This is a genomic window from Sulfurovum sp. (genome assembly GCA_026990595.1).
In the GTDB taxonomy this organism is placed as follows: Bacteria; Campylobacterota; Campylobacteria; order Campylobacterales; family Sulfurovaceae; genus Sulfurovum.
Genome location: JALXCZ010000013.1, coordinates 1 through 57,671 on the forward strand (window position 1 = coordinate 1; position 57,671 = coordinate 57,671).

At 39.2% G+C, this 57,671-nt stretch carries 53 protein-coding genes, 5 tRNA genes and 1 pseudogene (1 of these 59 running past the window's edge); 27 read left to right on the forward strand and 32 right to left on the reverse strand.

Annotated features, from left to right (window positions below; all coding sequences use genetic code 11):
* Positions 1-209: pseudogene (locus MVE01_RS04130) on the reverse strand (YifB family Mg chelatase-like AAA ATPase); the annotation flags it as partial.
* A 119-nt stretch (positions 210-328) separates the two neighbouring features.
* Here MVE01_RS04130 and gdhA point away from each other — a divergent pair.
* The gene (gdhA, locus tag MVE01_RS04135) at positions 329-1,681 is read left to right on the forward strand and encodes an NADP-specific glutamate dehydrogenase (RefSeq protein ID WP_472560906.1); all 1,353 of its coding nucleotides are present in this window, start codon (positions 329-331) and stop codon (positions 1,679-1,681) included.
* Here the strand turns inward: gdhA and def are convergent.
* The 3 genes from def to tig all read right to left on the reverse strand — a co-directional run bounded on the left by def (position 1,678) and on the right by tig (position 4,253).
* Entirely contained in the window at positions 1,678-2,208 is a 531-nt protein-coding gene (gene def, locus MVE01_RS04140) for a peptide deformylase (protein WP_472560907.1), read from the reverse strand. The genes gdhA and def overlap by 4 nt on opposite strands.
* A 15-nt stretch (positions 2,209-2,223) precedes the next feature.
* Positions 2,224-2,811: an ATP-dependent Clp endopeptidase proteolytic subunit ClpP gene (clpP, locus tag MVE01_RS04145; RefSeq protein WP_472560908.1), complete on the reverse strand. Its 588-nt coding sequence runs from the start codon at positions 2,809-2,811 to the stop codon at positions 2,224-2,226.
* A gap of 152 nt (positions 2,812-2,963) precedes the next feature.
* Positions 2,964-4,253 carry a trigger factor gene (tig, locus tag MVE01_RS04150; RefSeq protein WP_472560909.1) on the reverse strand — a complete coding sequence of 430 codons (1,290 nt, stop codon included), beginning with the start codon at positions 4,251-4,253 and terminating at the stop codon, positions 2,964-2,966.
* A 90-nt stretch (positions 4,254-4,343) separates the two neighbouring features.
* On the opposite strand from tig, the gene MVE01_RS04155 reads away from it, so the two are divergent.
* On the forward strand, positions 4,344-5,297 hold the full coding sequence (locus tag MVE01_RS04155; RefSeq protein WP_472560910.1) for an A/G-specific adenine glycosylase: 954 nt from the start codon (positions 4,344-4,346) through the stop codon (positions 5,295-5,297).
* A gap of 14 nt (positions 5,298-5,311) precedes the next feature.
* Positions 5,312-5,890 (forward strand): GTP cyclohydrolase I FolE, encoded by a 579-nt coding sequence (gene folE / locus MVE01_RS04160; RefSeq protein ID WP_472560911.1) that lies wholly within the window; start codon positions 5,312-5,314, stop codon positions 5,888-5,890.
* 1 nt (position 5,891) lies between these two features.
* On the opposite strand, the gene MVE01_RS04165 is transcribed toward folE, so the two are convergent.
* On the reverse strand, positions 5,892-6,281 hold the full coding sequence (locus tag MVE01_RS04165) for a SpoIIAA family protein (protein ID WP_472560912.1): 390 nt from the start codon (positions 6,279-6,281) through the stop codon (positions 5,892-5,894).
* Positions 6,282-6,495: 214 nt separating this feature from the next.
* Here MVE01_RS04165 and MVE01_RS04170 point away from each other — a divergent pair, with 214 nt between their 5' ends.
* The 3 genes from MVE01_RS04170 to MVE01_RS04180 all read left to right on the forward strand — a co-directional run bounded on the left by MVE01_RS04170 (position 6,496) and on the right by MVE01_RS04180 (position 9,895).
* A complete protein-coding gene (locus MVE01_RS04170) occupies positions 6,496-7,698 on the forward strand; it encodes a NifS family cysteine desulfurase (protein WP_472560913.1) in 1,203 nt (400 codons plus the stop codon).
* A gap of 53 nt (positions 7,699-7,751) precedes the next feature.
* The gene (locus tag MVE01_RS04175) at positions 7,752-8,723 is read left to right on the forward strand and encodes an iron-sulfur cluster assembly scaffold protein (RefSeq protein WP_472560914.1); all 972 of its coding nucleotides are present in this window, start codon (positions 7,752-7,754) and stop codon (positions 8,721-8,723) included.
* Between the two features lie 86 nt (positions 8,724-8,809).
* Positions 8,810-9,895, forward strand: a complete 1,086-nt coding sequence (locus MVE01_RS04180; protein WP_472560915.1) for an Mrp/NBP35 family ATP-binding protein — start codon at positions 8,810-8,812, stop codon at positions 9,893-9,895.
* A gap of 18 nt (positions 9,896-9,913) precedes the next feature.
* On the opposite strand, the gene MVE01_RS04185 is transcribed toward MVE01_RS04180, so the two are convergent.
* The 9 genes from MVE01_RS04185 to dnaA form a co-directional block, all read right to left on the reverse strand.
* Positions 9,914-10,480, reverse strand: coding sequence for a 4Fe-4S dicluster domain-containing protein (locus tag MVE01_RS04185; protein WP_472560916.1), 567 nt, complete (start codon positions 10,478-10,480; stop codon positions 9,914-9,916).
* Positions 10,480-12,786 carry a molybdopterin-dependent oxidoreductase gene (locus MVE01_RS04190; RefSeq protein ID WP_472560917.1) on the reverse strand — a complete coding sequence of 769 codons (2,307 nt, stop codon included), beginning with the start codon at positions 12,784-12,786 and terminating at the stop codon, positions 10,480-10,482. The genes MVE01_RS04185 and MVE01_RS04190 overlap by 1 nt, the downstream gene beginning before the upstream one ends.
* Positions 12,787-12,891: 105 nt before the next feature.
* On the reverse strand, positions 12,892-14,085 hold the full coding sequence (gene nrfD / locus MVE01_RS04195; protein ID WP_472560918.1) for an NrfD/PsrC family molybdoenzyme membrane anchor subunit: 1,194 nt from the start codon (positions 14,083-14,085) through the stop codon (positions 12,892-12,894).
* 10 nt (positions 14,086-14,095) lie between these two features.
* Positions 14,096-14,659 (reverse strand): 4Fe-4S dicluster domain-containing protein, encoded by a 564-nt coding sequence (locus MVE01_RS04200; protein WP_472560919.1) that lies wholly within the window; start codon positions 14,657-14,659, stop codon positions 14,096-14,098.
* 2 nt (positions 14,660-14,661) lie between these two features.
* Complete coding sequence (locus MVE01_RS04205; protein ID WP_472560920.1) at positions 14,662-17,070, reverse strand: molybdopterin-dependent oxidoreductase; 2,409 nt, start codon at positions 17,068-17,070, stop codon at positions 14,662-14,664.
* A gap of 218 nt (positions 17,071-17,288) precedes the next feature.
* The gene (gene recJ / locus MVE01_RS04210) at positions 17,289-18,869 is read right to left on the reverse strand and encodes a single-stranded-DNA-specific exonuclease RecJ (RefSeq protein ID WP_472560921.1); all 1,581 of its coding nucleotides are present in this window, start codon (positions 18,867-18,869) and stop codon (positions 17,289-17,291) included.
* The gene (locus tag MVE01_RS04215) at positions 18,870-20,501 is read right to left on the reverse strand and encodes a CTP synthase (protein WP_472560922.1); all 1,632 of its coding nucleotides are present in this window, start codon (positions 20,499-20,501) and stop codon (positions 18,870-18,872) included.
* A 16-nt stretch (positions 20,502-20,517) separates the two neighbouring features.
* On the reverse strand, positions 20,518-21,585 hold the full coding sequence (gene dnaN / locus MVE01_RS04220) for a DNA polymerase III subunit beta (protein ID WP_472560923.1): 1,068 nt from the start codon (positions 21,583-21,585) through the stop codon (positions 20,518-20,520).
* 173 nt (positions 21,586-21,758) lie between these two features.
* Entirely contained in the window at positions 21,759-23,093 is a 1,335-nt protein-coding gene (gene dnaA / locus MVE01_RS04225; RefSeq protein WP_472560924.1) for a chromosomal replication initiator protein DnaA, read from the reverse strand.
* Positions 23,094-23,258: 165 nt separating this feature from the next.
* On the opposite strand from dnaA, the gene ruvC reads away from it, so the two are divergent.
* A complete protein-coding gene (gene ruvC, locus MVE01_RS04230) occupies positions 23,259-23,735 on the forward strand; it encodes a crossover junction endodeoxyribonuclease RuvC (protein WP_472560925.1) in 477 nt (158 codons plus the stop codon).
* 5 nt (positions 23,736-23,740) lie between these two features.
* Here the strand turns inward: ruvC and MVE01_RS04235 are convergent, their stop codons facing one another.
* Both MVE01_RS04235 and MVE01_RS04240 read right to left on the reverse strand, forming a co-directional pair.
* The gene (locus MVE01_RS04235; protein ID WP_472560926.1) at positions 23,741-25,477 is read right to left on the reverse strand and encodes a L,D-transpeptidase family protein; all 1,737 of its coding nucleotides are present in this window, start codon (positions 25,475-25,477) and stop codon (positions 23,741-23,743) included.
* Between the two features lie 12 nt (positions 25,478-25,489).
* Entirely contained in the window at positions 25,490-26,329 is an 840-nt protein-coding gene (locus MVE01_RS04240) for an FAD-dependent thymidylate synthase (RefSeq protein ID WP_472560927.1), read from the reverse strand.
* A 67-nt stretch (positions 26,330-26,396) separates the two neighbouring features.
* Here MVE01_RS04240 and MVE01_RS04245 point away from each other — a divergent pair, with 67 nt between their 5' ends.
* The 3 genes from MVE01_RS04245 (at position 26,397) to MVE01_RS04255 (ending at position 29,937) form a co-directional block, all read left to right on the forward strand.
* Entirely contained in the window at positions 26,397-27,500 is a 1,104-nt protein-coding gene (locus MVE01_RS04245) for a deoxyguanosinetriphosphate triphosphohydrolase (RefSeq protein WP_472560928.1), read from the forward strand.
* A gap of 209 nt (positions 27,501-27,709) precedes the next feature.
* Positions 27,710-29,527 (forward strand): translational GTPase TypA, encoded by a 1,818-nt coding sequence (gene typA / locus MVE01_RS04250; protein ID WP_472560929.1) that lies wholly within the window; start codon positions 27,710-27,712, stop codon positions 29,525-29,527.
* Positions 29,528-29,730: 203 nt separating this feature from the next.
* Positions 29,731-29,937: a hypothetical protein gene (locus MVE01_RS04255; protein ID WP_472560930.1), complete on the forward strand. Its 207-nt coding sequence runs from the start codon at positions 29,731-29,733 to the stop codon at positions 29,935-29,937.
* An 18-nt stretch (positions 29,938-29,955) separates the two neighbouring features.
* Here the strand turns inward: MVE01_RS04255 and MVE01_RS04260 are convergent, their stop codons facing one another.
* The gene (locus tag MVE01_RS04260; RefSeq protein WP_472560931.1) at positions 29,956-31,167 is read right to left on the reverse strand and encodes a BaiN/RdsA family NAD(P)/FAD-dependent oxidoreductase; all 1,212 of its coding nucleotides are present in this window, start codon (positions 31,165-31,167) and stop codon (positions 29,956-29,958) included.
* A gap of 235 nt (positions 31,168-31,402) precedes the next feature.
* On the opposite strand from MVE01_RS04260, the gene MVE01_RS04265 reads away from it, so the two are divergent.
* Genes MVE01_RS04265 through purM form a run of 3 tightly spaced genes read left to right on the forward strand, consistent with a single transcriptional unit; the run spans position 31,403 to position 32,972 of the window.
* Positions 31,403-31,717 carry an MTH1187 family thiamine-binding protein gene (locus MVE01_RS04265; RefSeq protein ID WP_472560932.1) on the forward strand — a complete coding sequence of 105 codons (315 nt, stop codon included), beginning with the start codon at positions 31,403-31,405 and terminating at the stop codon, positions 31,715-31,717.
* 40 nt (positions 31,718-31,757) lie between these two features.
* Positions 31,758-31,964: a hypothetical protein gene (locus MVE01_RS04270; protein ID WP_472560933.1), complete on the forward strand. Its 207-nt coding sequence runs from the start codon at positions 31,758-31,760 to the stop codon at positions 31,962-31,964.
* A gap of 12 nt (positions 31,965-31,976) precedes the next feature.
* On the forward strand, positions 31,977-32,972 hold the full coding sequence (purM, locus tag MVE01_RS04275; RefSeq protein WP_472560934.1) for a phosphoribosylformylglycinamidine cyclo-ligase: 996 nt from the start codon (positions 31,977-31,979) through the stop codon (positions 32,970-32,972).
* 27 nt (positions 32,973-32,999) lie between these two features.
* Here the strand turns inward: purM and MVE01_RS04280 are convergent, their stop codons facing one another.
* A complete protein-coding gene (locus tag MVE01_RS04280; RefSeq protein WP_472560935.1) occupies positions 33,000-34,454 on the reverse strand; it encodes an alanine/glycine:cation symporter family protein in 1,455 nt (484 codons plus the stop codon).
* A gap of 145 nt (positions 34,455-34,599) precedes the next feature.
* On the opposite strand from MVE01_RS04280, the gene MVE01_RS04285 reads away from it, so the two are divergent.
* The 6 genes from MVE01_RS04285 to MVE01_RS04310 all read left to right on the forward strand — a co-directional run bounded on the left by MVE01_RS04285 (position 34,600) and on the right by MVE01_RS04310 (position 35,618).
* Positions 34,600-34,676, forward strand: a tRNA-Pro gene (locus MVE01_RS04285).
* Between the two features lie 45 nt (positions 34,677-34,721).
* A tRNA-His gene (locus tag MVE01_RS04290) sits at positions 34,722-34,797 on the forward strand.
* A gap of 38 nt (positions 34,798-34,835) precedes the next feature.
* Positions 34,836-34,912: transfer RNA gene (locus tag MVE01_RS04295), tRNA-Arg, on the forward strand.
* Between the two features lie 34 nt (positions 34,913-34,946).
* Positions 34,947-35,023, forward strand: a tRNA-Arg gene (locus MVE01_RS04300).
* Positions 35,024-35,026: 3 nt separating this feature from the next.
* Positions 35,027-35,111 (forward strand) — tRNA-Leu (locus MVE01_RS04305).
* A gap of 93 nt (positions 35,112-35,204) precedes the next feature.
* A complete protein-coding gene (locus MVE01_RS04310) occupies positions 35,205-35,618 on the forward strand; it encodes a hypothetical protein (RefSeq protein WP_472560936.1) in 414 nt (137 codons plus the stop codon).
* Positions 35,619-35,627: 9 nt separating this feature from the next.
* On the opposite strand, the gene MVE01_RS04315 is transcribed toward MVE01_RS04310, so the two are convergent.
* The 9 genes from MVE01_RS04315 to rsmA form a co-directional block, all read right to left on the reverse strand.
* A complete protein-coding gene (locus MVE01_RS04315) occupies positions 35,628-36,338 on the reverse strand; it encodes an OmpA family protein (RefSeq protein WP_472560937.1) in 711 nt (236 codons plus the stop codon).
* A 28-nt stretch (positions 36,339-36,366) separates the two neighbouring features.
* A complete protein-coding gene (locus MVE01_RS04320; protein WP_472560938.1) occupies positions 36,367-36,633 on the reverse strand; it encodes a YMGG-like glycine zipper-containing protein in 267 nt (88 codons plus the stop codon).
* A gap of 68 nt (positions 36,634-36,701) precedes the next feature.
* Positions 36,702-37,883, reverse strand: coding sequence for a replication-associated recombination protein A (locus MVE01_RS04325; RefSeq protein WP_472560939.1), 1,182 nt, complete (start codon positions 37,881-37,883; stop codon positions 36,702-36,704).
* 1 nt (position 37,884) lies between these two features.
* Positions 37,885-38,748, reverse strand: coding sequence for a pseudouridine synthase (locus MVE01_RS04330; RefSeq protein WP_472560940.1), 864 nt, complete (start codon positions 38,746-38,748; stop codon positions 37,885-37,887).
* A gap of 15 nt (positions 38,749-38,763) precedes the next feature.
* Positions 38,764-39,732, reverse strand: coding sequence for a KpsF/GutQ family sugar-phosphate isomerase (locus MVE01_RS04335; RefSeq protein ID WP_472560941.1), 969 nt, complete (start codon positions 39,730-39,732; stop codon positions 38,764-38,766).
* 86 nt (positions 39,733-39,818) lie between these two features.
* The gene (locus MVE01_RS04340) at positions 39,819-40,310 is read right to left on the reverse strand and encodes a hypothetical protein (protein ID WP_472560942.1); all 492 of its coding nucleotides are present in this window, start codon (positions 40,308-40,310) and stop codon (positions 39,819-39,821) included.
* 2 nt (positions 40,311-40,312) lie between these two features.
* Entirely contained in the window at positions 40,313-41,752 is a 1,440-nt protein-coding gene (locus MVE01_RS04345; protein WP_472560943.1) for an OmpA family protein, read from the reverse strand.
* Positions 41,753-41,884: 132 nt separating this feature from the next.
* Positions 41,885-44,014, reverse strand: a complete 2,130-nt coding sequence (locus tag MVE01_RS04350; RefSeq protein WP_472560944.1) for a ribonuclease J — start codon at positions 44,012-44,014, stop codon at positions 41,885-41,887.
* Positions 43,950-44,807, reverse strand: coding sequence for a 16S rRNA (adenine(1518)-N(6)/adenine(1519)-N(6))-dimethyltransferase RsmA (gene rsmA / locus MVE01_RS04355; RefSeq protein ID WP_472560945.1), 858 nt, complete (start codon positions 44,805-44,807; stop codon positions 43,950-43,952). Before rsmA ends, MVE01_RS04350 begins: the two co-directional genes overlap by 65 nt.
* A 122-nt stretch (positions 44,808-44,929) precedes the next feature.
* Between rsmA and hisF the strand changes: the two genes are divergently transcribed.
* From hisF to rlmN, 3 genes are all read left to right on the forward strand, one after another.
* Positions 44,930-45,694, forward strand: coding sequence for an imidazole glycerol phosphate synthase subunit HisF (gene hisF, locus MVE01_RS04360; protein WP_472560946.1), 765 nt, complete (start codon positions 44,930-44,932; stop codon positions 45,692-45,694).
* Entirely contained in the window at positions 45,695-46,222 is a 528-nt protein-coding gene (locus MVE01_RS04365; RefSeq protein WP_472560947.1) for a 5'-methylthioadenosine/S-adenosylhomocysteine nucleosidase family protein, read from the forward strand.
* Between the two features lie 101 nt (positions 46,223-46,323).
* Positions 46,324-47,394 (forward strand): dual-specificity RNA methyltransferase RlmN, encoded by a 1,071-nt coding sequence (gene rlmN, locus MVE01_RS04370; protein ID WP_472560948.1) that lies wholly within the window; start codon positions 46,324-46,326, stop codon positions 47,392-47,394.
* 102 nt (positions 47,395-47,496) lie between these two features.
* Here the strand turns inward: rlmN and MVE01_RS04375 are convergent, their stop codons facing one another.
* Entirely contained in the window at positions 47,497-48,435 is a 939-nt protein-coding gene (locus MVE01_RS04375) for an RluA family pseudouridine synthase (RefSeq protein ID WP_472560949.1), read from the reverse strand.
* Positions 48,436-48,534: 99 nt separating this feature from the next.
* Here MVE01_RS04375 and purB point away from each other — a divergent pair, with 99 nt between their 5' ends.
* Positions 48,535-49,863, forward strand: a complete 1,329-nt coding sequence (gene purB, locus MVE01_RS04380) for an adenylosuccinate lyase (RefSeq protein WP_472560950.1) — start codon at positions 48,535-48,537, stop codon at positions 49,861-49,863.
* 239 nt (positions 49,864-50,102) lie between these two features.
* A complete protein-coding gene (locus MVE01_RS04385) occupies positions 50,103-52,472 on the forward strand; it encodes a ribonucleoside-diphosphate reductase subunit alpha (protein WP_472560951.1) in 2,370 nt (789 codons plus the stop codon).
* A 621-nt stretch (positions 52,473-53,093) separates the two neighbouring features.
* Here MVE01_RS04385 and MVE01_RS04390 read toward each other — a convergent pair.
* Both MVE01_RS04390 and MVE01_RS04395 read right to left on the reverse strand, forming a co-directional pair.
* Entirely contained in the window at positions 53,094-54,377 is a 1,284-nt protein-coding gene (locus tag MVE01_RS04390) for a citrate synthase (RefSeq protein ID WP_472560952.1), read from the reverse strand.
* Positions 54,334-55,698 (reverse strand): FAD-dependent oxidoreductase, encoded by a 1,365-nt coding sequence (locus MVE01_RS04395; RefSeq protein WP_472560953.1) that lies wholly within the window; start codon positions 55,696-55,698, stop codon positions 54,334-54,336. The genes MVE01_RS04390 and MVE01_RS04395 overlap by 44 nt, the downstream gene beginning before the upstream one ends.
* A gap of 92 nt (positions 55,699-55,790) precedes the next feature.
* On the opposite strand from MVE01_RS04395, the gene ppnP reads away from it, so the two are divergent.
* On the forward strand, positions 55,791-56,102 hold the full coding sequence (gene ppnP / locus MVE01_RS04400) for a pyrimidine/purine nucleoside phosphorylase (RefSeq protein WP_472560954.1): 312 nt from the start codon (positions 55,791-55,793) through the stop codon (positions 56,100-56,102).
* Positions 56,103-56,176: 74 nt separating this feature from the next.
* The gene (locus MVE01_RS04405; protein WP_472560955.1) at positions 56,177-56,476 is read left to right on the forward strand and encodes a hypothetical protein; all 300 of its coding nucleotides are present in this window, start codon (positions 56,177-56,179) and stop codon (positions 56,474-56,476) included.
* A gap of 221 nt (positions 56,477-56,697) precedes the next feature.
* On the opposite strand, the gene MVE01_RS04410 is transcribed toward MVE01_RS04405, so the two are convergent.
* Together MVE01_RS04410 and MVE01_RS04415 are read right to left on the reverse strand one after the other, a co-directional pair.
* Positions 56,698-56,841 (reverse strand): hypothetical protein, encoded by a 144-nt coding sequence (locus MVE01_RS04410; protein WP_472560956.1) that lies wholly within the window; start codon positions 56,839-56,841, stop codon positions 56,698-56,700.
* A 94-nt stretch (positions 56,842-56,935) separates the two neighbouring features.
* Positions 56,936-57,454 (reverse strand): hypothetical protein, encoded by a 519-nt coding sequence (locus MVE01_RS04415; protein ID WP_472560957.1) that lies wholly within the window; start codon positions 57,452-57,454, stop codon positions 56,936-56,938.
* An 81-nt stretch (positions 57,455-57,535) separates the two neighbouring features.
* On the opposite strand from MVE01_RS04415, the gene MVE01_RS04420 reads away from it, so the two are divergent.
* Positions 57,536-57,671: the 5' end (the start) of a ribonucleotide-diphosphate reductase subunit beta gene (locus MVE01_RS04420; RefSeq protein ID WP_472560958.1), read on the forward strand. The gene runs 884 nt beyond the window's last position; only the first 136 of its 1,020 coding nucleotides appear in the window; the start codon lies at positions 57,536-57,538; its stop codon lies beyond the right edge, outside the window.

Here is a 57,671-nt window from a genome sequence, read left to right on the forward strand (position 1 = left end):
TTTACACGTTCTTTTGCTTCCTGTATATCACTTGATGCCAGTCCAACAACAGTAAAACCCGGCAGACCTTTGGTAAAAGTAGCTTCTACTTCTATGACTTTTGCATTCACCCCTTCGAGTGTCGCACAGGTCAAACGGTTTACAGTCATCTCTTGTTTTACTTTTTGTTTCACTTTTGGTGGTGTACCACTATCTGTTTTTGCATTCATACTATAATCATGACACAGTTTTTTTATTTGATTCAAAAATATGTCAAATTGTCATATTTTCCAGAATCCGTACAGAGAAATCTTATATAATAATTATATAATAGATCATAGGAGAAAACATGGATCACATTGAACAAACTATTAAATTGGCAAGATCTACCAACTGTCAAGATGACAAAAATTTTTTTCAGGCACTTCAAGAAGTTTTAATTTCCATTAAACCACTAATTGCACAACATCCTGAGTATCTTGATCACAATATTCTTCAGCGTATTATTTATCCCAACAGAGAGATACGTTTTAAAATAGAATGGCTCAATGACAACAATCAAACCCAGGTCAATAACGGATACCGTATTCAATTTAACAATGCTCTGGGTCCCTACAAAGGAGGTGTACGCTTTCACCCTTCTGTAAATCCCGATATCCTAAAATTCCTCGCCTTTGAACAGATCTTTAAAAATGCTATTACCGGACTGCATATAGGAGGAGCGAAGGGCGGTTCTGACTTTGACCCTAAAGGCAAAAGTGACAAGGAGATCATGAAATTTTGTCAAGCTTTTATGACATCTTTTTATAACTCTGTAGGCTCCGATGTCGATATATTGGGCGGAGATATCGGTGTGGGAGAACGTGAAGTGGGTTATCTTTTTGGACAATATAAAATACTGACAAACACGTATGGCAGCATTATTACTTCTAAGCCTCTCTCTCTTGGAGGAAGCCAAGGGCGTTCTTCTGCTACAGGTTTTGGGCTTATTTATTTTACACAAAAGCTGCTTGAAGACCAAAATGAGACACTCAAAGGCAAGATCTGCACAATCAGCGGCAGCGGGAACGTTGCCATACATGCAATAGAAAAACTTTATGAAATGGGTGCTGTTCCGGTCACCTGCTCTGACTCCAGAGGAGCTATCCATGACAGTAACGGGATTGATCTTGAACTGCTTAAAAAGATCAAACTTGAAAGACGGGCATCTTTGGAATATTATGCTATAGAGAGAAAAAATGCTACCTATATTAAGAGGGAGAACTATGATGAGGGGAGCAACTATGTCTGGGAGGTTCCCTGTTTTGCAGCATTCCCCTGTGCTACACAAAATGAGTTAGGCAAGAAATGTGCACAAACGCTTATAGATAATGATGTAAAGATCATCGCAGAAGGTGCCAATATGCCTACAATGCCTGATGCCATTGACCTTTTTGTTAAACATAATATTATCTTTGCGCCGGCTAAAGCGGCCAATGCAGGGGGTGTAGCAGTCAGTGTACTGGAGATGAGCCAAAATAATTCACTTAACTACTTCTCTGCAGAGGAAGTAGATAAGAAGCTGCAAAATATCATGTCCAATATCTACATACATATTAAAAAGACATGTGATGAATATGATCTGGGCATGGATCTTATCTCAGGAGCCAATATCTTAGGCTTTAAACGCGTTGCAGATGCAATGATCGCTCAGGGAGTTTAAACAACTCCCTCCTTAAGCTTTCTTTTCCACTCTTTTTCAAATTTTTTCCGTTTGATATAAGAGAGTTTTTCTATAAAAACTTTACCTTCAAGATGATCTATCTCATGCTGCATTGCAATAGCTAGGAAATCATCATCTTCTATCGTTTCTTTATTTCCATCTCTGTCATAGTATTCTACTCTCACATGCTTGGCACGCTCTATATCTTCATAAAACCCCGGTATAGAGAGACAACCTTCCTGAAACTTCTCTTTTCCATCTGCCTCAATGATCACAGGATTAATCATTTCAAGCGTATTCTCCTTGGGTTGACTCTCATTGCCCTCTTTCTCTTCAAGCGGAATATTGATGATCAAGGCTCTCAAATCTACTCCTACCTGAATCGCAGCAAGTCCTACACCGTTCTTGGCGATCATTGTATCGTACATGTCATCCAGCAGATCATGCAATGCACCGTCAAAAGATACTACCTCTTTTGAAATAAGTTTCAGTCTTCTGTCAGGATAGACAACAATTTCTCTAAGCATTCTTTTCTATCCTATTTATGAAAAACTTTTCGTTAATACTTTATCAATAAGACCATATTCAACAGCTTCCTTGGAAGACATAAAGTTATCACGCTCTGTATCTTTCTCTATCTGCTTTGGCTTTTTCCCAGTCTTCTCCGCCAAGATCTCATTGAGTGTATCTTTGAGTCTTTGTATCTCCTGAGCCTGTATCTGGATGTCAGTTGACTGTCCCTGTGCTCCACCTGAAGGCTGATGGATCATAATACGGGCATGAGGCAGGGCATAGCGCTTTCCTTTTGTACCTGAAGCTAACAAAAATGCACCCATAGAGGCTGCCTGCCCGATGCAGATTGTTACAATATCAGGCTTAATGTAATTCATTGTATCGAACATAGAAAGTCCAGAAGTGATCACTCCACCCGGTGAATTGATATAGAAATAAATATCTTTATCGGGATCCTGTGCCTCAAGGAACAGCATCTGTGCCACAATGGATGAAGCTACCTGGTCATTCACCTCTCCACTCAGCATAATGATACGGTCTTTCAAAAGACGTGAATAGATATCGTAAGATCTTTCACCTCTGCCTGTCTGCTCTACAACATATGGAATATAACTCATAATCTGCCTTTGTTAGTATATAGAACCCTCTGAATAACCTAAGTATTCACAAAGTGTTCTATAGTTAAATAGATTGTCAAAATCAACCCAAATATACATTAAAATAGTTAACAAGCGGCAATACCTGCTACCTGTTATTCACGCTTTGCTATCTAACTGTCAAGCCCTAAAAGTTTACCGAAAAGTTTATCTTCTATCATTCCCATTTTTACTGCTGGGAGAAGATTGTTCTCTTGATAATACTTGATCACCTGCTGCGGATCTTGTCCACTCATCATTGCTTCATAGTAGATTGCCTGAGAGACTTCCTGATCATCCACATTGATTGCTTCTTTTTTCGCCAATGCATCTACGATAAAGGTTGCTTTAACTGAATTCTCCGCCTCTTCTCTTACCTCATCACGAAGTGCTTCTACCTTTTCAGGATTCTCTTGATATACCTTAAGTTCTTCTTCTTTCATCTCTCTTGCTTTGGCATTGATCTTTGCATCGATCTCCTGTTCAACAATATTATGTGGCAATGCAAAGTCAAAATGTTTTACCAAAGCTTCAATCAGTTCGGGTTTTAACTTTTCATTATAGACTTTTGAAGTCTTCTCTGAAACGATCTGCTCTTTGAGCTTCTCTTTAAGTGTATCAAGTGTTGCCTTTTCATCAGAAAGAAGTTTTTGTGCCAATGCATCATCAAGCTCAGCCTCTTTTTGCTCCTGGATCTCATGAAGTGTTACTTTGAATGTTGCCTCTTTCCCTGCAAGATCCGCTGACTGATACTCTTTGGGGAATGTGACGACTACATCTTTTTGCTCATCATATTTCATACCGATGATCTGCTCTTCAAACCCAGGGATGAACTGTCCCGAACCGATCTTAAGGTTGAATTTTTCGGCTTTCCCACCATCAAATGCTACACCGTCCACAAAACCTTCAAAATCAATCAGTGTCATATCACCATCTTTTACTGCTCTTTTTCTTTTTATCTTCTCAAATGGTGCATTTTGTGAAGCAATTTCTTTAAGCTTTTCATCCACTTCTTTTGCTGTAGCTGTCGGTTTTTTAAATGTTGGAACTGCCTTCTCATACCCTTCTGCCTTCACATCCGGTCTTAAAGAGAGTTCAAGTTCTACTTCGATCTTATCCTCTTTTTTATCATACTTCTTAAAGATAGGCTCACCAATGATGTCTGCAGCATTGATTCCTGCTTCAGCAATTCCCATATCCATAAGTGCTTTAAGTGCTTCAGACTCTGCATCCTGTCTCAGTTTGTCGCCATGAAGTTTCTTGACAATATGTGGAGGTACTTTACCCTGCCTGAACCCGTCTACTTTCATCTGTTTCCCGGCTTCACGTGCCAATCTATCAATATTTGCTTCAATTACACTGTTCTCAACAGCCCCACTTACCAATATATTGGCATCATCAATTTTCTTTACTGTAACTTTCACTACAATCCTTTGTATGTTTATAATTCCGTGATTTTATCTAAAATTTAATAAGAAACGAATATTAAGTAAAAATATGGATATAATCCGCCTATGAAACAAACCCATCAACTTATCCAAAAATGGTATAAAGATCACGGAAGAGTTGATCTTCCATGGCGTACGACTAATGATCCCTATCACATTTATCTGAGTGAAGTTATGCTTCAGCAGACACAAGTCAAGACAGTCCTTGAACGTTATTATTTTCCTTTTTTAAAAAAGTTTCCTACCCTAAAAAAATTAGGGAATGCACCACTGGATGATGTATTAAAAATGTGGGAAGGTCTGGGATACTATAATCGCGCTAAAAACTTACATAAAACTGCGGGAGCGGTAAATGAATTACCTTCGGATATAGACGCATTGATCAAGCTCCCTGGTATAGGAAAAAATACTGCCCATGCAGTCGCAACATTTGCATTCAAAAAACCTGTACCCATTATGGAAGCCAATGTGAAGCGTATCCTCTGTCGTCTGAATAAACTTAAAACACCTACAGACAAAACACTTTGGGAAATAGCCTATAATTTAGTAGATAAAGAAAATCCTTTTGAGTACAATCAGGCTATGATGGACTTAGGCGCTATCCTTTGTACGCCAAAAGATCCACGGTGCAAAGTTTGTCCTCTATGTGATATTTGTCAAGGAAAAGATGAGCCTACGCTCTACCCTAGGAAGAAAAAGCATGTGGTATCTACACGTGAACAGAATATTATGATTTCAGTTTATAATGACAAACTCTCCCTCACGCAGAGAAGCGGCAAATTTCTCCATGGGCTCTGGGGATTTCCTTCTCTTGATGTACCCCTGTGTGCTTCAGAGTACATTGGTGATGTATCCCATGCCTATACACATTTTAAACTAAAGTGTAAAGTCTACGTCTATAATGCGCCTAACAAGAAAGAAGAACACTATTTTACTATAGCACAGATACAAAAGCTGGCTATCTCAAAAGTGGATGATAAAATAGTTAAATTGTATTTAGATACAATACAGACATATTAATATTGGAATTGATGATGAACAAAAAAGAAGAATTTAAACAAGCTGTCACAAAAATACTGGAACTTCTAGGGGAGGATCCTAAGCGCGAAGGACTCATTAAAACACCAAGCCGTGTAGCCAAAGCACTACAGTTTCTTACAGAGGGGTATGACCAAGACCCTGAAGAGATACTCAATCAGGCACTTTTTACCACCTCTAACGATGAGATGGTCTTGGTACGTGACATAGAATTTTACTCAATGTGTGAACACCATATGCTGCCCATCATCGGGCGTGTACATGTGGCGTACATCCCAGATGGTAAAGTCGTAGGACTTTCTAAAATTCCTCGTATTGTCAATGTCTATGCCAGACGCCTGCAGATACAAGAGCAGATGACCGAACAGATAGCCGATGCTATTTTAGGAACCATCAGACCTAAAGGGGTTGCCGTAGTAGTACATGCCCGCCATATGTGTATGGAAATGAGAGGAGTACAGAAGATCAACTCTACGACGGTCAGTTCTGCCCTTCGCGGACTCTTTAAAAGTGATGAGCGTACCAGAAGTGAGTTCTACAACCTCATCAATACCCCTACTCCTTCCAATTTCTAAACTATTGTTTCAGCAACCAGGAGAGGGCTTTTTCTCTCTCTTTAAAGAATTTTGATTTCCCTTTCATCAGGTGACTCATCATTTTTACAGAAAGCTCTTCCCATTTTTTATTACCGACAATAGCCATTTTATCAAACGCATTACGATGCTTAAGTCCAAATTTCATATCATCCCAGCCTGCCAAAAGTTCCCAGCCTGTAAAATCTCTCATATCTACCAAGAGATCAACTTCCAGTCCTTTTGCTTCTTTCAGAGCTTTATCGATCATCGGAACAAAAGTCTTATAATCCTCATGTGTCAACTTCCCGAGCATAGAGAGTTCTACAAACACTTTTTTTTTCGTTCTTTTGATAGCAATACTTATTCCATGTTCTTTTATTGTTTTTGCCATAGTGTATCCTTTTATTTAAATATATATACTTTACTATTATAGCACAGTCAGAGCTTGGCACAAATCAAGTGAACATAATCTAACTAGGAGTATAATTCTCCTCTTTATAAATCTGTTTTTATGTTAGTTTAAGAAAAACTCCGTATTATGCAGAAAACTAATTAGGACTAAATATCTCTTAATTAAAAATGAAACTCGTTCTCAAAGGAAAAACATGAACGTCTATTTAGACAATAATGCAACCACCATTGTTGACCCGCAGGTTTTTGCAGAGATGGAACCCTATTTTGTACAAAAATACGGTAACCCGAACTCCCTGCACTCCTATGCCAGCGATACACACCCCGGACTGAAAACTGCCATGGAAAAAATTTATGCAGGGATACATGCACCCAAAGAGGACTCTGTGGTCATTACATCATGTGCTACAGAGAGCAACAACTGGGTACTTAAAAGTATTTACTTTCAGTATATTCTTACAGGTAGAAAAAACCATATTATGGTCTCTGAAGTAGAGCATCCTTCGGTCATAGCCACTGCAAAATTCATAGAAAGTTTGGGATGCAGGGTCACCTACCTTCCTATTAACAGTGAAGGGATCGTTGAGGCAGAAACCGTAAGAGACAATATGACAGAAAAAACTGCTTTGGTTTCCGTGATGTGGGCAAACAATGAGACCGGTGCCATCTTCCCTGTCGAGGAGATAGGAGCGATCTGTGCAGAGCATAATGTCCTTTTTCATACCGATGCTGTACAGGCTATTGGAAAGATCCCTGTAGATGTACAACAATTTAATGTCGACTATCTTACATTCTCTGCCCATAAATTCCATGGACCCAAAGGGGTAGGTGCTCTTTACATCAAAAAAGGTAAAGAGCTTACTCCTTTGCTTCATGGTGGTTCACAAATGGGTGGATACCGTTCTGGTACACTCAATGTTGCTGGTATTGTAGGCATGGGAAAAGCCATGGAGGCTGCCGTAGATGCACTCGATTATGAGATGACAGAGATCAGAGAGATCAGAGATGCTTTTGAAGATGAGCTACTCAAAATAGAAGATACTTTTGTAGTTACACCTAGAGAAAAAAGAACCCCCAATACCATTTTGATCTCATTTAGAGGGATCGAGGGCGAATCTATGCTATGGGATCTTAATCGTGCAGGAATCGCTGCGAGTACAGGATCTGCCTGTGCCAGCGAGGAACTGGAAGCAAACTCTGTCATGGAAGCCATCGGTGCAGCGGAAGACCTGGCACACACAGCCATACGTTTTTCACTCAGCCGATATACCACAGAGGAAGAATTGGAGTACACATTGAAAGTAGTAAAAGCTGCGGTTATAAGACTTAGAGGTATCTCCAGTTCTTATGCCTATGCTCCAGAAGGTCATGAAAGTGGATTAGACGCTCACCATTAATAAGGGCAACCCCCACATACATATGCTAGAAATATACAACACAAAGGAAAGTTATGGGAATGGATAGTTTAATAGGCGGTACCATCTGGGATGAGTACAGCCAAAAAGTAACCGATTTGATGAATAACCCGCAAAATATGGGTGAGATTACGGAAGAACAGGCCAAAGAGATGGGCGCCACACTCATTGTCGCTGATTTTGGTGCGGAGAGTTGTGGAGATGCCGTAAGACTCTACTGGGCAGTTGATCCTAAAACCGATAAAATTTTAGAGTCTAAATTTAAAAGCTTTGGATGCGGTACCGCTATCGCAAGTTCAGACACTATGGCAGAGCTTTGTAAAGGCAAAACTGTCGATGAAGCAGTAAAGATCACCAACATCGATGTAGAAAAAGCGATGCGTGATACACCGGACACCCCTGCTGTGCCGCCACAGAAAATGCACTGTTCAGTGATGGCATATGATGTCATCAAAAAAGCAGCAGCACAATACAAAGGTGTGGATATGGAAAGCTTTGAAGAGGAGATCATTGTCTGTGAATGTGCCCGTGTTTCTCTCTCTACACTGAGAGAGGTAATCCGTCTGAATGACCTTACAACGGTTGAACAGATCACTGACTACACCAAAGCCGGTGCTTTTTGTAAATCATGTATCCGCCCTGGAGGACATGAAGAGAAAGATATCTATCTAGTCGATCTTCTTGAAGAGTATGAAAAAGAGAAAATAGCAACGGCGGCAGATGCCTCTGCTTCAGGAGAAAATTTGGATTTTGCTCAAATGACCGTTGTTCAGAAACTCAAGACTGTAGACAAAGTGATCGATGAAAATATCCGTCAAATGCTTATTATGGACGGTGGAGATATGGAGATTTTAGACATTAAAGAAAATGGACAGCATATCGATATATATATAAGATATTTAGGTGCCTGTAACGGCTGTGCCAGCTCAAGTACTGGTACACTTTTTGCTATCGAAAACATTCTCAAAGAAAAAATTGATGAGAACATCAGAGTATTACCTATCTAATTTCCAAAGGGCGTATAGATGATCACCTATACGCCCTCTTTTATAAACAATCTTTTACAGGACTATAATATGAAAGGCTATCACTTATGGTAAATAAAGAACAAATTCAGGAAAAACTTACTCAGGTTATTTACCCCGGATTTAAAAAAAATATTGTTGATTTTGGTTTTATACAGGAGATCACTGTACAAAACAGCGTGGTTTCCATCCTTTTGGACATCCCTTCTGCTGCGCCGGAAATAGAGACCCAACTTCGTGAAGAAATCAGCAAACGGCTCTCGTTTTTAGGGGACATTAGGATAGAACTTTCCATTACAAAACCAAAAATGCCAAGAGAAACCAGTTCTAACGGCAAAAATGTACTGCCAAATATTCAAAATTTTGTCATGGTAAGCTCTGGAAAGGGTGGCGTAGGAAAATCAACAACTACAGTCAACCTTGCTATTGCACTTGCACAGCAGGGCAAACGTGTAGGACTTCTGGATGCCGATATTTATGGACCAAATATTCCCAGAATGATGGGGATAGAGGGTGAACAGCCTGTTTTTCTTGGAAAAACAATCAAACCGATTTTGGCACACAATGTTAAAGTAATGTCCATTGGTTCCTTAGTAGAAAGAGGTGCCTCACTCATCTGGAAAGGAGCCATGGTCACACAGGCGATAGAGCAAATGCTTGAAGATATCAAATGGGGTAGTCTGGATGTACTGCTTTTTGATATGCCTCCCGGTACGGGGGATGCCCAGCTTGCATTGGCACAAAGCCTTCCTGTTACGTCCGGTGTCTGTGTCACTACCCCTCAGAAAGTAGCACTGGACGATACCATTCGCAGTATGGATATGTTTACACAGCTACATATTCCTATTGCCGGTATCGTAGAGAACATGAGTGGATTCATTTGCCCTGACAGCGGTAAAGAATACGATATTTTCGGCAAAGGAACCACGCAGCCTCTTGCAGATGCCTACCAGACAGAAGTCTTGGGAGAAGTACCCATAGAACCTGCCATAAGAGAGGGAGGAGACAGCGGTCTGCCTATTATGGTTTTAGCTCCAAAGTGTGAAACATCCAAACGCTACCAGGATATGGCCAATAAACTTTGGAAAAAACTGCTTGAAGTCAATGAAGAGGGTGGAGTCAATAACGAAACCATCCAACCTACTATTTTTTAATGCATATTCTGGGGTTAACTATTTCAAATAAAAAAGTTTCGGTTTTGTTCCTGCTTCAGGCTTGAGGGTAAAATGTTCCCTCTCTTTTAGCACTTTGCTAATTTCACTGTTTTCATCATCCAGATCACCAAAATAGCGTAATTTGGCAGGACAGGTGATTTGACAGGCAGTAGTAGTTTCCCCTCGTGCCAGTCGGGTGTCAGCACAAAAGATACATTTGTCTGTTACATGGTTTTTCTCATCCACATACCGCGCATCGTAAGGACATGCCTCCATGCAGGCTCGGGTAAGGTCACATTTATCCTGATGTAATCGTACAATCCCGTTTTCATCCACATAGATCGCACCATTTGGACATGCTTTCAAACAAGGAGCATCCTGACATTCTTGACATTGCATCTGCATAAAAGAGATTTCACTTCTATCTAAATCCCAAAAATCCCCTTTAACCAAGGCATCTTCCTGAATCCAGAGTCTGTGATTTTTAGCCCCTAGATCTATACCATTCTCCTCTTTACAAGCCACTTCACACGCGTGACAGTTAATGCAGAGCTTATAATCAAAAGCCATTCCGTAATTTGCCATCAAAGTTTCCTTATCGTCACATTTGTTTCATGCATTGTTGCACAACCGTATATTTTTTCAAATTTATCTTCAAGTATCATATTGTCACTTGCTCCCTTGCCGAAAGCATGGGTCATTTCTCTGGCGTGTATGCCAAAACCATGAGAGAGCCAAAGAACCTGTGGTGCTATTTTATTGGTAGGATAGGCTTTAATCACAATACTCGAAACACTGCTCATGACAGCCACACTGTCGCCGAGTTTAATACCTAGACTATCCGCAACATCATTATTGATCCAAAGATAGTTCTCTTCCTGAAAATCTTTTAGCATCTCATTATTGGCTGTTGCACTTTGTGTTGTGGTAACATATCGTCCCGTGATCACCCTAAATGCCTCTTTGGGAACTTTGAAATCATAATGATCATTCCAGGCTGGTATAGGATCAAATCCATGTTTTTCCAACTTTTTTAGATAACAATGAACTTTATAGTTTCTCTCAACAGTATAGTGTCGTTTCTCTTTTGGATAGTATTCATAATAGTTATTAAAAATCTCTTTTTGTGTATCAATGTAAGGATGCCAGACACCTCGTTTTTTCAATGAATCATACACTTTTTTCCCAAATTGTGCTGTAATTAATTTTTTATTCCGCGTTGTAATATCATACTTATAGAGTTCAGTCATATTATAGCCGCCTTCTGTAAAAGCTTTTTCCTTACCATAATTTTTTATACTCTCCTGCAGGTCTGCATCATGTTTTGCACTTACTTTGAAAAGTGGTACAGAAAGTTTCTTTCCTAAGCCTTTCAGGATATCCTGCATACTTTTACTTTCGTACATCGGTTTTATGGCCTGATTACGTAAAGCCAGTGAAGGTTCAAGACGGTTGAAACTCACCACCATATCTTCTCGTTCCAAAAAGGTACACTCTGGTAAAATGACATCTGCCATAACAGCTGTGTCACTTGGCATGGTATCTAGTACAACTACCAGATCCATCATATTGAGCATTTTTTTTGTCTTTTCAATATTCGGCATATTTTGCATAAGATTATGTTTGCGAATAAACATAGCTTTCACAGGATAGGGGGAAGTATTGGTAACAATTTTTTCTCTGAAATTTAACCAGCTGCCTCCTTTTTGGGAACCATATACAATACCATCCAAATCAAATCTGTCTACTGTGTTACTATAGAGTGGTTCATTGATCTCTTCTTCGTGAAGATGAAAGGGTTTACCAAAGATGATCCCACCCTTACGGTTAATACTGCCTGCCAAAGCATTAATAAGTACCATTGCCCGCCTAAACTGGAAATCATTTTGGCTCCAAACACTTCTTCTTCCCAAATAGTAAAGTGGATGGGAAGCGGCAAAGAATTCTTTGGTAATACGCTTAATTCTTTCTGCAGGAATATGTGTTTTTGATTCAGCCCATTTTGCAGTGTATTTTTTAGAAAGAATATGTTTTTTGAGTTTGTCAAAATCTTTGAAATATGTTTTAACATAGGCTTTGTCATACAATTCATCTTTAATAGCGATATATATCATACTCAGACAAAAAGCCAGATCGGTTCCCGGATTGACAGGAAGGTATTCATCTGCTTTTATGGCAGTCATCGTACATCTCGGATCAAGAACAACCAGTTTTTGTTTTGCATGAAGCATATCTACACTGTCCGGAGTAATGAGTGATTCGTATCTATTCGCACCGCTGATAATCATATAATCACTACCGGCAACATCCATCTCTCCCACATCACCAATAGTAAGTTGCGTTGCTCCTAGCTTGGTATTGAGGCAGATGCTTCCTTCATCCAAAAAGTTGGCACTCCCCAGTTTCGAGCCGAAAAATTTAATATATTCATCTTTATTAAATCCTTCACCGTTACAGTAAGCTACGGTAGAACGGTTATCTTTTTCTTCATCTATAATCTTGACAAGTTTATCTTTGATATATTCGTAAGCTTCATCCCATGTGACACGCCTGTACCGTCCATCCCCTCTTTTCCCCATTCTTATAAGCGGATATTTGAGTCTGTCTTTATCATACACTGCCTGTATAGCGGCGTTCCCTTTGGGGCATAGCATATTACGGCTTTTTGGAAAATAGTGGTTGGGGTTTAGTTTGGTAATAATATTCTCTTCGACGCGAGCAAATCCGGCACATTTATTTCGGCACATATTGCACAGGTAGGGTACATCTTCTGCATTTTTTTTAGATGTTTTGGTAGTAGCTAACGGCATTGCCATAGCAGAGCTTGCATAGACGCATAAAGAGACACTGCCCTGTAAAAATTTTCTTCTGGAAACTTCTATTTTTTTCATGAAAACATTATAGCAAAAAGTTTGAAATGCTCATAAAAAAAGAAGTCTAATGTGGAGATTTCCAACAAACATGTTACTGTTTGTTGGAAAATGGAAAAGTGGTTCTTAGTGACCCTCTTCCTCATCAAGATTAAAGGCTCTTGTTCCTACATAGTAAAGAAGGATACAAAGACCAAGACCACCAAGGGCAATCATAATTTCTGTAGCACTTGGAAAGTATTCAATCCACTCAGGTGGAAGCTGATACTCTGTTATTTTCATCATTTGAAGTGGTTTGACCTGTGTATCATGTACAAGGTTGTAGCGCATAAAGAAAATACCGACCATACCAATCAGTGATGCCCAAAACATTAAAACAGGACTCTTGCCAAAATCTTTCAAAATAACAGCCAACGGGATCAGCATTGCACAAATCACTTCTGTCCAAAATGCTCCCGTATGAAGCATATGATGTGCAACGTCTGCACGTGTTGGCATACCGCCGTACACATCAGTAAGCAGTTTCCATGTCATAAAGAAAATCAAAATGGAAATAAGCAATCCCTGAATCTTTGCAAGACCTTCCAAAAGTTTTTTAACCTTTTCATCTGAAAAGTTAAGTTTATATCTGAATCCCATAACAATGAAAGACAAATAAATTCCTGTAATGAATGCTGTTAGAATAAAGTATGTTGGATAATACACTCCATTAGAGATGGTTCTAGCATTCAAAAAACCAAAAACACCACCAAGGTTAGAGTGTGCGGCAAGACCTACAAGAAGGCCTGTCAGACCAAAGATTTTAGCTTTTTTCATATCGTTATTAAGCAGGAAATAAAACTCAATGATCATAAATGTCAGGTAAAGACCATACAGTGTACCCATCCACCAGATAGCTGATGTCAAGCCTGGGCTTATTACATTGTAAATCATCATTCTAACTGGGTGACCAATTTCAAATGCGATTACAGCAAACCCTGCCAAAATTGTAACAATCGAACCAAAAATTGCTCTTTTAGAAATCATTGTAAAGTCTTTAAAGCCGAATACATCTCCCAATGAGCCAACAATACAAAATCCCGTTGAGCTTACAACAAAGAAAATATATACAGCAATCAAGAGTCCCCATGGATGTTGTCTTGTAACACCATAAGCTTCATGCCCATGTACCAAATAATTGGCTACACCGATAACAAACATTGCCAACATTGCCAATGTTGCTACAGCAATTAACATATTTAGAGGAGTTTTTTCAAATCCCAAAATTGATTTTAATGAAAAATCTTCTTTTAGTGGAATATTTAATGGACCTATTTTCATTCTCTACTCCTTATGTTAGGTAAAATAATTTTGGATTAGTACCAAGGTGAGCTTTTAAACTAAAGTGTTCTCTTGTTCTAAGCAACTCGCTAATCTCGCTGTTTGGATCATCTAGATCACCAAATGTTCTTACTTTTGTCGGACAGGTATTTTGACAGGCTGTCGTTGTTTCACCACGAGCCAATCTTGTATCAGAACAAAAAGTACATTTATCTACTGTCATCGTTCTGTCATCCACATATCGTGCATCATAAGGACAGGCATTCATACAGTATGAACACAAAATACATTTCTCACTATCGACTCTTACCACATGATTTTCATCATAATAGGTTGCATGTGTTGGACATACTTCCTGACAGGGAGCATCCTCACATTGCTGACACTGACTTGGCAAAAATGCTGCTGAAGCAATATCTAAAAGGGGCCATTCACCTTTTGGATCGTTTCCTCCGACCCAAATACGATGTTTTTCTGCTCCAAGCTCTACACCATTCTCCTCTTTACATGCAACTTCACATGCTTTACAGTTAATACAGTTTTTATAATCTAACGCCATTCCATATCTAGCCATGATTATACCTTCCTTATTTCTACATTAGTTTCATGCATAACAGCAGCACCATATACTGGCTCAATCTTGTCTTCAATCAGCAATGCATCATTTGCACCATTTCCGTAAGCCATTTCCATCTCTTCACTACTTCCACCAAAACCATGAAGCATAAAAATTTGGTTTGGAGCAATTTTATTGGTAGGATATGCCATAATTGTTACTTTTCCTATACTACTTTTCACTTCCACTTTATCACCAAATTCAATGCTCATCTCTTCACATTTTTGATTATTGATCCAAATATAGTTGGTAGGGATAAGATCTCTAAGCATCATATTATTGGTTGTCCCACTCTGTGTAAATTGTGCGTGGCGACCAGTTACCAGTCTAAACTTACCTTCTGGCACAGAAAATGCCATATCATCATGCCATGTTGGCATAGGATCAACACCTTTTTTAGCCAGGTTCTTAAAGTTAACTACTACTTTAAGACTATCGCCTTTCACACTATAGTTTTTCTTACTCTCAGGATAATATTGAAATTCATTCGGATTAAGTTGTTGATGATATTTATCCATATTTGGATAAAACACACCTTTTTCTTCCAATGTTTCCCAAGCTTCTTTACCAAATGCTTTTACAATTTTTTCTTCATTTTGCTCATGTACCGGTTTTTCCCAAGGTTCAGCAAGGTCAAATCCATTCTCTTTATAGTATTTTTCAATCTCTTCAGTACTCATACCTTTAGTATCATCCTGAACATCTTCATCATATTTTTGAGTAATTTCCCAAAGTGGTTTAGAGAGTTTTTCTGCTAATTCTCTATAGATTTCTTCAGGTACTTTTGTTTCAAATAGAGGTTTAACAGCTGCTTTTCTCTGGACAATAGCCGGTTCTAAACCACCATAACTTGCTACAGGAGAAGTTCTTTCAAGATAAGAAGCTTCCGGCAAAACTACATCAGCAAACATAGTTGTGTCACTTGGGAGGATGTCAATCATTACATTTAGATCCATTTTTCTAAGAAATGCTTCAGTTTTTTTCGTATTTGGTACACCACTCATAGGATTATGTTTTCTCATAAACATTGCTCTTACAGGATATGGTGCTTTTCCTTCAAGTACCATATTTCTAAAGACGATCCATGAACCCGTTTTCGAAGCAGGAATAGCAATACCTTCTTTGTCAAATCGGGATTGGACCTGAGCATACAACGGTGCATTAATATCTTCTTTAGGTAATGCAAGTTTTTGTCCGTAAATAATCCCACCTTTTTTATCAAGATTTCCACTTAATCCTTGGAAAATTGCCATAGCACGTCTTAATTGAAAGTCATTTTTAGAAAAAACACTTCTTCTACCCTGATAGTAGATAGGAGATCTTGCTGCCATGAATTCTCTAGCTGTTTTAACAATCTCTTTTGCAGAAATATTAGTAAGTTTTGCAGCCCATTCCGGAGTATAGTTGTGAGATAGTATATGTTGTTTATAATCCTCAAAACCCTCCATATGTTTGGCGGCAAAATCTTTATCATACAACTCTTCTGTTAGCACTACATACGTTAATGCAAGAACAAAAGCCAAGTCAGTTCCAGGATTTACTGCGTACCATCTGTCAGCTTTTGCTGCCGTATTGGTAAATCTTGGGTCTAGTACAATAGTTTTTAATCCTCTACCTTTACTTCTTTTAAATAGATCCATAGTGTCTGGTGTAATAATTGCTTCTGCTCTGTTTGCACCTGCAATAATAAGATAATCTGCATTATTTAAGTCTGCTTCACCATACGTTCCAATAGTATTGACATATCCACCAAGTACAGTCTCAAGGCAGATACTGATCTCATCCACATAGTTTGGAGAACCGATTTTATCACCTACTAAAACTTCAAAACCTTCTTTTGAAAGACCTTCCCCGTTACAGTAACCAATAGTTGCACGGTTGTCTTTCTCTTCATCAAGAATCTGCTTAATACCTTTAAATTTATCTGTTCCATTTAAAATAGCATCATACGCCTCTTCCCAGGTAACTCTTTTATATTTTCCGTCACCTCTTTCACCAATTCTTACCATTGGATACTTTAGACGGTCTGGATCATACATAGTTTGAATCCCGGCATTTCCTCTTGCACAAAGCATATTCCTTGATTTTGGGAAATATGGATTTGGATTTAATTTGGTTACAATACCATCTTCAACTCTAGCAAATCCTGCACACTTGTTTACACATATACCACATAAATAAGGTACATCCTCCGCTTTCTTAGTACTTGTCTTTGTTGTAATTGTACTTGGTATGCCACTCTGTGATGGTTTATGCTCACTTGCTTCTTCACCAGAGAAAAGATTTGTAGTACTAACTGCTGATGCTCCAGCAATACTTAATGTTACACTACCCTGAAGAAATTTTCTTCTAGATACTTCAACCTGCATTAGGTACCCTCCTTCTATAAAAATTATTGCTTAATAAATAGGAGAAAAAGACTCCTATTTATAAGAATACGTTATATTCTATAGTAGTTAGACTTATATAAATATGATTTAAATCAAGAATTAACGTTTTTTATATAAAAATTCCAATATTTTTACGTCAAATTTATTATAATATAAATTTAACTAATATTAATTATAAATAGAGATAATAATAAATATTATTGAATGATTTTTTCTACTAGCATTTGTAAAGTCACATTCCCTCTAAAATTATTTTCATTCACTGTATAAATCACATCTACCTTTGAACCTACCTCATAGACATCACATGTTTTAAACTGTACTCCCGCCATAACAATGCCATCTTGCACAAAAGAAAATCGTAAATGCTCTCCCTTTTTTCCCATGCTACCTGCCTGAAGTATCTCAACGTTGCTGCTGATAAATTTAGGTCTAGGATTTCCCTGTCCATAGGGTTCATATTTTTTCACAAGATCTGTAAGTTCAAATGAAATATCTTTAAAATGGAGTTCTCCTATAATATCCCGGTCTGTTTCCTCTTTTATGTAGTTACCCTGCGTATAATTTTTCTGAAGTTGCTTTTTAAAGCATTCCAGATTCTCTGTTTTTAAAGACAAACCGATAGCAGCCTGATGTCCTCCAAACTTCTCCAAGCAGCTTCTACAGCTCTGTGTAATCCCAAAGAGATCACAGGAATCAAAGCTTCGTCCGCTTCCTTTAAGTATCCCTTTCCCATTATCAGAAAGTACTATACAGGCTTTCCCATAATGACGTGCTACTCTTGCAGCAACGATGCCTACCACACCTTCATGCCACGCTTCACCCTCTACTACAATGACTTTATCTTCAGGATTTGCCTGTATCAGTGCTTTGGCAGTGATCTCCTGCTCTGTGGCTTTACGTGCATTGTTAAAGTCTACCAAACGTTCCAGTCTTACTCTGGCATCATAGATATTCGTAGAAGCCAAAAATTCTACCGCATATTTCGCATCATCCATCCTCCCTGCACTATTGAGCAAAGGTGCTAGAAAAAAACCTATATCCTCAGCCCCCAGTGTCTCTTTTTGTGCATGTTCCAAAAAGGCTTTGATCGCTGGTCTGGTACTTTTATTCAATGCCTCTATTCCAGCATTTACCATAACTCTATTGATGTGCTGCAAGGGCATCATATCAGCGATGATGGCTATAGCTGTAAGTTCCATAAAAGGCATCATATTCATTTGAATACCCAATGCATTTTTAATAGATGCAATAAGATACCATGCTATCTGTGCACCGCAAACATCTGCATAGGGAAAGGTACACTCTTCCTGCTTTTGATCTATAATAGCATAACACTCAGGCACTTCAGGAGGAAGCAGATGATGGTCGGTAATAATCAGTTCTATCCCCTCTTCTTTGCAAAGCTTTGCTGCATAGACTGCTGAAATACCATTGTCTACCGTAATTGCTAAATCAGTACCTTTAATACGTGGAATAATATTCGCAGAAAGACCATAACCATCTTTAAATCTATTAGGAATAATCCACTCTATCTCATACGCTATCTCTTCAAAAAAAAGTCTCATAAGTGTGGTAGAAGTCACTCCATCAACATCATAGTCACCAATAATCGTTATTTTTTCTTTGTTTTCTATCGCTTGGACAATGCGTTCTGTTGCTCTGTCCATATCTTTAAAAGTAGAAGGATGGGGAAGATCTTTTAAAGAGAGAAAGCCCTCTTTAAAACGTAAAATTAAAATTTTTTCTAACGCTTCAAGCGTTATGATGGAGGACATTTACTTTTTATGTACCATAGATGCTTTGACAAAAGCTAAAATAGCAGGATTGACATTTTGCAATCTTGAAGTAAATTCAGGATGGAACTGTACACCGAGGAACCAGGGATGCTCTTTTACTTCCACTGCTTCTATAAGACCATGGGATTCACCGGTAATATCCATACCTTTTGCTTCCAAGACTTCTCTATATTTCGGATTTGCTTCATAACGGTGTCTGTGTCTTTCATAAATTACCGGTGCATCATAGGCAGCTCTAAGATTTGAACCCTCTTTAGTCTCACACTCATACTCTCCAAGCCTCAGTGTTCCACCCATAGGTGAAGTGGTTGTACGTATCTGTTTTGCTCCGCCTGCATCAATGAATTCATCAATAAGATAGATTAATGGATCAGGTGTATTTTTATTGAATTCTACAGAATTTGCTTCTTTAAGCCCCAATACATTTCTGGCATATTCTATCATAGAGAGTTGCATACCCAGACAAATACCGAGGAATGGTATTTTATTCTCTCTTGCATACTGGATCGCTTCTATTTTACCCTCTACCCCACGTTCACCAAAACCGCCGGCAACCAAAATACCATCACAGTCATTAAGGTATTTTCCTGCCCCGTCATCTTCAACTTTTTCAGAGTCAACCCATTTAATATTGACTCTGCTATCAAGATGTGCACCTGCATGGATCAGTGCTTCAGTCAGTGATTTGTAAGACTCTTTAAGATCAAGATATTTACCTACAAAGGCTATTTTTACTTCATCATTTGGCATAATGATCTTATGTACAAGATCGGTCCATTCATCCATTTTAGGTTGACAATTTTCAAGATCCAGCTGTTTACAGATCGGTGTAAGAATATCCTGCCTTAAAAAATTCAGCGGTACCTGATAGATTGTAGAAGCATCTTCAGCAACGATCACTGACTCTTCATCTACATCACAACTGTAAGCGATCTTTCTCTTGATCTCATTGGAAACGGGTACTTCTGCTCTAAGTACCAGCATATGGGGAGCAATACCAATACGTCTAAGTTCCTGTACAGAGTGTTGTGTCGGTTTAGTTTTAAGTTCTCCGGCAGCTTTAATATAAGGAAGCAGTGTTACATGGACATTCATTACACGAGAACGACCCAATTCATGCTTTATCTGTCTAATCGTTTCAAGGAAAGGAAGCCCTTCAATATCTCCTGTAGTTCCACCTAATTCTACAATGAGAATATCTTTTCCCTCACCTGCGCGAAAAATTCGTTCTTTGATCTCATTGACAATATGCGGTACAACTTGAATCGTTTTACCAAGATACTTTCCTTTACGCTCATTTTCAATGACTGTTTTATAGACAAGTCCTGTTGTAAAGTTATTGTTTTGTGTTAAAGAGGTATCTAAAAATCTTTCATAATGTCCCAGATCCAGATCGGTTTCAGCCCCATCTTTGGTAACAAATACCTCTCCGTGTTCCAAAGGAGACATTGTTCCAGGATCTACGTTTATATACGGATCAAGTTTTAGAACACCAACTCTTTGACCCGTATGCTTTAACAATGTACCTATACTTGCAGCAGTAATCCCTTTTCCTAAGGAACTAAGAACACCGCCTGTAACAAAAATATATTTTGTCTGTTTTTCACTCATAAACACTTTTTCCTTTTTATGCAACTATTGGCATAATGATTGTAATAAAATTATCGTCTTTTACAATAAACGGTAAACTTGGTTCATTAAATTCTATAGTAAATTCATTTTTATCAATTTGTGAAATAAAATCTAAAATATATTTACTGTTAAAACGTAATTCAAATTTTTCATTCAGACCTGTATTGATTTCCAATTCTGTTTTTGCTTCAACATTATCTGCACTTAAAGAGTTAAAAATAATAACATCAGACAATAGTGTCATTTTGATCTCTTGGGAAATAGTTGTGATCATTTTAATAGCATCAATCATCTCTTTTTTAGGTAAAACGATTTGATGTTTTGTTGAATTTGGTACGATTCTCTGATAATCAGGAAATTTTCCATTGATCAGTCTGGTATAGAAAAAATAGTTTTCATTGGAGATAATTAAATTGGTTTCATCAAAGAAAATATCTATCTGATCCAAGAAGAGTTTTTGTATTTCCAAAATAGCTTTTTTAGGTACGATCAAAGAGAGTGCTTCGGCATTGTTTCCAGGTATAGATGCTATTGCCAATCTTCTGGTATCTGTACCGACAAGATCTGTTGAATCATTTTTGATATTGATAAGTGCACCATTAAGTTCAAATTTTGGATTATTTGTATCAATGGCAGGTGATATTTTTTTAAGATTTTGAATAAGACTTAAAGAATTCAATGTGATCTGCGGTTTATTTTCTACAGTTGGGAAATTAGGATAAGAATTAGGGTCAAAGGTAGGTAATTTGAATTTAGAATGTTTTTGTTTCACAATTAGTGTATTATCTAAAAGTTCTAAAATAATTTCATCATCTTTTAAAATACGAATAATATCAAGCAGTTTTTTACCGTTTGCAGTAAAAGAACCTTCTGACTCAATCATAATATGATCTGTAACAATTTTAAGACCGATCTCTCCATCTGTCGCTTTTACAATACATTTACCATTCTGTGAGTTAAACAGTATATGTGATGTAATTTGACTTGCATCTTTTTTTTCTAAAAAAGGTTGTAAATTGATGAGTATTGATTCAATGATCTGTTTTGGTGCTCTTATCTTCATAGACTCCCCTTATTTTTAATAATATTAGTAGATAGTAGTAGTTTGACATGAAAGTGTGAAAAACTACTCTATTGCTTATTTTACCGTTGTTTGACGGAATGTATAACTCTCTTTGTATATTCACATTTTTTCACTTTTAAAATTATATCTTTTTTTTATTCAAGTTTTATAAGTTAATTCTCAAGATTTTGGGTATCGGTATGAATTTTATTTGAGAGCTCTTCCAACAGTACTTTAAAATTTTCATCGTTGTCAATGATCTCATTGATCTTTTTCATGGCATGAGAAATAGCTGTATGGTCTTTCATACCGAAATAAAGAGCAATTTGAGGCATGGAATTAGGGGTGAGATTTCGTGCCAGATAGATAGCTGTTCTTCTAGCATTGACAACATTTTTAGTACGTTTTTTAGATTTAATATCAGAAGGTTTGATATTGAGTTCACGAGAGACGATCTTGACAATATCATCTATGGTGATATTCTCCTTTTTTTCTTTAAGTTGATCTTTAATAGCATTTTGTGCAAAATCCAGAGTAATCTCCTGTCCAAGCATGGAACTTAAAGCATTTAGTTTAATAATCGTACCTTCGATCTCACGAATATTATCACCCATATGAGTAGCAATGAAATTAATGACTTCAGAGGTGAGTTTAATACCGTCAAGTTCACATTTCTTTTGAATAATTGCGATTTTTGTTTCAAGTCCCGGTGGTTGAATGTCTGCCATGAGTCCCCATTCAAATCGTGTGCGAAGCCTGTCTACAAGTCCTGCTATCTTATTGGGTGCACGATCAGCAGTAATGACAATTTGTTTATTGGTATTGTAAAGTTCATTAAATGTATGAAAAAATTCTTCTTGCGTCTGTTCTTTACGGCTTAAAAATTGTATATCATCTATAAGCAATAAGTCACATTCTCTGAATTTATCTCTAAATCTATCCATGGTTTGTGCACGTAAATGAGAGGTAAAAGAGTTCATAAACTGTTCAAGTGTGGTATAAATAACAGTTTTTCCCAGATCTATATGATAATTACCTATGGCTTGAAGAAGATGCGTTTTTCCTAACCCTACACCGCCATAAATAAAAAGAGGATTGTATTGAAGACCTGGTTTTTCTGCAACAGATTTTGCTGTAGTATAGGCAAATTGATTGGAATCTCCGACAATAAAACTGTCAAAGGTTAAAGAAGGGTTTAAATAGGTACTTTTAGAACTGCTTTTTTCACTGTTTTGTTTTGTGACTGTAATAGGTGTCTGTTTGGTCTGTTTTCCTACAGTGATCTCTATTTCAGGTTTTACTTCATTCTGTAGTTCAAAAAGATGTATGAGCTTATCGGTATATTTTGTTTTTACCCATTTGGCTATGATCATATTTGGTGCATTGTAATAGACAATATTGCTACGAGATCGTTTGGTGTCATAAACCAGTTTTTTGATGTAGCGCTCATACTCTGTCTCACTGATCTCTTTTTTGAGTTCAAAAAGTATTTTTTGTCCAATATTCATCCTGTTTTATCCTTGATATTTTTAAATGTGTGAATAGATTTTCACATTTTAAAGTGTTAAAAATCCTATATGTGAATAACTTCTACTATTTTAGCTTATGTTAGCTAAAATAAGGCTATTAAACACAGTTGAATAATTTTATTCACTATGTGAACAAAGGTGTGAATGAATATTTTAGGAATAGACCCTGGAAGCCGTAATTTAGGCTATTGTATACTATATTGGGATGGTAAAAAGTTTTCACTTATTGAAGCAGGTTTGCTTAAGATCAAGACCAAAGAGCTTCAAGAGCAGATAGTAGAGCTTGTAGAAGGAATAGATATTATTCTCAAAGCCCATAAAGTAGATGAGGTGGCTATAGAAGATATCTTTTTTGCCTACAATCCGAAGTCTGTTCTGAAACTTGCTCAGTTTAGAGGGGCCCTCTCTCTAAAAATACTGCAGGAAGTAGGATATTTTTATGAATATACTCCTTTACAGGTTAAAAAAGCAGTCACAGGAAACGGAAAAGCAGCCAAAGAACAGGTGGCATTTATGGTAAAAAGATTGTTAGGTATTAAAAAGGAGATCAAACCATTGGACATTACGGATGCTATGGCAATCGCATTAACGCATCTTCAGCGTGTGAAAATGCGTAAATAGAAAAGTTATTTTTTCTTAGAGCTGCCCTTAACAGGCGGTAACTGTTTCTCTCTCTGTTTTTTCATGGTGATCATACGTTTTTTAGGAATGCTAAAAGTAGCTTTTTTATGACCCTCAACTGATTCTTCAATGATTTTGTCATAAAGGTAGATATCGTATTTGAAATAGGCTAATCCATCTTCTTCATAAACAGTAAAGTAGAGAATATGTACCGGGACAGGTTTGCGTAGTTTGATTGTTGTAGGTTTGTTTGTAGCAATGATCTCTTCTATATCACTGCGAGAATAATTTCCTTTGGCATGTTCAAGAAGAATATCCATCAATTCAAAAGGTTTTGATACTCTCATACATCCTGAACTGTAAACCTTATAACGTCGTGTTAATAAGGTTTTGTTGTCAGTATCGTGAAGATAGACAGCATATTTGTTGGGGAACATGAATTTAATGCGCCCAAGGGCATTATTGTCTCCTGGAAATTGGACAAAACGGTAGGGAACGTGTTGTTTGCTGTGTTCATAAGGATCAAGCATATCTTGCGTGATCTGTATCTCTTTGTTTCCTTTGAAAACATGAATGTTGTTCTCTGCAAGATACATAGGATTTTCTCGAAGGACATGGATCAAATCTCTTTTTATAAGATTGTCAGGGATGGTCCAGGTCGGGTTGATGACCATATATTCGATCTGGTCATGAAAAATAGGAGTTGGTCTGTCTATACGCCCTACAACAATCCCCATTTTTTCAATCATCTCACCATCTTTATAATAACGTAGGTTAAAATCAGGAACATTGACTTCCACATATTCACTTTCAAAATGTTTAGGATAGAGCTTGGTTTTATCCAGATTGGTAATGATTGCCTGTATATTTTTCTTTGCAGGCTGGTTCAAGTACCAGGTCATGGTTTTATCTACCATACCGTCTACTTTAAGAAGATATCGTTTTTGATAGGTGATAACTGACTGTTGCAGAACAGTATCGAACTTTTTATCCAATGGTGCTGTTTTGGGATAATCACCGGAAATTTGAAGACGTTTTTTAATTTGAAGGATACGATCAGATCTGTCTCCGAGTTTCAAAGGTTTATTACTATAGGGTATTTTAGGAAATTTTTCCATAACACGATAATTCTTTAAAAGTCTTACCAGCTTTCTATAGCGTTTTTCCATAGGGAGCAGAGAAGCAAGATAATCATGGATATTTCCTTCCATAATGGCTATGATGAGTTGATCCTGATCAGGAAAAGCTTTGGCGGGAGGCATTTCCCATTTTACTTTAATATCATCACTCTTTTTGAGGGCTTTAAATTTTTTTTGTACCAGATCCCAGTCTACATCCCCCTGTACAATGAAACGCACCAGACGTACCATTGAATTTGTCAGCATGAGATCAAGCCTTGCATAGACAACAGCTTTTTTATTTTGGCTTATCTCTCCGTTATCAAGAAGAAAAAAGAGACGTTTGATCGATTTCTGATCAAAGGGCTTATTTTTATAGTTGAAAAGAGGATCTTTGAGTGCCTGAATAAGTTGACTCATTTTAGCTTCATTTTGCAGTCCTACCCATAAGGGTTTGTAATCTACCCTGCGATAGATATTCTGTACTATAGCTTGATTTTGACCTTTCAGATGTGTTTGAAGTGCATTTTGTATATTTGTGCTAATATTTTCTATGCTGAGGGTTTGTGCACAGGTATAGCTGTACATTATAATAAAAAGTAAAAGTAGTTTTAATTGTTTCAAAAAAGATTTTCCTTAGATATTTTTATATTTTTTGTCAATGAGTTTGAGGTATTTTTTAGGTGTGACCTCTTTCATTGCCTGAGCTAGCCATTGTATCTGGAACCATGCAGCACCGCTGTCTCTGAGATCAAAATAGTTTTTAAGGCTTCTGATGTTGAAAGTCACAACCATATCAACTTTCCAGTTATCTGAGACAATATGTTTGAAGCCGTCTCCTACGTTTCTTTTCTTCTTGCCCATTTCAAATGCTCTGTAGAGTGTTTCACTGTCCCCTTTACATTCCTCAATAAAAGGAAGGGAAGATTTGGCAATGGCATTGGTTATGAAATCAGGATCCCGTTTATACTGGAACATAAGTTTGTTATACATTGCCTTGATCTCAATTTCCAAATACTCTCTGTCACTAATGACAAAAAGATGAAGTGCAAGTATCTTATCTAAAAAGAATATAAAGCCTTCTTCATTCTCAAGTGAAGCAACAAAAGCATTGATAACAGAAGACATGGTATAGCGTGTACTTCTTACTGAAATGGCTTGAAGTCTGTGACGTGCATGTTCCTGAAGTACCCCTCTTGATGTTCCCTGAATAAGAAAACTCAGTGTAGCATGTTCTATAATGGAGTGATGGTGATGCACCCATGCAAGGTTTGCAAGCAGATCAGAGTCATCAATGTTGTTAATAGCATCTCTGTTCAAGTGCTGCATGGCTTCTTTAATACAGGCATTTTCAGAATTTTCAAAACTGTCATAACAGGTTCTTGCTGCGATTTCCGCTACACCAAGCCCACTTTCCTGAAGTAGTGTGACTTTTGGTTTTTCATATTCGATCTGGTACATTTTTACTTTTTCCATGATGTTTTCCAACTACTCTGTTTTTATTTTGCTACAATTATAGCAAATTTTATGAGGACATGAGGTAATGCAAGCTAACGAAAGATTTTTTCACTTTGAAGAGGATTTTAGAGATCCATATGCAAGAGACAGAGACAGAGTACTTCACTGCAGTTCATTTAGACGTTTAGAGTACAAAACACAGGTGTTTCTTAACCATGAAGGAGATTATTTTCGTACCAGACTGACCCATTCACTGGAAGTCAGTCAGATCGCAAGAACACTTTGCAGGATGCTTAAACTTAACGAGACTCTTGCAGAAGTGATTGCACTTTCACATGATCTTGGGCATACTCCTTTTGGACATGTGGGTGGTGATGAACTCGACAAACTGCTTAAAGCAGATGGGCACCCTTTGGGATTTGAACATAATTTTCAGTCATTCAGGGTTTTAACAAAATTGGAAAAACGTTATAAAGAATTTGATGGACTCAACCTTACCTTTGCAACACTCGAAGGTGTACTGAAGCACTCTTACCCCTATAAAAAACCATTTTTGGAAGGTTTGGATGAACGATTTGCTTTGGACAGACATCCAAGTCTGGAAGCCATGGTAGTCGATCATGCCGATGAGATAGCCTATACCTCTCATGATATTGATGACGGTATCAAATATGGGATTATTACTTTTGATGACCTGATGGAAGATGAACTTTGTCTAAAAGTTGATGAGATCGTGCAAAAAGAGGGTGTAAGCAGAGGAGAAACGCTTTACCGACATCGTTTTGTTGCAGGACTCATTAAACTGCTTGTCGAAGATTTTATTGATAATGCCAAAACAGGTGTGGAACAATACAGAAAAGAGTTACCGATCATTGCAACACTGGATGCCTCCTCTCCTCTTCCTGTAGGTTTTTCAAAGGAGATATCTACACAACTTAAACAGCTTAAAAAACTGCTGTTCATAAAACTTTACAGACATGAAAAAATAGCTCGAAAAATGCATGCCGGAAAACAGTGTATTCAAGGGCTTTATAGAGCATTTGTAGAAGATCCTGATCTTCTTCCTGCCTATCAAAAAGCACTTTTTGAACAAAGGAATAAGGAACGTGTTGCCGCAGATTATATTGCAGATATGACAGACCGATATGCTATGAAAACCTACCATGAACTTTATGGCTTGTCATTGTAGATCCTTGTACGACTCAGCATTTAGTGCTTCTCCTCTGACAACATCAAATAAATACCCAAAATAAATGCAAATTTTTGTTCTATGTAGATTCATGGTGTTGTGAGGGCACAACACCCTACAAAAATATAATAAAAATCTATACTATAGTAACTTTTCGCTATAATTCGCGAAAATTTATAAGGTATCCCCTTATCTTTCTAGGAAATATTATGCAAAAAATTAAAAACATTGCCGTTATCGCGCACGTTGACCACGGTAAAACTACACTTGTAGATGAACTTTTACAGCAATCAGGAACTTTTGAAGCACACCAAGAGGTAGAAGAGAGAGCGATGGACTCTGATGCTATCGAAAAAGAAAGAGGGATTACCATTCTTTCTAAGAACACAGCAATTACCTATGGTGATCACAAGATCAACATCATCGACACTCCGGGTCACGCCGACTTTGGTGGTGAAGTTGAGCGTGTTCTTAAAATGGTAGATGGTGTACTTCTTCTTGTCGATGCACAAGAAGGTGTGATGCCTCAGACTAAATTTGTTTTGAAAAAAGCGATTAGTTTTGGACTTATTCCTGTTGTTGTTATCAATAAAATTGACAAAGACGGGGCAGAGCCGGATAGAGTAATGGATGAGGTATTTGACCTTCTTGTGGCACTTGATGCAAATGAAGAGCAGCTTGAATTCCCAGTACTTTATGCGGCAGCACGTGATGGGTATGCAAAGTGGGAAATGGAAGATGAAAATAAAGATATGACGCCACTGTTTGAGGCCATCTTAACAAAAGTACCTTACCCAGTGGGTTCTCCGGATGCAGATACACAAGCACAGGTATTTACACTTGACTCTGACAACTTTGTAGGACGTATCGGTATTACACGTATCTTTAACGGTAAAGTAAAAAAAGGAGATGAATATCTTCTTGTAAAAGCTGATGGAAGTAAATCAAAATCAAGAGTCTCTAAACTTATCGGGTTTAAAGGTCTTGAGCGTATTGATATTGATGAAGCAGAAGCGGGTGATATTGTAGCTATCGCTGGATTTAGTGATATTGATGTGGGTGATTCTATTTGTGACCCTGTTAACCCTGTAGCGCTTGACCCAATGCATGTGGAAGAGCCTACGCTTTCTGTTATTATGTCAGTAAATGATGGACCACTTGCAGGACAAGAAGGTAAACACGTGACTTCAAATAAAATTAAAGAGCGTCTTGAAAAAGAGATGGAGACAAACATCGCTATGCGTATGGAACCAATGGGAGATGCATCTTTCAAAGTTTCAGGTCGTGGTGAACTCCAAATTGGTATTTTGGCAGAAAACATGAGACGTGAAGGGTTTGAGTTTATGCTTGCACGACCGGAAGTTGTGGTAAAAGAAGAAAATGGTGTCAAAATGGAGCCGTTTGAGCACTTAGTGGTTGATGTACCTGAAGAGTTTCAAGGTGTTGCCATCGAAAAACTGGGAAAAAGAAAAGCAAATATGACTTCTCTCAACCCTATGCCGGACGGTACCGTAAGACTTGAGTTTGAGATTCCTGCACGTGGGCTTATTGGTTTCCGTTCAGAGTTCTTAACTGACACTAAAGGTGAAGGTATTATGAACCACTCGTTCTTGGAGTATAGACCTTACTCAGGAAGCGTTGAGAGCAGAACACCAGGTGCACTGGTATCTATGGACAATGGTGAAGCAGTAGCATTTTCTATCTTCAACCTTCAGGCACGCGGTACCATGTTCATCAAACCACAGGACAAAGTCTACTCAGGTATGGTCATCGGTGAGTCTGCAAGACCTGGTGACCTGGATGTCAACCCACTTAAGGGTAAACAGCTTACCAACATGAGAACCTCAGGTGCAGATGATGCCATTAAACTCGTAACACCAAGAGAGATTACACTTGAGTCTGCGATGGAATGGATAGAAGATGATGAACTCGTTGAGATCACCCCAGAGTCTATCAGAATTCGTAAGAAGTCTTTGGATCCAGTGGTGAGAAAAAGATTAGCAAGAGACAAGAAAAATTCTAAGTAATTCGTAGGGTGTTGTACCCTTACAACACCACATATTCAAATAACAATTTTAAATTTTTATTGTATTCCAATCAGCGGTGTTGTGAGGGCACAACACCCTACAATTCCCCTTCAACCAAATCTATAGCAAACTAAAAGACTATTTAAATTCGTAATATTAGCTATATCTGCTATAATTAAAAAAATTTAATAGGAATTATGATAATGTTAACGGTTAAAATTATAGTTATAGCGATTGTATTATACATAGGAGCTCTTCTTTTATATGGAGTAAATGGTTCTGATGGAGGAACAGGATTAATAGAAAATTTAATCAACGGGGTGTCTATAATTATTGTAATAGGGGTTCTGTTTGGTTTATCTCTAAAAATTTTTAACAAAAAAGATGATAAAGATTCTCATGAAGAATAAATTTTTATTTCTTTAAATTTATTTCCCCACTCTCAACCCCGTCACCCAAGCCCAGTGAAAATTAAACCCTCCCCTATCTCCATCGACATCGAGTACTTCACCTGCGAAAAAGAGATTGGGTACGAGTTTTGACTCCATAGTTTGTGGGTTTACTTCGCTGGTGTCTATGCCTCCTGTGGCTACTTCTGCACCTTTGAAGCCCTTGGTATCATTGACAGAGAGTTTGAGGTTCTTGATAGTGTGTACGAGTTTGTTTATCTCTTTTCTGCCCAGTTCTTTTTCTAGCTTCACCCTACTCTTTGACTGCTCTAAAATAATGGCTATGAGTTTTTTGTTGAGTATGCCTTGCAGCCATAGCCCTATGGGTTTTTCGCTCTCTTTTTGTATTCTAGCGAGTAACAAGTTGGTAAGTTTCTCTTTACTGTACTCTGGCATGAGGTCAAGGCTGAGTTCACAGTAGTCGAAGTTGGCTAGTCTGGTGCTTACTTCACGGCTAAGGTCAAGTATGGCGAGTCCACTGATGCCGTAGTTGGTAAAAAGCAGATCACCTTTTTTCTCTGTAATGTATTCGCCATTGGCATAGAGTTTTACAAGCCCGGCTACCTTTACCCCTGCACACCCTTTGACCCAACTCTCTTGGGAGCAGAGCTGTACAAGACTTGGATGGCGAGGCACAAGCGTATGCCCCAACTTCGTAGCAAAGGCATACCCCGAGTTAGACCCACCTAACTGTGGGGCAGCAGGAGAGCCAGAGGTAAGGACAAGCTGTGTACAGGTTTTTGTACCCAGTGTGGTTTCCAGTGTAAAGGTATCTCCCTGTTTACTTACACTTGTGACTGCACACTCACAGACTATCTCCACCCCAATCTTTCTTGCTTCATATTCAAGAAGTTCTACCACCGAGAAAGCCTGTAGAGACATAGGAAACATCTTCCCCTCTTTGCCCTCCACCAGTTCCAGCCCCAGTGATGTGAAAAACTTTTCTACCACAGCAAAGTCATAACTCTCTAACACTTTTGCTATAAAGTCAGGGTTTTGTGAATGAAAACGGTTTAGGTTAATGTATCTGTTGTCAATGTTACACTTTCCATTACCCGAGACAAGAATTTTTTTACCTATTTTGTTATTCTGCTCAAGTAAAGTAATCTTCTGCCCTGCCCTAGCACAGCCAATAGCCGCTGCCAAACCTGCAGCACCTGCACCTACAATTATTATATTTTCATTATTCATAAAGAAATTATACATTAAATTTACAGAAGACTAGTCATTAAATCACACGGAGTGTGCTCTGTCATACCGAACACCCTTGAAAGCAGAGCGATTTGAGAGGTATGACGCTTTTTTTGCTTTGTTTTTTAAAAAAAAATGAAGAGAGAAACAACGCCACGGTTTTATTTTTAGGTAATTTAAAAAAACAAGGAGAAAATTTAGATAGGATAACACAAAAGTAAAAAAAGGATATCTAATGTCAGCCCTCGTAGAATTCTCCATGTTCCCTACCGAACAGACCCAAAGCAAAAGCGCCTTCGTAGCAAGAGTCCTGGATATCGTAGATAAAAGTGGACTGGAGTATCAACTCACTCCTATGGGAACCATCATAGAAGGTGAAACAGTTGAAGAGGTATTGGCAGTTATTAATCAAGCCTATGAAGCGTTACAGAAAGACTGTGGACGTGTCTATAGCTCTATCAAGATAGATTGGCGTGAAGGTTCAGCTAGAAGGCTTAACAAAAAGGTAGGCTCCGTAGAGGCAAAATTAGGACGTAAACTTAGAAGTTAGTTTTAGATATAATAACACCAAATTTTCATAAGGACTTTCAATGTTGTGTGCTGAAAGAATGCAAAGAATCGTACAGGCAATTATTTTGGGACTTATCTTGGGATTGGCAGGCTCTAAAATGTTTGCAGCAGCATTTGTAGTTACTGTAGCAATGATGGTAATGCTGTTCATTGCGGGATTGACAGGTTTCTGTCCGGGGTTAATGATACTTAAAAATATATTTCCACCGTGTAAGTGTGAAGATTAAAAGGATAACTAAATGTCAACTATTTCATATAAAGATGCCGGTGTAGATATCGATGCAGGTAATGCATTTGTAGAAGCAATCAAAGCAGATGTTAAATCAACATTCGACAGCAATGTCATTGGTGGAATCGGCTCGTTTGCGGGTGCGTATGCCCTGCCGACAGGCTACAAAGAACCAGTGATCCTCTCTGCCACTGATGGTGTCGGTACAAAGCTCAGACTGGCTATTGAAAGCGGTAGACTAGATACAGTAGGGATTGACCTTGTAGCCATGTGTGTCAACGACCTTATTTGTAATAACGGTACACCGATGTTCTTCCTTGACTACTATGCGACAGGTAAGCTGCTTCCTGAAAATGCAAAAGATGTTGTCGCAGGTATTGCAGAGGGTTGCAGACGTTCAGAGTGTGCACTCGTTGGTGGAGAAACTGCTGAGATGCCGGGGATGTACTCAGATGATGACTTTGACCTTGCAGGGTTTGCAGTAGGGATCGCTGAACGCTCAGAAATGGATACTGTAGCTAATGTGAAAGAAGGACAGGTGCTTATTGCTATGCCAAGTTCAGGTGTACATTCAAACGGCTATTCTCTGGTAAGAAAACTCTTTTTTGACAAGTTGGGAATGAGCCTTGAGACAGAATTTGAAGGCAAGCCGCTAATCGATACACTGCTGGAGCCGACACGTATCTATGTAAAAGAGTATAAAGCCAATAAGCAGTACGTCAAAGCTTTGGCCCATATCACAGGCGGTGGGATCGTAGAAAACCTCCCACGTGTGCTTCCTGAGGGTATGAGAGCCATTGTAAACAAAGATTCTATCAGAGTATTGCCTGTTTTTGAATTCATGGGTCAGTATGTGGACGAAGAAGAGATGTACAGAGCCTTTAATATGGGTGTAGGTATGGTATGGGTTGTTGAGCCTGAAGATGTAGATGCTGTACTTGAAAATACAGACGGGTATGTCATAGGTGCCTTAGCCAAAGGCGAACGTGGTGTAGAAATGGTGTAGAGTGCGTTTGCCAACGCACTTTTTAAATCATTTATCTTCTTTTTTAATTCTCTCTTCCTCCAATGCACCGTTCTTTAACTTTCGTGTGTACTCTTTGAGATCATTTTTTACATCGCCTTGGAGTATGTAAAGTCCTATAAGGTTTGGCAGTGCCATAGAGAGAAAGAGCAGATCGGTCAGATCTACCAGGGGACCAAGTTTTTCTACCAGTGAAGCCAAGATGATCACCATAAGAAAAATGAGTTTAAAAATAATGCCTGATTTTGCACCAAAGAGGTAGACCCATGCTCTCTCTCCATAGTATGACCAGGAGATCATGGTCGAGAAGGCAAAGAGACTTACTGAAACAGTCAGGATGATGGGGAACCAGCTGATCACTGTACCGTAAGCAGCGGAAGTAAGTGCTGCACCCTGCTTAGCTTCAATAATAGCATCCAATGTCTCTGTTCCTCCACTGTAAACACCGGTAATAACGACGACAAGAGCAGTCATAGTACAAATGATCACCGTATCAATAAATGGCTCATACAAGGCTACCATTCCTTGGCGTACGGGGTATTTGACTTTTGCAGGTGCATGGGCGATAGGGGCTGAACCAATACCTGCTTCAGAAGAGAAAGAGGCACGTTTGAACCCCTGTACCATAACCCCTACCATCCCCCCGGCTACAGCAACAGGTGCAAAGGCACTTTTAATGATGAGAGCAAATGCTTCAGGGATGACTGCATAATTGATAATAAGAATATAAAGTGATGCACTTACATATATAATAACCATAAGTGGTACGATTTTTTCAGTAACATGGGCAATGGATCGCACACCACCAATAATAACCATACCGGTAAGAAGTGCCAGCCCTACACCGAATATCCAGGGTTGTGCGGCAAGTAAAGGGATTTGTCCTTTTACTGCTCCAAGGGCTTGAGAGACTTGAAATGCGTTGCCTCCCCCTAAAGAACCGCCAAGCATAAAAATAGCAAAAATAAGTGCAAGAAATTTTCCCAGAGTAGGCAGACCTTTCTCTCTTAGTCCTTCAGAAAGATATCGCATCCCTCCACCCATCACTGTACCGTCAGGCAGAAATTTTCTATATTGTAAAGAGAGCGTCACTTCTGTAAACTTTAAAGTCATATTAAGCAATCCGGCTATGATCATCCAAAATGTAGCGCCTGCTCCACCGATCATAATGGCTACAGCAACACCAGCAATGTTCCCCAATCCTACTGTTGCAGAAAGTGCTGTGGTAAGAGATTGAAAAGGGGTAATAAGACCTACATCTTCCCTTGTTTGCCATTTTCCAAGCATGACTTCAAAGGCATGTTTAAAAAATCGTAAGTTTGGAAAACCCATAATCACAGTAAAATAGATAGCTGCAAAGAAGAGCCAAGCTACAAGAAAAGGGATAGATATACCATCTACTTGATGGAATAGAATATCAAAAAAAAGAATATTCCCTAAGAACTCATTGATCGATCCTAACATCTGGCTTCCTTTAAAATTAAGAGATAAAATATTATACACAGTGAGCCCTAAAATAGGGGATAATTAATGTTTTTTTATTTTTTTTCTAAAATCTATTGACAAATGGAAACCTTTTGACTATAATTGCAGTCCTTTTTCAAGGTAACGGAGTGTAGCGCAGTCTGGTAGCGCACCTGGTTTGGGACCAGGGGGTCGAAGGTTCGAGTCCTTTCACTCCGACCATTTAGATTTTTAACATTTAATAATAAGTAAACATATTTAATTATGGTGGACGTAGTTCAGCTGGTAGAGCACCTGTTTGTGGCACAGGTTGTCGCGGGTTCGAGCCCCGTCGTCCACCCCATTGGTAATTAATACAGGGTAACCACCTGAAATGATGAAGCGCTTGTGGCTCAATTGGATAGAGCATCAGACTTCGGATCTGAGGGTTAGAGGTTCGAGTCCTCTCAGGCGTACCATTTAATGTACCTGATATGTTATTTATTATATTGTGCACTCATAGCTCAGCTGGATAGAGCATCGCCCTTCTAAGGCGAGGGTCTTAGGTTCGAATCCTAATGGGTGTACCACATGCGGATGTGGTGAAATTGGTATACACGCCAGACTTAGGATCTGGTGCTTTACGGCGTGGAGGTTCGAGTCCTCTCATCCGCACCACTACTTTAAATATAACTTCAAAACTTTAAATCAACATATTATTTTAAAACTTATAGTATAATCTATGCATAAAATTATAGATTGGATTTTACTATGGACAAGAGTTTATTTATTTTTATTCTGATAGGTTTAGGATTTCTCTATTTTGTTACGAATTTTGTAGGCGATATTCAAAAAGAAGATGAAACGTATCAAAACAATGAGTATCAGCAAGAACATAAATATGATCAGTATCAGAGTGTGGACAGTATTGGTCAGAAGATATTAAATCTTACCGGAGCAGATACTAAAACACAGATCGCTGCCTGGAATGCAAGTGAACTTAAACAAGAATTTCTTGAGCTTTTTCCTGATTTTTCTGATATGAAACGCTTTGTAAAAGAGAGAGTACGTGGAGATACACTTAAAACAAAACTACTCAGCCAAATTAACACTGTAGAGAGTAAGTTCTTTTCAGGCACTATGAATGCCGAACAGGCCAAGCAGGCGCTTGACCGTTTCCAATAATCCTTAACTTTAACGACAAGGGTCGGACATCATATTCCTGTCGGCATAGAGATAAACCTCTACACGTCTGTTCAATGCTCTGTTCGTTGCATTGTTATTTGGTGCTATTGCTTTAGAGTATGAACATCCTTTGGTCAGTGGTCTACCGTTCACAGCAAGAATATTTGCTACAGTATTGGCTCTTCTTTGAGAAAGACTTTGGTTGTAGGTATAACTTCCCCGATTATCAGTAAATCCGGCAACACCGACTATTGTTTGCGGATAACGTTCTAAGAGACGAGCCACCTTATTGACTTTGTATCTGGCGTTAGGCTGAAGTCTGGATGAATCTGTTGCAAACATCATACGATCTCTGAACATGATCTTTACATAGTTTGGGTGTTTTGAAACAATAATATTTCTATTTGGGTCAAGCGCTGCAAGAGGATCATTGTCTACACCTGTTCCCAGGGCACGGGCTACCTCATTGGCTTGCTGATCCAGACTATATCCAATACCTCCACCTACGGCAGCACCTAGTAGACCACCAATAAGAGCTCTTTGTCCTCTATGGTGACCTTTTGTATTGTAACCTATGAGCGCACCTGCCAAGGCACCTGTTGCAGCACCTGTTTTTGTACGATCATAGCTGTTGTCCTGTACCAGACCGGGTTGATTGTAGCATCCCCCCAGCATAAAAGCAGCTATGGTAGATGCGAGTATGGGTTTTAATAATTTCATTTAATCTCCTTTTAAATTAATGTGAAGGCTATTGCCATCCACCTGTTTGTTGTGTTGGTTCATTGCTTGATGCTTGACCTATAGCACCACCGGCTAATGCACCTAAAACAGCACCTGCTGCGATATTGCTACCGCTCCCGTCTCCAATATTACCACCGATCACAGCACCTGATACTGCACCTACAGCAGCTCCAGTCTGTACATCTGGGTTGGAAAGCATTTCTTCATTCGCACAGCCGTTTAAAAGCATACCCGATATAAATGTTATAGAAAGAAATATAAATATTTTATTCATCTGTTTATCCTTTTTTTTTATTATAGCATAAAAAATGTGGGGGAAATGTGGATCAAGTATGGGATATTTTAAGAGTTTATAATTTTTTCATGCCACTGCCAGAGTGTTTTTTCAAAACCTATTTGCTGTGTTTGATAAAAATGTAAGGGGCTAGAGAGATAAGACTGTTCTACCCATCCTCCGAAATCATGAGGATATTGATAGGTCTTGGCATGGGTTTTAATATGAGAGGGAATAGGGTGTATCTCTCCTTCTTGAATGGCTTTGAGTGCACTGTTTATAGCTATATAGCTACTGTTTGATTTAGGAGAGGAAGCAAGATAGATCACCAGTTGTGAGAGTGAGATCCTTGCTTCAGGGTAGCCGATATGTTTGACGATATTCAGTGTAGAGCTTGCCAGATTCAGGGCAGGGGGATTGGCATTGCCTATGTCTTCACTTGCTAGAATAGCCAACCTTCTTGCAATGAATTCTGCCGGTTCGCCTCCATCAATAAGCCTTGCCAGATAATAGATGGCGGCATCTATATCGGAGCCTCTGATACTTTTGATCATAGCAGAGGTAAGCGCATAGTGACTTTCACTCTCGGAACTCCCAGCCTGCATGGCATGGGGACGTATTTGTTTAAGTGTTTTAAGTGTAATAGGAGACTCTATGGCTGCTGCACTCTCCATAAGGTTCAGCATGGCCCTTGCGTCACCTCCGCTGGAAAAAAGAAGATACTCTTTTGCATCCTCTTCAACTAAGAAATTTTCAAGTGTAATAATATGATCCAGATATTTTGACATCTCTGTCCGATTGATTGCGTTGAGTTCAAAAAGATGGGAGCGTGAACGCATGGCGGCAGTTAAAGAGTAGTAAGGGTTTTCTGTAGATGCCCCGATGATCAGTGCCGCACTGTTTTCCATAAAAGGAAGAAGTACCTCTTGCTGATTCTTACTGAGCCTATGCACTTCATCGATGAAAATAAGAGGTTTCTGCAGAGCATTGGTGTACTCCTTAAATATTTTACGCAGATCCTCTATTTTGAGGGTAGTTGCATTCATTTCATAAAAAGGTCTCTCCAGCACAGAAGCGATTACTCTTGCAAGGGTGGTTTTTCCGCAGCCTGGAGGACCATAGAGAAAAATATGGGGAAGAGTTTCTGAAAGTATGAGTTTTTTAAGTACACCATTTTCCCCCAAAATATGGTCTTGTCCGATGATCTCATTTAACGCTTTTGGACGATATTTAAGTGCAAGATTTGTCATTTTAATTTTTTTTATATGATCTTTTGGATTGAAATTCTTTTTTGTCTTTGTTCTGGGCTTCTTGCTTTTGTGCGTTTGCCCTGTTTTTACTCTGGGCTATAGCATTTGCTTTTTTACGTTTCATGAACTGATGTATATCATCATATTCTTTGTGTGAAAAGAAGCGTGTTTTGTTGGTAGGAAGATTATTGAGTTCAATACCGCCGAATGCAACACGCTTGAGGTCAAGCACTTTGGCATCAAAATGCGCAAAAAAGCGTCGCAGTTCCCGGTTTTTTCCTTCGGTAATTGTCACACGGAGCTTGGTAAAACTTTTTCCTTCGGCTCTTATCTCATAATGTGAGAAAGGAGCAAATTCCATACTGTATATCTTACTTTTCTCATGGGCTCCTGCTCGGGCATCATCAAGTACCAGCCCCTCTTGCATGGCATTGATCATCTCCTGGGTGACAGGTTTGTCTATCTTAAGATTATAGGTACGGTCCAAACCACTCTCCATCAGCGCTGTAGCTACTTCTATATTGTCCGTTAAGAGCAAAAGTCCTTCTGAGGCATAGTCCAATCTACCAACAGGTACAAAGTGCCTGAATTTCCCTGGAAGCTTATGATAGATCGTTGCACGTCCCCGATCATCTTTTTTGGTAACCAAGACACCTTTTGGCTTGTTGTAAACAATAACCGTAAGTTCATTACTTTTCTCTTTAATACGTTGACCTTTGACAAAGACAGTATCCTCTTCCTGCACTTCATAGGCAAAATCCTGAAGTATTTTTTTATTCAGTGTGACCTCGCCTGCTTCTATGAGTCTGTCAGCTTCGCGCCTTGAGTATTTACTGTTATGTGAAATATATTTATTGAGTCTCATACTTTTTGCCTTATTTTATTTGCTTTTGATACCGGCATTGATAAGGTCATGGATATGCAATACTCCAATGATCCTGTTTTCTTCCGTAGTGATAGGAAGAAGTTGAATGCGGTCATTCTCTATGATCTCTAGTGCATCACTTGCAAGAAGTTCAGTATCATGGTAACTTTTGGGATTTTTGCTGGCATAGGCTATAGCCAAATGATTCATGCTGAAGTCCTTCTGCATAAGAGCGCGTCTGAGGTCACCGTCTGTCAGCAGGGCACAGAGTCTTTCTTCTTTATCTGTAAGCAGTACTGTCCCCAGTTTTCCTTCACTCATGGTCACAACAGCATCTTTGAGTGTAATATGGTCATTGGCTACAGGAAGATCTTTTGTACGCATAAGGTCTTTTACTTTGATGAAAAGCTTTTTCCCTAAAGAACCACCTGGATGGAAAGAGGCAAAATCTTCTTTCTTAAATCCTCTTTTTTTCATAAGGGTCACCGCCAGGGCATCCCCCAAAGCCATGGTAAGTGTGGTGGATGTGGTTGGTGCAACACCAAGAGGACAGGCCTCTCTTTCTACAGAGATATCCAGAAATACATCTGCATATCTGCCCAAAGAGGAATCTTCATTACCGGTTAAACCGATAAGAGGAATATCAAAACGTTTAATATGAGGAAGTATTTTTGTAAGCTCTTCACTCTCACCGCTGCTACTGATAGCCAAAAGTGTATCCTCTTTGCTTATCATCCCGAGATCACCGTGTAAAGCCTCTGTAGGATGAAGGAAGAAGCTTGATGTACCGGTGCTTGCAAATGTAGCAGCCATTTTTGCACCTACAAGTCCTGATTTTCCTACACCGGTAATGATCAGTTTTCCTTTGGTGTTCACTATCAGTTCAATAGCATCCAAAAAATTCTTATCAAGACGCTCAGCTGCCTTTGTAAGAGCTTCAGATTCAATATGAAATGTTTCTTGTGCAATGTGTATGAGATCCATGATATGCTACTTTATGATTTTATGTGAGAGATTATAGCATAGTGCAGGTAATTATTAAGATGGAGTGCTGGTACACTCCAAAAGATTTAGGATTGTTTGCTGGTAGAGACTTCTCCTGCATCGACACGCTTGGAGAATTCTGTCTCTTTACCTGCAGCCAATGCTTTTGCCTGTTCTACCCACTTTTCCCGTTTTGCACGGCCGGGAAAGCCTAAATTATTGTCTGCCCATATGATATTCTCTTCACTCCATGCCGCGATCTGGTCAAAGTGATAAATACCTATAGTATTAAGAGACTCTTCTATTTTGACACCGATCCCTTTAATGCGTGTTAAATTATCTTTTTGTCCGCCTCTGGGAGCGGAAAGTAAAAGAGGCTCAGGTTCTGTATTGTCCGTTGCAGCAACGATGGTCTGTGCTTCTGAAGTATGAGGAGTGTGTTCATCATGTGATGAGCTGTGTGTAGATCTGCAGCTGTCGTCAGGACAAGTACTTTTCCCTAAAAGATATCCGATAATAAACCCGATAAGGGCGGCCAATAGTAAACATAATACGATTTGTGAAGCGATTTCTAACATGATCATTCTCCTATAATATTGATTTCAACGCGACGGTTTTTTTGTTTATTCTCGTCTGTAGTATTTGGAACAAGCGGTTTGCTTTCTCCATATCCTTTTGCGGTAAGACGTTTGCTCTCAACACCTTGAGAGATAAGTTCTTCCTTTACGGTTTCTACTCTTGCCTGTGAAAGTTTCTGATTAAATTCTGCACTGCCGTCAGAATCAGTATGTCCGGCTATTTCAACTTTGACTTTGGGATATTTTTTTAAAATAGCAGCCAGTTTGTCTACCGTAGCCTGTCCACGGCTTGTCAATGTACTTTTTGCAGTATTGAACTCTATATTTTCTACTTGAAGTAGTTTAATAATATTTGCTTTAGCCTCTTTTTCCTGTACCGCCTTCTGCATAGTATCTTCTCGGGCAAGTCTTGCCTGTTCCTCCCGTGCTGACCTTTCTTTTTCTGCTTCAGCTCTTCGCTTTTCTTCTTCAAGTCTGGCTTTCTGTGCAGCTTCTTGTTCCAGTCTCTCTTTTTCTTCTTGAAGTTTTCGGTTCTCTTGCGCAAGTTTTGCCTCTTCTTCAGCTCTTTTTGTATCGGCTATTCTTTGAAGATATGCTTTATCTAGTACAGTAAGGTTCCTTGTGGGTATTACTGCATTGCCAAGGAGTTTTTCCATCTCTGATATGGCAGCTTCATTTTTGACTTTCCCTTTTACGGTAAGTATTTTGTTTTGATAGCCTATTACTCCTTCGGTATAGTTCTTTGTGAATGCCGGAATGATCTTCTCCACTAAGGCAATAGCACCAAAATCAACAAGCTTTGTGTTCTCTGCGAGCATGGAAGCTGTTACAGGCATATGCGCTGCTCTAAATGCATGCTGAATCTGTTCTTCCTGTGTTTGGTCTGTAAAATGTCCAGAGAGAATATTTCTTTGTAATGTATGCTCTATAAGAAAATCTATAGGTTTTTTAGGTAAAACGACTTTTGTATTGTTTCTTGATGCAAGAGGTGAAGCAGCAAGAAGTTTTTGCATTTGGTGTTTTGCTTCATAGCTGTTCACTTCTCCCTCTACGACCAGTACTTCATTGACGTATTGTATTTTCCCTTTTTTGTATGTCTTGATAAAATGGGGGATGATCTCTTTGGTAAGAGCGATACTGCCTTTATCCAAAAGTGTTTCATTGGTTGAAGTATTGTTAGGTGCCAATTTGCTACCTAATGTTGAAAAAACAGCAGTAAGTTCATTTTGTTGAACCGTATCTGTAAAATTTCCGCTTAGGGTGTAACCGTTGGTATTTTGTTGAATAAGGTATTCAATAGTATGTTGCTGTAAAGGGATGGTAATTACTGTAGCAGCTTTTTTCTCGGGATGTGTCGGGATGGTGATTTTATCCATTTTTTGCCAGGTACAGAAAAAGATCAGTAAAAGCAAAAGTAGGAGCAAAGGCCAGATTTTTTTCATGCTTACTCTCCTTGTGGTGTATCTTTTAATAGTATTACAGAAAATTATAGTATCTTTTTATTAAAAGTTAAGAATAGTGAGTGTATGAGCACTAACAAACCGCTATGGCTATATAGGGTTTGTTATTTGAAATTAAACGATAAAGATCGTTGGGATGATAAGCGGATATCTTTTTTTCGTTCGTACTACATGTTTTCTAATGGTACTTCTGATCTCATTTTCAACATTTCTATGGTCCTTTAGTGCTTCAGGCTTCATGTTAAGCAGCATCGTTTCCAAAAGGACTTCGATCTCTTTGGCGAATTTCTTATCTTCTTTGTCCGGAACAAGACCATGGGTACTGATGATCGGTTTCCCTACCACTTTTTGGTTACTTTGTGCGATCTGTGCTACTACTGTGACAATACCGTCTTCGGCTAGTTTTTGTCTGTCAAGTACAACATCATTCTCTATGGTCATATTGTTTTGGTTATCAATGTAGGTTTTACCTGTTTTGACTGTTTTGACCTTCTTAAGATATTTTGGTGTGATCTCAACCTGATCCCCATCACTCATAAGTAGAATATTTCTTTCATCTACTCCACAGCTTACCGCTGTTTTCGCATGTTGGGCGATGTGATTGTATTCCCCGTGCACAGGCAGGAAGAACTTAGGTTGAATTAGTCTTAAGATGAGTTTTTGCTCTTCCTGTCCGGCATGCCCAGAGACGTGAATATCGGCAAACTCTTTATAGCGTACTGTTACACCGGCTTTAATAAGTAAATTCATCAGTTTTGAAACAGAAGCCTCATTCCCAGGAATAGCAGAGGCTGAAATGATTACAGTATCCGAAGGCTTGAGTTTGATGTGTCTATGCTCATCGGTTGCCATTCGGTTCAGTGCAGCCATGGTCTCACCCTGAGAACCGGTGGTAACAATGAGAATTTCATGATCAGCGTATTTTGGTACTTCATGGACTTCAATAAAATGTTTATCGTCAATATCTACAAATCCCAAAGCTCTGTTGGTCTCTACGTTTCTCTCCATGGAGCGTCCGATCACACAGATCTTTCTACCATGCTTTACAGCTCTTTGCATTGCCTGGAAGATACGGTGAACATTGGAAGAGAAGGTAGACATGATCACTCTTCCTTTGGCAAGGTCAAAAAGAGTATCAAAAGTTTTTCCTACCACGGTTTCACTCTTCGTAAAGCCTGGGTTATGCGAATTTGTAGAGTCTGAGAAGAGACAAAGTACGCCCTTGGCTCCATAATAGGCATAACGCTGAAGATCCATCGTGTATCCGTCGACAGGTGTATGGTCTATTTTAAAGTCTGCAGTGTGCACAAGTGTTCCTGCCGGTGTCTCGATGGCAAGAGAACAGGCATCAATGATGGAGTGGGTATTATGCATCCACTCTATTTTCATATCACCAATCTGGTACTGCTTTCTTTTGGTAACAAAATTAAAATATTTTGTATCTGCTTTGAGCCCATGTTCATTGAATTTGTTTTCTATCATGGCAAGGGCAAGAGGTGTTCCATATATAGGGAATTTTAATTCTTTGAAAAGGTATGGTACGGCACCGATGTGGTCTTCGTGACCATGGGTAATAACAATACCTTTGATCTTATTTTTAATTGCATGAAGGTAAGAGAAGTCCGGTACCAGAATATCAACACCGTGCATCGTCTCATCAGGGAAACTCATCCCCACATCAATGACAATGGCACTCTCTTCTGTCTCAAGTACAGCCATATTCCCCCCGATCTCACCAAGACCGCCAAGCGGTGTAAACCGTACTTTACCTTTGGTTGCCATATCAATCTGTTTCCAGGGAGCCATTCTTGCTTCCTGTACACGTTTGTTTTCTTCCATTGAAGCACGCATTGCCTCATTGACCGTTGTGACATTTTTTCTTTTATTTCTATTCTTGTTTTTATTTGGGTTATTGCCGGGTTTGTTGTTTGGCTTATTGTTTTGGTTCGGTTTTCTGTTTTGATTGGTGTTGTTTCTGTTTTGGTTCGATTTTCGGTTCCCATTTGGTGCTTCTCTATCCTGCACATTACCGTTTACTTCCCTGTTGGGATTTGGCTTTTTATTAGGGTTTGATTTTTTATGGGAGGCATGACGGCTACTGTTCTGTCCTTGCTCGTTTACACTCTTTTGCCCTTGAGTATTTTGTCTATGCGGGTTGGGTCTTCTTTCTCTTTGTTTGTTATCGTTTGGCATTCTTTTCTCTTGATTTTGAGAGTTTTCTTTGTTTTGATTGTTGTTTTCCATCTAAATTATCCTTTAATTCATTATATAAGTGATGATAAACAAGAGTCTCGGCTTCATGAGGTCGCAAATTAGGATCGAGATCCAGTTTTGTGAAGGTTTGATTCACAATATCTTTTGAAAAAGCAGACAGGAGGTTTTTAGAGAGTTTTTTACGTGGTTGCGAAAAAGCAACCTTTAAAAATGTTTCAAACTTCTCATCGTCTCTTGACTGTTCTTTCTCTATTAAAAGCACGGCAGAAGTTACGTTTGGAGGAGGCACGAATGCTTCACGCTCAACTTCAAAGCAGAGTGTGGCTTTTCCAACGCTTTGTGCCAAAACAGACAGAGCAGAAAATGCTTTCTGTTTTGCAACTGCCGAGAATTTTACGGCAACTTCTTTCTGAACCATAACCAGTATAGACTGGCAGAGTTCATCCTTAAATGCTTTTAAGATGATATTGGTTGCGATATAATAGGGCAGGTTGGCAACCAGATGATAAGGCTCATCTAGCAGGCTTCCTGACTCCCAACGCTCAAGCACATCTCCGCAACGCAGCTCAAAACAACCCTTGTGGATGGGTGCCTCAAACTCTGTCGCAAGATGCTCGCATAATCTTTTATCAACCTCAAATGCTGTGACATTTCTTGTTTTTACAAGTTCTTTGGTTAAATCACCTAAGCCAGGTCCAATTTCTGCAACTTTTAAGTTGTCATTGGGCATCGCTTGGACGATCTTTTGAAGATAATGATCACTTTTTAGAAAATTCTGCCCAAATTTTTTAGAAGCAAATTCGGCTAAATTCTCAATAATCATACTATAATATACCTTTATATTCAATACTAACCCCATGCTTGGGATAATTTTTGTATAATTCTACCATAAATATATCCCAATTATGATGATAGTTAGAATTTAAAATGAAAAGAGATACTTAAATGGATTATTTTGCTAAACGTATTATTCCGTGTTTGGATGTCAACGATGGGCGCGTAGTAAAAGGTGTCAATTTTGTTGGTCTTCGTGATGCGGGTGACCCCGTAGAAGTGGCAAGGCGTTACAATGAAGAGGGTGCAGACGAGATTACCTTTCTTGACATAGGTGCCAGTCATGAGGGTCGTGATACGATCGTTGATGTGGTCAAAAAAGTAGCACAGGAAGTATTCATTCCTCTGACAGTCGGAGGAGGTATACGTGAACTTCCGGATATCTATAATCTTTTGAATGTTGGATGTGACAAAGTCAGTATCAATTCGGCAGCCATTAAGAGACCTGCTTTTATAGAAGAGAGTGCAAAGCGTTTTGGTTCACAGTGTATTGTTGTAGCGATCGATGCGAAAAAAGTGGACAATGGCAAATGGCACATCTTTACACATGGTGGACGTAATGATACTGGTATTGATGCTTTAGAATGGGCAAAAGAGTCCTACGACAGAGGTGCAGGAGAGTTACTCGTCACATCTATGGATGCAGATGGAACCAAAGCGGGATTTGACAATGAACTTAATAAAAAAATTGGTGAACTTGTCAATATTCCTGTTATCGCTTCAGGAGGAGCAGGAACAATGAAGCATATGGAAGAGGCATTTACTTTAGGCCATGCGGATGCAGCATTGGCAGCTTCCATCTTTCATTTTAGAGAGATAGATATAATGGAGCTTAAAGCCTATCTGCGTGATAAAAATATCCCTGTGAGAATGTAGATGTTTGTCTGTGCAGGGGAAAATGAACAGTTTGATTTTGCGATACCCATAGGTATAGGGCTTATTGATACAGCGATCAATCTTACCAAAATGATCCTCTCATCAAAACCAGAAGAGTTGATCTTTGTAGGGACTGCAGGAAGTTATGGAGACAAGAAAGTGTTTGATATTGTTACTTCCTGTGAAGCGGTTAATATTGAAAACAGCTATTTAAATGCAGGAGCATATACGCCTATTGTTTCACGTGAAACAAGTTTTTTCAAAAAGGGTTTTTGTGCCAGCAAGACAGTTGTAAATTCTTCAAACTATATTACAACGGATATCAAACTGGGTAAACAATATATTGAAAGAGGCATTCTTGTTGAGAATATGGAGTTCTATGCGGTGCTTAAGGTGGCGAAAAAATTTCATATTCCTGCAAAAGCTATATTGGTTGTAACAAACTATTGTGATGAAAATGCACATAAAGATTTTTTAAAAAATCAAAAAGATGCAATGCAGAGATTGACAAGATATATTAAAATATAATCTTGTTTGATATTGGGTAACCACAAGGGATTGCCCCTACAAAATATGATACTGTAGGGGTATCCCCTTGTGGGTACCCTTTTATTAATGAAAGAGAATAAATGAAACAAATTATACAAGATCTAAGTAAAGAAGAATTAGCAGATGTGATAAAACCAAGTTTTAGAGCAAAACAAATCTACAATTGGATATACCATAAATATGCGATGTCATTTGAAGAAATGAAAAACCTTCCTAAACAGATGAGAGAAGAGCTTGAGTGTACGTATACACTTGCACCGCTCAAGACTTTAACGGTACAAGACAGTATAGACGGTAGCCGCAAATATCTTTTTGAACTCCATGATGGACATACAGTAGAAGCTGTACTGCTTTTGATGAGGGAGAAAGAGTATCATGAAGATGGCTCTGTAAAGCATCAGGAACGCTATACAGTGTGTATCTCTTCTCAGGTAGGGTGTAAGGTAGGATGTGCCTTTTGTTTGACGGCAAAGGGTGGTTTTATGCGAAATTTGACTGCCGGTGAAATCGTTGAGCAGTTACGTATGATCAAGAAAGACAATGATATTGATGCCAACCGTCGTGTCAACATCGTGTATATGGGGATGGGTGAACCGCTTGACAACCTTGAAGAGGTAGTAAAGTCCGTGAAAATATTTGCAGACTCTGAAGGCATGGCTATCGCAACACACCGTCAGACCATCTCCACTTCAGGACTCAGCTCCAAGATAGAGAAACTCGGAAAGATGGAGCTTGGAATTAACCTTGCTATCTCACTGCATGCCGTAGATGATGAACTCAGACAGCGGCTTATGCCTATCAATAAAGCGTATAATATTGAGTCTATTATCACTGCAGTAAAAAACTTTCCTGTCAATGACAGAAAGAGGGTCATGTTTGAGTATCTTGTCATCAAAGATGTCAATGATGATATGGCTGCTGCAAAAAAACTTTTAAGTCTTTTGGACGGTATTAAAGCAAAAGTAAATTTGATCTATTTTAACCCTTACGGTGGAACAGAATTTAAACGTCCAAGTGAAAAAGATATGAAAGCATTTCAGGAATATCTTACCAAAAGAGGATTACACTGCACAATCCGCGAATCCAAAGGTCTGGATATCTCTGCTGCCTGTGGGCAATTGCGGGAACAAGAACTTGAAGGGGGCATATAATGCCTGATGTACAAATAGCGTTATTGATTTTTATTATGTTGGTTGTTGGTGTTGGCGGGGGATGGTTTATTTATGAAGCAAACAGGGATGATGAGTAGGTTTTCAGTTATTCCTGCTATTAAATACTCTCTCTTTTTTCGGGCAGATCAATGCTTTCATCTTTCTAAAATCCACTTTACTCTCGATATAATACTTGGCACCATAAGGGAAAGAAAGTGTCTGTGCATGTAGCATCAGCCGTGGTGCCCCATGCTGTATAAGTCGTTCCTCTTCACTTTGCAGCATATCCAGATAGGCATCACTGGCCTCAAAGCTTGCCCCATAGATAGGGTCACCCAGAATAGGGTGTTTCACGTGAAACAAATGTACTCTTATTTGGTGAAGTCGTCCTGTGTGGGGATAGCAGGCTACAAGTGTCGTGTCTAATGCTGCATCATACTCTAATGGTACAAAGTCTGTATGTGCCGTCTTTCCATCTTCGGCTATGAATACTTTATGCTTGGTTTTTTCATATCCCTCTCTGTTTACTTTGATACATTCTGTAGAAGTAAAAGACTCAGTCAATTTGCCATCAACCCATGCCAAATAGGACTTTTGAATGGTACGTTTTTCAAAAGCACTTTTGAGAAAATGCTCTGCCTCTTTGTGTTTGGAAGCCAGTAGAAGTCCAGAGGTTTCCATATCTATTCTATGTGTTGCATTGGCGTTGTCCCCTGCGATGTTTCTGACCTCATCCAACATAGAGTAGGGAGTAGCCATAGTGTTGGGGTGAACGAGTACCCCAGAGGGTTTTTCAAAAATCATAAAGTCCTTGTTTTGAAAAGCAGGACGAAGACCTGTACCTTTTGGACGAAAGAAAACCATCTCTACGTCACCCTGTATTTTGGCACCCGTATAGGTCATGGATACTCCATCAATGATGAGACGTCCTTTTGCGATGTGCCTTTGCGCCTGTCCCTGAGTGTAGTTCAGTGTATGCATCACATACAAAAATGCAATGGTTTCTTCTTTGATATGAAATTTTTCTTTTACGAATGGCATACGATGGCTTACCTCTTTATAACAGCTTTTAGGATAGAATTTTAGCATAAATTTAATAGGGGTCTGGTATTCAAATGCCTGACTCCCAAGGATGAAAAAATGGTTGAAAGATATTCAAGACCAGAGATGGCAGAAAAGTGGACACAACAAGCAAGATATGCAGCATGGCTTGAAGTAGAAAAGGCAGCAGTTAAAGCATGGAATAAAATAGGGCTTATCCCTGACGATGATTGTAAAAAGATTATTAAAAATGCTACTTTTTCAGTAGAGAGAATAGAAGAGATAGAAGCAGTGACAAGACACGACCTCATTGCGTTCAATACAAGTGTCAGTGAAAGCCTTGGTGATGAGTCAAGATGGTTTCACTACGGTATGACTTCTTCAGATGCAGTTGATACAGGTGTTGCATTACAAATGAAAGCTTCCTTGGAAATTATTATTGAAGATGTAAAGATGCTTATGGAGTCTATCAAAAAACGTGCTTTTGAACACAAAATGACGCTTATGGTAGGAAGAAGCCACGGGATACACGGTGAGCCTATTACTTTTGGTTTGACTTTGGCGGTATGGTATGATGAAGTAGGCAGACATCTCAAGAACCTTGAGGATACGATGGATGTTATTGCAGTAGGGCAGATTTCCGGAGCCATGGGGAACTTTGCACATGCACCATTGGAGCTTGAAGAGTATGCAATGGCAGAGTTAGGATTAAAACCTGAGCCGTGTTCCAACCAGGTGGTACAAAGAGACAGATATGCAAGATTGGCAACTGCATTGGCACTGTTGGCATCGTCTGTTGAAAAGTTTGCTGTACAGGTAAGACACTTACAAAGAACAGAAGTCTATGAAGCTGAGGAGTATTTTGCCAAAGGGCAGAAAGGCTCCTCGGCGATGCCGCATAAAAGAAACCCTATCTTGACAGAGAACATTACAGGTTTGGCACGTATGATAAGAGCGTATGCTGCACCTGCTATGGAAAATGTAGCACTCTGGCATGAGAGAGATATTTCCCATTCGTCTACAGAGAGATTTTGGTTGCCGGATTCGTTTATCACCACAGATTTTATGTTGCACCGCATGAACAATGTGATCGCAAACTTAACGGTAATGCCTGAGAATATGATGAAGAATTTGAACCTTACGGGTGGTTTGGTATTTTCTCAGCGGGTATTGCTTGAGTTGCCAAAAGCAGGAGTAAGTCGTGAAGATGCCTACAGAATAGTACAGCGTAATGCGATGAAAGTATGGGAGGAGATACAGCACGGTAAACCTACCACCAATGAAAAGGGAGAATCTCTTTATCTTCAGTATCTGCTTGCAGATGAAGAACTGAGAGCATCACTTTCCGAGGTACAGATCAGAGAGTGTTTTAACTTTGATTATTATACAAAAAATGTTGATGCTATCTTTAATAGAGTATTTAAATAAACAGTAATAAATGTAGATTGTCGGAGAGAGAATACTCCGACCTACAAAAGATTAATTTTTTCATCAAAAATTCTCTACTACCCACCTCATCGGCACTTCCTAAATTATAATATTTTCTTATAAAATGATTGCCTAAAAATGATACATGAATTCAAAAATATCCAAGCATAATTTGAGTAAAATCATTTAATATTTTCACCTCAAAAATAGAGGTTTTTTTAATAATTCAGGGAGAAAGAATGGTTAGAGTAGTAAAACGGAACGGGAGAGTAGAGACTTTGGATGTTTCTAAGATCCAGAAATACACATCAGCTTCAGTAGAGGGGCTAGAGGGTGTAAGTCAGAGCGAACTGGAAGTGGATGCCAAACTTCAGTTTCGTGATATGATCACTTCTGAGGAGATTCAGACAACCCTTATCAAGACAGCGGTTGACAAGATAGACATTGACAGACCCAACTGGACCTTTGTCGCAGCAAGACTTTTCCTCTACGATATTTATCACAAGGCTACAGGTTTTACGGGCTATAACCATCTCCGTGAGCATTTTGAACGTGGGGAGAAGGAAGGACGTATTGTCCTTGGGCTTAAAGAGAAGTATGACCTTGATGATCTTAATGACTACATCAAGCCTGAGCGTGACCTGCAGTTCACTTACCTTGGGTTACGAACACTCTATGACAGATATCTGCTCAAAGACAAAAACGGTGTGCCTATAGAACTTCCGCAACAACTTTTTATGGGTGTAGCGATGTTCCTGGCACAAAATGAATTTGACTGCCAGACATGGGCAAAGAAATTCTATGATATCCTGAGTAAATTTGAAGTGATGGCAGCCACGCCGACACTCTCCAATGCAAGAACACCAAGACACCAACTCAGCTCCTGTTACATCGGTTCAACACCGGACAACATCGAAGGTATTTTTGACTGCTATAAAGAGATGGCACTGTTAAGTAAATTTGGCGGGGGTATCGGTTGGGACTGGTCGCTGGTTCGCGGTATGGGCTCATACATTGACGGACACAAGCATGCAGCAGGGGGGATCGTACCTTTCCTTAAGATCGCAAATGATGTGGCGATCGCTGTGGATCAGCTTGGTACCCGTAAGGGAGCCATCGCAGTTTATATTGAGCCATGGCATGTGGATATACGTGATTTCCTTGATCTTAAAAAGAACTCTGGAGAAGAGCGTCGTAGAGCACATGACCTCTTCCCTGCACTGTGGCTCAATGACCTCTTTATGCAAAGAGTGGAGGAGGACGGTACATGGACACTCTTTGATCCGTTCGAAGTGACTGAATTGACAGAGCTTTATGGTGAAGATTTTGAGAAGCGTTACATTGAACTGGAACATTCAGATGACAACATTACCAGAGAAGTGATCTCGGCAAAGGGGCTTTGGAAAGAGATACTCAGATCTTACTTTGAAACAGGAAACCCCTTCCTTACTTTCAAAGATGCAGCCAACAGAGCAAACCCCAACAAACATGTAGGAGTCATCAGATCTTCCAACCTCTGTACGGAGATCTTCCAGAATACAGGACCAAACACATACAAAACACGTTTTACTTTTGATGATGGTACAGTAGAGTCATATGATGAGCATGAGATGTTGACAGTTGACAACGGTACAACCAAGCCGGCCAAGAAAGTCACTGCACTGGATTCTATTAACGGTAAACAGATATGGATCGTAGACAAAGAGAAGCAAGACGGTGACACAGCTGTGTGTAACCTCGCTTCTGTCAACCTTTCCAAAGTACATACCCAAGAGGACTTGGCACGTGTGATACCCACCGCTGTACGTATGCTTGACAATGTAATAGATCTGAACTTCTATCCGTTGGCAAAAGTAAAGAAGACCAATGAGAAATCAAGATCCATAGGACTGGGTGTCATGGGTGAGGCACAGATGCTTGCAGAGAACAAGATAGAGTGGGGAAGCCATGAGCATTTTACCAAAGTAGATGAGGTGATGGAATCACTCTCCTACTACACTATCCGTTCTTCAAGTGACCTTGCCCTGGAGAAAGGAAAGTACCCTACCTATGAAGGTTCAGACTGGGACAAAGGCATCTTCCCTATTGACAAAGCCAATGAGAATGCATGTAAACTGGTTGACAGAGGTGGACTCTTTGGGTATGCACATGACTGGGCAGGGCTCAAAGAGAAGGTAAAAGAAGACGGTATGAGAAACGGTTACCTCATGGCGATCGCACCTACAAGTTCCATCTCCATCCTGACAGGTACGACACAGGCCATTGAACCGGTGTACAAAAGGAAGTGGTTTGAAGAGAACCTCTCAGGACTCATCCCTGTTGTAGCCCCTAAACTATCACCTGAAACATGGGAGTACTATACTCCTGCATACGACCTTGACCAGAATGTCCTCATCAAAGCAGGAGCCATCCGCCAGAAGTGGATAGACCAGGGGCAGTCGCTCAACATCTTCATCACCCTTGACAAGGCTTCAGGTAAATACCTCAATGAGATCTATATGAATGCTTGGAAGTTTGGATTGAAGTCTACTTATTACTTAAGAAGTCAGTCACCTGAGAGTAGTAATGATGTTGAGGATCGTTCACAAGAGTGTGTGGGTTGTCAATAGTACCTCGATTTCTTTCATTCCTTTTTTTCTTTGTTGATGCAACAAAAGAAAAAAACGAACCAAAAAAAGAAAATGCATACGCTATTGCTGGTGAATAATTTTTTTATCAATTTATTTTAAAAAGCTAAGAAGCTCTAAGTAAAGTTTTTTAATACGTTTATCTTAAAATTGGCGATAGCCTAGCCATATTAAAAAGAACTGTCACTCCGAACGACCGAATAAGCGATTAGCGATTCGAGAGGAGTGACGATTTTTTTGCTTCGTTTTTTTCTAAAAAAAATGACGAGAACTTCAACGCCTCAATTTGAATAATGAGGAAATTCAAAAAACATATATTAAAATAATCCCAAATTCATATATGCATTCCCACGCAGAGCATGGGAACGAGCCTTTATTTGTAAAAACACTATTTAGACTACCTAACACGTAAAATAAGACATTTTAAACTCTTTTTCAACCCATGATATGGAAAAAATAATAAAAATGCTTATTTTGGCTTCTGTTTTTGGGTGTTTTGTAGGGTGTTGTCCCATGACAACACCTTGAAATTTATTGTGAAATTCACGTTTTGATAAAAATACATATTTTTGGTGTTGTGGGGGCACAACACCCTACGGAAATTTATTCACCCGTATACAATTGTCTTGGTCTGGCAATTTTTGAGGTTTCGTCTTTTTTAAATTCTATCCATTGGGTTATCCACCCTACCGTTCGCCCGATAACAAAAATTGGAGTGAACATCGATTTTGGTATTTGAAGTGCGGTGAGGATGATGCCGGTATAAAAATCAATGTTGGGGTAGAGATTTCTTGAAATGAAATACTCATCACTTAAAGCGATCTCTTCTATTTTCCTTGCAATTGTCATAAGTTCAGTATCTAGATTCAGTTCTTCTCGTAACTCATCTTGCAGTTTTTTGAGTATTTTGGCTCTGGGGTCAAAATTTTTGTAGACGCGGTGACCAAAGCCCATGAGTCTGAAGTCATCATTGGGGTCTTTGGCTTTTTCTATGAACGCTTCCACATTGTCTACTGAGCCTATGTGTTCCAGCTGGGCAATGACAGACTCGTTGGCTCCGCCATGTGCCCGTCCCCAAAGTGCTGCAATCCCTGAGGCAATGGCAACATAAGGGTGTGCACCGGTAGAGGCAACACCACGTACCACCGTGGTGGAGGCATTTTGTTCATGGTCGGCATGGAGGGTAAAAATGGTATCGAGTGCTCTTACTTCAACTTCTTTTATAGCGGCATGACCGTTTGGCAGGAGGTGCATCTTTCCTCCTGGATAGGCACGCATCATAGTGAGGAAATTTTTGGTAAAACTCAGATCAAGATCGGGCTCTATAAACGGGATCCCCAAAAAGTGTCTGTAGGCAAAAGCAGCGATGGTCGGGATCTTGGAAATGATGCGATGTGCCATCTCCAGATATTCATTTTCATCCTCCATATCTAAATGTTCATTGTAAAATGAGGCAAGAGATGTCACGGCTGCAGAAAGTGTTGCCATGGGGTGGGCATTGTCAGGAAAGGCATCAAAGAGTTTGCGTAATCCTCTGTGTAGGTAGGCACGATGGCGTATTTCCAGATCGAAATCAGTCAGTTCCTCTTTGGAGGGCAGCCTGCTGTTAAGCAGAAGAAAGCAGGTTTCCAGATAACTATGCTTATTTGCTAATTCCTCTATGGGTATGCCACGGTAGCGCAGTTCGCCTTTTGTACCATCTATGAAGGTAATGGTAGAGTCACACGCAGCAGTAGCTGTGAATCCGGGATCATAGGTAAACATACCCGTATCTGCAAAAAAAGTACGGATATCAAGTACCGAGGGACCTCTTGAAGCATTTATAATGTTGTATTCGTATGTTTCACCTGTGCGGTTGTCGGTTAATGTAACAGTATTCTTTTTCATCACATAGCTCCTTTTTTATTTTTCTTTTCAGAAGGTCTACTTCGAGGAAGTCACAAAGAATTTTCGCATCTTCAAAAGCATTTCCCAAACAGCTGGATGCCCCGGGAGAAGGGGTCATATTAAATATAATACCTTTGCCTGTATCAATTTTGGCTTCACCCAGAAGCAATTTTTTAGCTTTTTTATCTATGATCTGCGGACGCATCCCACCATACCCCTCTGCATATTCTATATCATCACTATTGAGAGAAGGAATGAGCTTTCGCACCTCTTTAATGAAGAACTCATTGCCGATACCGGGAAGTTCATGGGCAAAGTTACGCATGATGTAGGCACGGATGTCTTCGTCTTTCATCAGGTCATAATAGACACCCAGTACGGAGCCATCAAGGCTGAGGAGATCAAAAAGATTGAGTATCTCCATATGGTGGTAACGCTCCAGTGTCATCATGGCAAATGCAGTAGGACCAAAACGTGTTCTCCAATCTGCTGTCAGGTCAGGGTCTCCATGCACAGCAGCAAAAGGAAGCTTTGGGTTCTGCATAGTATAGACCTTTGCATTTAGCAGTTGGGTTTTTGCAAAATAGAAACTTCCCCCTATGGGAAGCATGGCATACTCCTCTCCGTATCCCATCTCATGAGCAAGGAGTAAAGAGTGTACTCCTGCATCCACGACCACGACGTCACTTAGGTATTCACCTTTATCTGTATGGATGAGGAATTTGTCCCATTTTTTGGTGATCTGTGTGACTTCTGTACTAAAGTTAAGGTTCACTGTGCAGTGTTCTTTTTGGGAGAGATCTATAAAAGTCTGGCTTAGTTTTCCAAAATCAACCGTAGATATCTTGTCTTTGGCTCCCATTGCCAAAATAGGCTCTTTTCGACCTTTTGTCAAAATGGGTTCTATGCTCTCAAGCACTTCTTCTTCCCAGAGTTCAAGGTAGGGGAAGAGTGTTTTGAAGGTCTCATAGCGTGCTTTGAGTTTGGCTATCTCTTCTTCTCCTACTGCCAAGACCATTTTTGGTTTTCTAAAACCAATGGTTCCCTCATAATTGAAGTGGGTAATGAAATTGGCAACCATGGAGGAGGAAGCAGAGACTTTCTTTGCTTTCTCAAAATCATAATTGGTCTCAATATCTCCTATGTGAAGGGTTTGGGAGTTCGCTTTTGCTGAAGAGTTCAGTGTGGCAGGTTTGTTATATTTCTCAAAAAGTGTGACAGAGTCGATCTGGGTATAACGTGAGAGCATGAAAAGCAGTGCTGCTCCGGAGATACCTCCTCCAATGATCGTAACTTGTGTATAGTAAGAACCTTCTGTCATGAGCCTATCCTCTGTTGAACTTATTAAGTATAGTGACTGTGCGTAGAATTTGTGTGTAATTTTGATATAATCCTTTAAAAAAGGACTAGGCAGTGGAACAATTTGAAAATGTGAACATAGAACTTGAAGGTAACAGTTATTTTGACGGTGCAGTGACGAGCCGTACAGTGAACTTTGCTGACGGATCCAAAAAGACATTAGGGTTCATGCTTCCGGGTGAGTATACGTTCGGTACTGCTGCAGCGGAACTGATGGAGATCACTTCGGGTGAGCTGGAGGTAAAACTTCCCGGAGCACAGGCATGGATAACTGTCAAAGGCGGTGAGTCATTTAATGTACCTGCAAACAGTAAATTTCAAGTGAATGTGAAAAGCGTTACGGATTATTGCTGTTCTTATTTATAGGTATAGCAATAGTATTACATCCTAAAATTGAGGACAAGATGAAATTAAAATCCACACTTATAATAATGTTGTTATTGATAATAACAAATCAGAGTGCTATGGCGGATAGCTGGACAGGAGCAGACAAAGGAAAACATATTACGGTGACCGCAGCAATCTCAACTGCTGTGACAGGCTATGCAAGAAACCAGGGATGTTCAAAAGTGGAATCATTTTTTTGGGGCTTTGGAGCAGCTTTGGTAGTAGGTGCCATTAAAGAAGAGGCAGATAAACACAATGACAGCAGTGACAGCAGCAGTAAGGATTTTGCTGCAGATGCACTTGGTGGTGCGGCAGGTGCTTTGATCTCCGCACAGTTTGCGTGGAAGTTTTGATCTATTTTCAGAGTTCACAATCAATACACAAATAAAAGCTATACTTCTCTTATGAAGGTCGTAGAGTGTCATCCCTTCTCCCCTTTTTTGGCACTCTGTCCATATAGATAGGATGGATTGATCTTCTAGGTAACTTTTCATTATTATTTTGTACCTTATTTCCCTCCTCGGTACAACCTCCTTTAAATTATATATCAGTCGAAAAGTTACCTTTATTTTGCCTACATGGCTGCATTCACTACGTTCATTTCGACCATTTCGGTTCCGTAGCTAAAAACAACAAGCAGTTGTTGTATTGTTTCGCCTTCATGGGTCACCTTGTTCCACCATTTCGGTTTCTCTCCTGTAAACGTGAAGCAGTTCACATAAAGGTATCGTTTTCCTCCATGGCTACGCTTTCGCTCCGACCACTCCGGTTCCGTAGCTAAAAACAACAAGCAGTTGTTGTTTTTTTTAACGCTACTCACCCCATCCATGCATTTTTTTTGAGATCAGTACATCATAATGCTCAAACAGATCATCTATAGTGCTGCTTGCCACATAGTAGTGCTCTTCAAACAGTGTCATCCAGGTATAACGCTGTGATTTATCTCCTTTTGGAATGAAGATCAGTATAAGTCCTGCATTTTTAATGATGCCGTGGGCTTTTTTTAAAAAATCACTTCTACTCTCTTTTTTTATGCTTGAAGTGATAAAAAGATATTCATAAAGTTTGCCTTGTATCATATATCTTGGTCTCTCAAGGGAAAATTTTACAGGCTTTATATAAGTATGGTCTTGGTATTTGTTTTCTAATATTTCAAAAAAAGAGGGTTCTGTACAGTTTAGTTGGTATTCATACTCATTTTGAGAGCAGAAATCTCCTAAGATTTCTACCATTTTTTCACCACTTTCACAAAAATGGGCAATACGTAGAGCAGGAGCAGGTGCTATGATCTGCAGCAGTGTTTCCAGTTTGTCTTGTTCTATGCTTTTCATAGTTAAGTGTAGCTAAAAAACAGACTAAATGTGTATAATGTTTTTTAAATTAAAGAAGAATACAGCATAGAGGTTTACAGAATGGAACGAAAAAAGATATATAACCCTGAATCTCAGGAAAAAACCAGTGACAGAAAGATATTCGGAGGGAATCCGACAGGGATATTTGAACTTAATGACATCAAATATCAGTGGGCATATAACCTTTGGGAAATGA

Excerpts from the sequence above, each read along its gene's own strand:
- gdhA (WP_472560906.1), top strand. The coding sequence starts at position 329 with ATGGATCACATTGAACAAACTATTAAATTGGCAAGATCTACCAACTGT.
- def (WP_472560907.1), bottom strand. The coding sequence starts at position 2,208 with ATGCTTAGAGAAATTGTTGTCTATCCTGACAGAAGACTGAAACTTATT.
- clpP (WP_472560908.1), bottom strand. The coding sequence starts at position 2,811 with ATGAGTTATATTCCATATGTTGTAGAGCAGACAGGCAGAGGTGAAAGA.
- MVE01_RS04155 (WP_472560910.1), top strand. The coding sequence starts at position 4,344 with ATGAAACAAACCCATCAACTTATCCAAAAATGGTATAAAGATCACGGA.
- folE (WP_472560911.1), top strand. The coding sequence starts at position 5,312 with ATGAACAAAAAAGAAGAATTTAAACAAGCTGTCACAAAAATACTGGAA.
- MVE01_RS04165 (WP_472560912.1), bottom strand. The coding sequence starts at position 6,281 with ATGGCAAAAACAATAAAAGAACATGGAATAAGTATTGCTATCAAAAGA.
- MVE01_RS04170 (WP_472560913.1), top strand. The coding sequence starts at position 6,496 with ATGAACGTCTATTTAGACAATAATGCAACCACCATTGTTGACCCGCAG.
- MVE01_RS04175 (WP_472560914.1), top strand. The coding sequence starts at position 7,752 with ATGGGAATGGATAGTTTAATAGGCGGTACCATCTGGGATGAGTACAGC.
- MVE01_RS04180 (WP_472560915.1), top strand. The coding sequence starts at position 8,810 with ATGGTAAATAAAGAACAAATTCAGGAAAAACTTACTCAGGTTATTTAC.
- MVE01_RS04185 (WP_472560916.1), bottom strand. The coding sequence starts at position 10,480 with ATGGCAAATTACGGAATGGCTTTTGATTATAAGCTCTGCATTAACTGT.
- MVE01_RS04190 (WP_472560917.1), bottom strand. The coding sequence starts at position 12,786 with ATGAAAAAAATAGAAGTTTCCAGAAGAAAATTTTTACAGGGCAGTGTC.
- nrfD (WP_472560918.1), bottom strand. The coding sequence starts at position 14,085 with ATGAAAATAGGTCCATTAAATATTCCACTAAAAGAAGATTTTTCATTA.
- MVE01_RS04200 (WP_472560919.1), bottom strand. The coding sequence starts at position 14,659 with ATGGCTAGATATGGAATGGCGTTAGATTATAAAAACTGTATTAACTGT.
- MVE01_RS04205 (WP_472560920.1), bottom strand. The coding sequence starts at position 17,070 with ATGCAGGTTGAAGTATCTAGAAGAAAATTTCTTCAGGGTAGTGTAACA.
- recJ (WP_472560921.1), bottom strand. The coding sequence starts at position 18,869 with ATGTCCTCCATCATAACGCTTGAAGCGTTAGAAAAAATTTTAATTTTA.
- MVE01_RS04215 (WP_472560922.1), bottom strand. The coding sequence starts at position 20,501 with ATGAGTGAAAAACAGACAAAATATATTTTTGTTACAGGCGGTGTTCTT.
- dnaN (WP_472560923.1), bottom strand. The coding sequence starts at position 21,585 with ATGAAGATAAGAGCACCAAAACAGATCATTGAATCAATACTCATCAAT.
- dnaA (WP_472560924.1), bottom strand. The coding sequence starts at position 23,093 with ATGAATATTGGACAAAAAATACTTTTTGAACTCAAAAAAGAGATCAGT.
- ruvC (WP_472560925.1), top strand. The coding sequence starts at position 23,259 with ATGAATATTTTAGGAATAGACCCTGGAAGCCGTAATTTAGGCTATTGT.
- MVE01_RS04240 (WP_472560927.1), bottom strand. The coding sequence starts at position 26,329 with ATGGAAAAAGTAAAAATGTACCAGATCGAATATGAAAAACCAAAAGTC.
- MVE01_RS04245 (WP_472560928.1), top strand. The coding sequence starts at position 26,397 with ATGCAAGCTAACGAAAGATTTTTTCACTTTGAAGAGGATTTTAGAGAT.
- typA (WP_472560929.1), top strand. The coding sequence starts at position 27,710 with ATGCAAAAAATTAAAAACATTGCCGTTATCGCGCACGTTGACCACGGT.
- MVE01_RS04255 (WP_472560930.1), top strand. The coding sequence starts at position 29,731 with ATGTTAACGGTTAAAATTATAGTTATAGCGATTGTATTATACATAGGA.
- MVE01_RS04260 (WP_472560931.1), bottom strand. The coding sequence starts at position 31,167 with ATGAATAATGAAAATATAATAATTGTAGGTGCAGGTGCTGCAGGTTTG.
- MVE01_RS04265 (WP_472560932.1), top strand. The coding sequence starts at position 31,403 with ATGTCAGCCCTCGTAGAATTCTCCATGTTCCCTACCGAACAGACCCAA.
- MVE01_RS04270 (WP_472560933.1), top strand. The coding sequence starts at position 31,758 with ATGTTGTGTGCTGAAAGAATGCAAAGAATCGTACAGGCAATTATTTTG.
- purM (WP_472560934.1), top strand. The coding sequence starts at position 31,977 with ATGTCAACTATTTCATATAAAGATGCCGGTGTAGATATCGATGCAGGT.
- MVE01_RS04280 (WP_472560935.1), bottom strand. The coding sequence starts at position 34,454 with ATGTTAGGATCGATCAATGAGTTCTTAGGGAATATTCTTTTTTTTGAT.
- MVE01_RS04310 (WP_472560936.1), top strand. The coding sequence starts at position 35,205 with ATGGACAAGAGTTTATTTATTTTTATTCTGATAGGTTTAGGATTTCTC.
- MVE01_RS04315 (WP_472560937.1), bottom strand. The coding sequence starts at position 36,338 with ATGAAATTATTAAAACCCATACTCGCATCTACCATAGCTGCTTTTATG.
- MVE01_RS04320 (WP_472560938.1), bottom strand. The coding sequence starts at position 36,633 with ATGAATAAAATATTTATATTTCTTTCTATAACATTTATATCGGGTATG.
- MVE01_RS04325 (WP_472560939.1), bottom strand. The coding sequence starts at position 37,883 with ATGACAAATCTTGCACTTAAATATCGTCCAAAAGCGTTAAATGAGATC.
- MVE01_RS04330 (WP_472560940.1), bottom strand. The coding sequence starts at position 38,748 with ATGAGACTCAATAAATATATTTCACATAACAGTAAATACTCAAGGCGC.
- MVE01_RS04335 (WP_472560941.1), bottom strand. The coding sequence starts at position 39,732 with ATGGATCTCATACACATTGCACAAGAAACATTTCATATTGAATCTGAA.
- MVE01_RS04340 (WP_472560942.1), bottom strand. The coding sequence starts at position 40,310 with ATGTTAGAAATCGCTTCACAAATCGTATTATGTTTACTATTGGCCGCC.
- MVE01_RS04345 (WP_472560943.1), bottom strand. The coding sequence starts at position 41,752 with ATGAAAAAAATCTGGCCTTTGCTCCTACTTTTGCTTTTACTGATCTTT.
- MVE01_RS04350 (WP_472560944.1), bottom strand. The coding sequence starts at position 44,014 with ATGGAAAACAACAATCAAAACAAAGAAAACTCTCAAAATCAAGAGAAA.
- rsmA (WP_472560945.1), bottom strand. The coding sequence starts at position 44,807 with ATGATTATTGAGAATTTAGCCGAATTTGCTTCTAAAAAATTTGGGCAG.
- hisF (WP_472560946.1), top strand. The coding sequence starts at position 44,930 with ATGGATTATTTTGCTAAACGTATTATTCCGTGTTTGGATGTCAACGAT.
- MVE01_RS04365 (WP_472560947.1), top strand. The coding sequence starts at position 45,695 with ATGTTTGTCTGTGCAGGGGAAAATGAACAGTTTGATTTTGCGATACCC.
- rlmN (WP_472560948.1), top strand. The coding sequence starts at position 46,324 with ATGAAACAAATTATACAAGATCTAAGTAAAGAAGAATTAGCAGATGTG.
- MVE01_RS04375 (WP_472560949.1), bottom strand. The coding sequence starts at position 48,435 with ATGCCATTCGTAAAAGAAAAATTTCATATCAAAGAAGAAACCATTGCA.
- purB (WP_472560950.1), top strand. The coding sequence starts at position 48,535 with ATGGTTGAAAGATATTCAAGACCAGAGATGGCAGAAAAGTGGACACAA.
- MVE01_RS04385 (WP_472560951.1), top strand. The coding sequence starts at position 50,103 with ATGGTTAGAGTAGTAAAACGGAACGGGAGAGTAGAGACTTTGGATGTT.
- MVE01_RS04390 (WP_472560952.1), bottom strand. The coding sequence starts at position 54,377 with ATGAAAAAGAATACTGTTACATTAACCGACAACCGCACAGGTGAAACA.
- MVE01_RS04395 (WP_472560953.1), bottom strand. The coding sequence starts at position 55,698 with ATGACAGAAGGTTCTTACTATACACAAGTTACGATCATTGGAGGAGGT.
- MVE01_RS04415 (WP_472560957.1), bottom strand. The coding sequence starts at position 57,454 with ATGAAAAGCATAGAACAAGACAAACTGGAAACACTGCTGCAGATCATA.